General features: G+C 48.3%; 48 protein-coding genes and 1 other annotated feature (1 of these 49 running past the window's edge). Of the genes, 8 read left to right on the top strand and 40 right to left on the bottom strand.

The window, feature by feature from the left end; genetic code table 11:
- The 4 genes from lepA to gpr form a co-directional block, all read right to left on the bottom strand.
- A protein-coding gene (gene lepA / locus K331_RS0100245; protein ID WP_028588725.1) for a translation elongation factor 4 crosses the window boundary here: on the bottom strand, window positions 1-340 show its start. Its footprint begins 1,475 nt before the window's first position; 340 of the gene's 1,815 nt are visible here — the first part of the coding sequence; it begins with the start codon at window positions 338-340; its stop codon lies off the left edge, out of view.
- An 82-nt stretch (window positions 341-422) separates the two neighbouring features.
- Window positions 423-869 carry a hypothetical protein gene (locus K331_RS0100240; RefSeq protein ID WP_036633815.1) on the bottom strand — a complete coding sequence of 149 codons (447 nt, stop codon included), beginning with the start codon at window positions 867-869 and terminating at the stop codon, window positions 423-425.
- A gap of 147 nt (window positions 870-1,016) precedes the next feature.
- Window positions 1,017-2,330 carry a stage II sporulation protein P gene (locus K331_RS0100235; protein ID WP_028588723.1) on the bottom strand — a complete coding sequence of 438 codons (1,314 nt, stop codon included), beginning with the start codon at window positions 2,328-2,330 and terminating at the stop codon, window positions 1,017-1,019.
- Window positions 2,331-2,513: 183 nt separating this feature from the next.
- Entirely contained in the window at window positions 2,514-3,509 is a 996-nt protein-coding gene (gene gpr, locus K331_RS0100230) for a GPR endopeptidase (protein WP_025680346.1), read from the bottom strand.
- Between the two features lie 318 nt (window positions 3,510-3,827).
- Between gpr and K331_RS0100225 the strand changes: the two genes are divergently transcribed.
- Window positions 3,828-4,433 carry an FmdB family zinc ribbon protein gene (locus K331_RS0100225; protein ID WP_226383513.1) on the top strand — a complete coding sequence of 202 codons (606 nt, stop codon included), beginning with the start codon at window positions 3,828-3,830 and terminating at the stop codon, window positions 4,431-4,433.
- A 269-nt stretch (window positions 4,434-4,702) separates the two neighbouring features.
- Window positions 4,703-4,975, top strand: a complete 273-nt coding sequence (gene rpsT / locus K331_RS0100220; protein WP_018887959.1) for a 30S ribosomal protein S20 — start codon at window positions 4,703-4,705, stop codon at window positions 4,973-4,975.
- A 108-nt stretch (window positions 4,976-5,083) separates the two neighbouring features.
- Here rpsT and holA read toward each other — a convergent pair whose 3' ends face one another.
- The 6 genes from holA to K331_RS32565 all read right to left on the bottom strand — a co-directional run bounded on the left by holA (window position 5,084) and on the right by K331_RS32565 (window position 12,972).
- Entirely contained in the window at window positions 5,084-6,115 is a 1,032-nt protein-coding gene (holA, locus tag K331_RS0100215; protein WP_028588721.1) for a DNA polymerase III subunit delta, read from the bottom strand.
- A 288-nt stretch (window positions 6,116-6,403) separates the two neighbouring features.
- A complete protein-coding gene (locus K331_RS0100210) occupies window positions 6,404-7,801 on the bottom strand; it encodes a zf-HC2 domain-containing protein (protein WP_028588720.1) in 1,398 nt (465 codons plus the stop codon).
- The gene (locus tag K331_RS0100205; RefSeq protein WP_018887962.1) at window positions 7,798-8,346 is read right to left on the bottom strand and encodes an RNA polymerase sigma factor; all 549 of its coding nucleotides are present in this window, start codon (window positions 8,344-8,346) and stop codon (window positions 7,798-7,800) included. The genes K331_RS0100210 and K331_RS0100205 overlap by 4 nt, the downstream gene beginning before the upstream one ends.
- A 538-nt stretch (window positions 8,347-8,884) precedes the next feature.
- Entirely contained in the window at window positions 8,885-11,635 is a 2,751-nt protein-coding gene (locus tag K331_RS0100200; RefSeq protein ID WP_051289512.1) for a ComEC/Rec2 family competence protein, read from the bottom strand.
- Between the two features lie 166 nt (window positions 11,636-11,801).
- On the bottom strand, window positions 11,802-12,320 hold the full coding sequence (locus K331_RS0100195) for a deoxycytidylate deaminase (protein ID WP_018887964.1): 519 nt from the start codon (window positions 12,318-12,320) through the stop codon (window positions 11,802-11,804).
- Window positions 12,321-12,378: 58 nt separating this feature from the next.
- A complete protein-coding gene (locus tag K331_RS32565) occupies window positions 12,379-12,972 on the bottom strand; it encodes a ComEA family DNA-binding protein (protein ID WP_028588718.1) in 594 nt (197 codons plus the stop codon).
- Between the two features lie 187 nt (window positions 12,973-13,159).
- On the opposite strand from K331_RS32565, the gene comER reads away from it, so the two are divergent.
- Window positions 13,160-14,005: a late competence protein ComER gene (comER, locus tag K331_RS0100185; protein ID WP_028588717.1), complete on the top strand. Its 846-nt coding sequence runs from the start codon at window positions 13,160-13,162 to the stop codon at window positions 14,003-14,005.
- Here the strand turns inward: comER and leuS are convergent.
- The 16 genes from leuS to spoVAC form a co-directional block, all read right to left on the bottom strand.
- Complete coding sequence (gene leuS / locus K331_RS0100180; RefSeq protein ID WP_028588716.1) at window positions 13,986-16,427, bottom strand: leucine--tRNA ligase; 2,442 nt, start codon at window positions 16,425-16,427, stop codon at window positions 13,986-13,988. The genes comER and leuS overlap by 20 nt on opposite strands.
- Window positions 16,428-16,644: 217 nt before the next feature.
- Window positions 16,645-16,897, bottom strand: a binding site (T-box leader).
- Between the two features lie 80 nt (window positions 16,898-16,977).
- Window positions 16,978-17,751, bottom strand: a complete 774-nt coding sequence (locus K331_RS0100175) for a class I SAM-dependent DNA methyltransferase (protein ID WP_028588715.1) — start codon at window positions 17,749-17,751, stop codon at window positions 16,978-16,980.
- Window positions 17,752-18,015: 264 nt separating this feature from the next.
- Window positions 18,016-18,927, bottom strand: coding sequence for a CvfB family protein (locus tag K331_RS0100170; protein ID WP_025680340.1), 912 nt, complete (start codon window positions 18,925-18,927; stop codon window positions 18,016-18,018).
- On the bottom strand, window positions 18,924-19,271 hold the full coding sequence (gene rsfS, locus K331_RS0100165; protein ID WP_018887970.1) for a ribosome silencing factor: 348 nt from the start codon (window positions 19,269-19,271) through the stop codon (window positions 18,924-18,926). Before rsfS ends, K331_RS0100170 begins: the two co-directional genes overlap by 4 nt.
- A gap of 171 nt (window positions 19,272-19,442) precedes the next feature.
- Window positions 19,443-20,036: a bis(5'-nucleosyl)-tetraphosphatase (symmetrical) YqeK gene (gene yqeK, locus K331_RS0100160; protein WP_028588714.1), complete on the bottom strand. Its 594-nt coding sequence runs from the start codon at window positions 20,034-20,036 to the stop codon at window positions 19,443-19,445.
- Window positions 20,020-20,610 (bottom strand): nicotinate-nucleotide adenylyltransferase, encoded by a 591-nt coding sequence (gene nadD / locus K331_RS0100155; protein ID WP_028588713.1) that lies wholly within the window; start codon window positions 20,608-20,610, stop codon window positions 20,020-20,022. Before nadD ends, yqeK begins: the two co-directional genes overlap by 17 nt.
- A gap of 141 nt (window positions 20,611-20,751) precedes the next feature.
- Complete coding sequence (yhbY, locus tag K331_RS0100150; protein ID WP_028588712.1) at window positions 20,752-21,045, bottom strand: ribosome assembly RNA-binding protein YhbY; 294 nt, start codon at window positions 21,043-21,045, stop codon at window positions 20,752-20,754.
- 126 nt (window positions 21,046-21,171) lie between these two features.
- Window positions 21,172-22,047 (bottom strand): shikimate dehydrogenase, encoded by an 876-nt coding sequence (gene aroE, locus K331_RS0100145; protein ID WP_156897598.1) that lies wholly within the window; start codon window positions 22,045-22,047, stop codon window positions 21,172-21,174.
- A 131-nt stretch (window positions 22,048-22,178) separates the two neighbouring features.
- Window positions 22,179-23,306 (bottom strand): ribosome biogenesis GTPase YqeH, encoded by a 1,128-nt coding sequence (gene yqeH / locus K331_RS0100140; RefSeq protein WP_028588710.1) that lies wholly within the window; start codon window positions 23,304-23,306, stop codon window positions 22,179-22,181.
- Complete coding sequence (locus tag K331_RS0100135) at window positions 23,303-23,830, bottom strand: YqeG family HAD IIIA-type phosphatase (RefSeq protein WP_018887976.1); 528 nt, start codon at window positions 23,828-23,830, stop codon at window positions 23,303-23,305. The genes yqeH and K331_RS0100135 overlap by 4 nt, the downstream gene beginning before the upstream one ends.
- 91 nt (window positions 23,831-23,921) lie before the next feature.
- On the bottom strand, window positions 23,922-26,168 hold the full coding sequence (locus K331_RS0100130) for a transglutaminase TgpA family protein (RefSeq protein WP_028588709.1): 2,247 nt from the start codon (window positions 26,166-26,168) through the stop codon (window positions 23,922-23,924).
- A complete protein-coding gene (locus tag K331_RS0100125; RefSeq protein ID WP_028588708.1) occupies window positions 26,165-27,412 on the bottom strand; it encodes a DUF58 domain-containing protein in 1,248 nt (415 codons plus the stop codon). Before K331_RS0100125 ends, K331_RS0100130 begins: the two co-directional genes overlap by 4 nt.
- 2 nt (window positions 27,413-27,414) lie before the next feature.
- On the bottom strand, window positions 27,415-28,374 hold the full coding sequence (locus tag K331_RS0100120) for an AAA family ATPase (RefSeq protein ID WP_028588707.1): 960 nt from the start codon (window positions 28,372-28,374) through the stop codon (window positions 27,415-27,417).
- Between the two features lie 459 nt (window positions 28,375-28,833).
- Entirely contained in the window at window positions 28,834-29,184 is a 351-nt protein-coding gene (gene spoVAE, locus K331_RS0100115) for a stage V sporulation protein AE (RefSeq protein WP_018887980.1), read from the bottom strand.
- Between the two features lies 1 nt (window position 29,185).
- Window positions 29,186-30,205 (bottom strand): stage V sporulation protein AD, encoded by a 1,020-nt coding sequence (gene spoVAD / locus K331_RS0100110; protein WP_028588706.1) that lies wholly within the window; start codon window positions 30,203-30,205, stop codon window positions 29,186-29,188.
- On the bottom strand, window positions 30,202-30,711 hold the full coding sequence (gene spoVAC / locus K331_RS0100105; RefSeq protein ID WP_028588705.1) for a stage V sporulation protein AC: 510 nt from the start codon (window positions 30,709-30,711) through the stop codon (window positions 30,202-30,204). The genes spoVAD and spoVAC overlap by 4 nt, the downstream gene beginning before the upstream one ends.
- 212 nt (window positions 30,712-30,923) lie before the next feature.
- Here spoVAC and K331_RS0100095 point away from each other — a divergent pair, with 212 nt between their 5' ends.
- Window positions 30,924-31,997, top strand: a complete 1,074-nt coding sequence (locus tag K331_RS0100095; RefSeq protein WP_018887983.1) for a M42 family metallopeptidase — start codon at window positions 30,924-30,926, stop codon at window positions 31,995-31,997.
- Window positions 31,998-32,120: 123 nt separating this feature from the next.
- On the opposite strand, the gene K331_RS0100090 is transcribed toward K331_RS0100095, so the two are convergent.
- The 4 genes from K331_RS0100090 to K331_RS0100075 all read right to left on the bottom strand — a co-directional run bounded on the left by K331_RS0100090 (window position 32,121) and on the right by K331_RS0100075 (window position 37,821).
- On the bottom strand, window positions 32,121-32,831 hold the full coding sequence (locus K331_RS0100090; RefSeq protein ID WP_028588704.1) for a metal-dependent hydrolase: 711 nt from the start codon (window positions 32,829-32,831) through the stop codon (window positions 32,121-32,123).
- A gap of 244 nt (window positions 32,832-33,075) precedes the next feature.
- On the bottom strand, window positions 33,076-34,941 hold the full coding sequence (locus tag K331_RS0100085; RefSeq protein WP_028588703.1) for a beta-glucoside-specific PTS transporter subunit IIABC: 1,866 nt from the start codon (window positions 34,939-34,941) through the stop codon (window positions 33,076-33,078).
- Between the two features lie 245 nt (window positions 34,942-35,186).
- Window positions 35,187-36,038: a BglG family transcription antiterminator LicT gene (gene licT / locus K331_RS0100080; RefSeq protein ID WP_028588702.1), complete on the bottom strand. Its 852-nt coding sequence runs from the start codon at window positions 36,036-36,038 to the stop codon at window positions 35,187-35,189.
- A 340-nt stretch (window positions 36,039-36,378) separates the two neighbouring features.
- On the bottom strand, window positions 36,379-37,821 hold the full coding sequence (locus tag K331_RS0100075; RefSeq protein ID WP_028588701.1) for a 6-phospho-beta-glucosidase: 1,443 nt from the start codon (window positions 37,819-37,821) through the stop codon (window positions 36,379-36,381).
- 595 nt (window positions 37,822-38,416) lie between these two features.
- Between K331_RS0100075 and K331_RS0100070 the strand changes: the two genes are divergently transcribed.
- Window positions 38,417-39,493 carry a glycosyl hydrolase gene (locus tag K331_RS0100070; RefSeq protein WP_051289508.1) on the top strand — a complete coding sequence of 359 codons (1,077 nt, stop codon included), beginning with the start codon at window positions 38,417-38,419 and terminating at the stop codon, window positions 39,491-39,493.
- 192 nt (window positions 39,494-39,685) lie between these two features.
- Here the strand turns inward: K331_RS0100070 and K331_RS0100065 are convergent, their stop codons facing one another.
- Both K331_RS0100065 and K331_RS0100060 read right to left on the bottom strand, forming a co-directional pair.
- Window positions 39,686-40,513: a methyl-accepting chemotaxis protein gene (locus K331_RS0100065; RefSeq protein ID WP_028588699.1), complete on the bottom strand. Its 828-nt coding sequence runs from the start codon at window positions 40,511-40,513 to the stop codon at window positions 39,686-39,688.
- A gap of 169 nt (window positions 40,514-40,682) precedes the next feature.
- A complete protein-coding gene (locus K331_RS0100060) occupies window positions 40,683-42,848 on the bottom strand; it encodes a GDSL-type esterase/lipase family protein (protein ID WP_226383512.1) in 2,166 nt (721 codons plus the stop codon).
- 160 nt (window positions 42,849-43,008) lie between these two features.
- Between K331_RS0100060 and K331_RS0100055 the strand changes: the two genes are divergently transcribed.
- Window positions 43,009-43,971 (top strand): helix-turn-helix domain-containing protein, encoded by a 963-nt coding sequence (locus K331_RS0100055; RefSeq protein ID WP_028588697.1) that lies wholly within the window; start codon window positions 43,009-43,011, stop codon window positions 43,969-43,971.
- Between the two features lie 111 nt (window positions 43,972-44,082).
- On the opposite strand, the gene K331_RS0100050 is transcribed toward K331_RS0100055, so the two are convergent.
- Complete coding sequence (locus K331_RS0100050) at window positions 44,083-44,541, bottom strand: MarR family winged helix-turn-helix transcriptional regulator (protein ID WP_028588696.1); 459 nt, start codon at window positions 44,539-44,541, stop codon at window positions 44,083-44,085.
- A gap of 176 nt (window positions 44,542-44,717) precedes the next feature.
- On the opposite strand from K331_RS0100050, the gene K331_RS0100045 reads away from it, so the two are divergent.
- Window positions 44,718-45,605: an SDR family NAD(P)-dependent oxidoreductase gene (locus K331_RS0100045; RefSeq protein ID WP_028588695.1), complete on the top strand. Its 888-nt coding sequence runs from the start codon at window positions 44,718-44,720 to the stop codon at window positions 45,603-45,605.
- Window positions 45,606-45,760: 155 nt separating this feature from the next.
- Here the strand turns inward: K331_RS0100045 and gdhA are convergent, their stop codons facing one another.
- From gdhA to K331_RS0100030, 3 genes are all read right to left on the bottom strand, one after another.
- Window positions 45,761-47,116, bottom strand: coding sequence for an NADP-specific glutamate dehydrogenase (gene gdhA, locus K331_RS0100040; protein WP_028588694.1), 1,356 nt, complete (start codon window positions 47,114-47,116; stop codon window positions 45,761-45,763).
- 521 nt (window positions 47,117-47,637) lie between these two features.
- Window positions 47,638-48,585: a helix-turn-helix transcriptional regulator gene (locus K331_RS0100035; protein ID WP_028588693.1), complete on the bottom strand. Its 948-nt coding sequence runs from the start codon at window positions 48,583-48,585 to the stop codon at window positions 47,638-47,640.
- A 41-nt stretch (window positions 48,586-48,626) separates the two neighbouring features.
- Window positions 48,627-50,699, bottom strand: a complete 2,073-nt coding sequence (locus K331_RS0100030; protein WP_028588692.1) for a beta-galactosidase — start codon at window positions 50,697-50,699, stop codon at window positions 48,627-48,629.
- A gap of 168 nt (window positions 50,700-50,867) precedes the next feature.
- Between K331_RS0100030 and K331_RS0100025 the strand changes: the two genes are divergently transcribed.
- Complete coding sequence (locus tag K331_RS0100025; protein ID WP_028588691.1) at window positions 50,868-51,713, top strand: helix-turn-helix domain-containing protein; 846 nt, start codon at window positions 50,868-50,870, stop codon at window positions 51,711-51,713.
- 119 nt (window positions 51,714-51,832) lie between these two features.
- Here the strand turns inward: K331_RS0100025 and K331_RS0100020 are convergent, their stop codons facing one another.
- The 4 genes from K331_RS0100020 to K331_RS32090 all read right to left on the bottom strand — a co-directional run.
- Window positions 51,833-53,440, bottom strand: a complete 1,608-nt coding sequence (locus K331_RS0100020; RefSeq protein ID WP_051289506.1) for a stalk domain-containing protein — start codon at window positions 53,438-53,440, stop codon at window positions 51,833-51,835.
- Window positions 53,441-53,486: 46 nt separating this feature from the next.
- Entirely contained in the window at window positions 53,487-55,295 is a 1,809-nt protein-coding gene (locus K331_RS0100015) for a FecR family protein (protein ID WP_028588689.1), read from the bottom strand.
- Between the two features lie 38 nt (window positions 55,296-55,333).
- Window positions 55,334-56,779, bottom strand: a complete 1,446-nt coding sequence (locus tag K331_RS0100010; protein ID WP_028588688.1) for a glycosyltransferase family 2 protein — start codon at window positions 56,777-56,779, stop codon at window positions 55,334-55,336.
- Between the two features lie 36 nt (window positions 56,780-56,815).
- The coding region (locus K331_RS32090; protein ID WP_036633807.1) for a hypothetical protein at window positions 56,816-57,671 on the bottom strand (856 nt) is incomplete at its 5' end.

Genomic DNA, 57,671 nt, shown 5'->3' with positions numbered 1-57,671 from the left:
CCTGAGCCGCATCCACTACGAGCAGAGCGCCCTCACAAGCCGCAAGGCTACGGGATACCTCATACGTAAAATCGACGTGTCCTGGTGTATCTATCAGATTCAGGATATATTCCTCTCCGTTATCTGCCTTATAAGTTAGACGTACCGCCTGCAGCTTGATTGTGATGCCGCGTTCGCGCTCCAGATCCATCTGGTCGAGCACCTGTTCCTGCATTTCACGAGAGGTCAGAGCACCCGTATACTCAAGAATACGGTCCGCCAAGGTTGATTTTCCATGGTCTATATGTGCAATGATACAAAAGTTTCGTATTTTCTGCTGTCTTGCCAAAATGTCTGTCATGCCTTACCCCCACACCACCTAGTGTCAATCGCTTCATTATACCAGTTGAAGAGTAAGGCTTCAATATGAACAGTGGAAGCTTCTACTCCGTCACTCCTTCGAACATGGAGACGACCAGATGAATCCCTTTCTTGGATAGCTTTTGCAGGAGGCCTGCTGTTTTATCCGCCATGACGTCAACCGAGGCTTGCTTGCTCTTCGCGACAGGAACAAGTGGAACAAATTTCGCTTCTGTCAGGCTCGCATCAACTACCGTCTGCTTGATCGGCACCTGTGGTTGCACTGTCGACGATTGCTCCGTGGGCTGCGAGATCGGCTGCGATGGCACCTGTGCTACTTCCGTTGCGATCGGAGCTGTCTGGGTCATTACCGTCTGACTCATGGTACCTTGTTCCCGGGCGGACTCTGACTGATCCCATGTAGGTCCATATACCGTGCGCAGCCCCGATCCAGCCAATTGCATCCCTAACAGCATACCCATGCCAACCAGACAGGTAAATACGATAGCCTTGGTTCTGAAGCGAGCCATGATTATTTCCTCCCAACATAACTTTGCTTGTTTGTGAACAACCTCATTTGACATAGTGTAAATATGCTGATGAATTCCAGCTTATGATTTCAAGCTATGAGGTTAAGCCATGAACCTATTATTATCCGCTCTATTCCTATCTGCTCGTTAATGTTTGTCTGTTCCAGGCGCCTCTGGAAGAGGCGCGCTCGCTTTCACCGCGGCCTGATCCTCCCAATACACTTCTGCAATCGCATCGGCCAGCACCTCGGATGTGCGCTTTAGCTCTTCATCATTGTTATCAATGCCACCAACCTCCACCAGGATGCCATTGGGGGACAGGGATTGATTATATTCGCCGTTATTCCCTCCCCCTTTATCCTTGCCCCAGATTCCTCGTGACAGGCCCGGATACTTTTGTTCGAGCTTCGCATGTATACGATTGGCAAATGCTTCATTTTGCCGCCAGTTCTTGTTGTCATGACCGATGATAAAATAGAGCTTGGCATATCCCGTGCCATTAATCGTCGCAGTAGTCTTGGCATGGCGCTGTGAATCACGATGGATGTCAATCAGATAAGTAAGCTGCTTATTCATACTCATCGCTTCCTTCACGGTCTGGCGTGAGTATTTATAAGAATAATTCCAGTTGTAATCCTGGATTGTCGTCACATAGTCCTCCTGAGCATGGAACGTACCGACCCCTTGCTGCTCCAACCTTTTGGCTACATAATCCCCCACTCTGTTCACTGTGGCCTTAGGGGAGGCGGAGTTCGGATTCGTACTTGCTGAGCTAAGCAGTGGGTTGTACGCTTCTCGCGGATGAGAATGGTAGATTAGTACTTCTTTGGTTACAGGGCCCTTTGTCTTGCTAGAGTCAATAGATGAAGGGTTCTTGACTGGGCCTGATCCATCTGCCCCCTCCGTACCTCCGCCCGTGCCTTCTGAACCACCATCACCAGCACCAGCACCTGAGCCACCTCCATCAGGACCAGCAGCTTCACCATCCTCAGCATGTGACGAATCGACCAAGCCCGGATCTGGCTGATAATCCTCTGGTGCCTCCACCTGTAGATTCCCTGAGCCGGAGCGCAGCAGGACCGGATTACCTGAGGCCATTCCAGGAATCTCCCTGGCAATAAGGCTTTTGGGATCCTGTGGATTTACACCGGTCAGCAATTGAAATGCGAATGTACTTACTTGCTCTCCAGACAGGACGGATACCTTTTTATCTGCACTTAGATGGGGAATCTCCATACCTAGCATATCTGCAAAAAAATCAGAAGGAACTGACGACGCAAAGCCTTTCATAGACGAGACGGGAGAGGATTGAATGCGCTGCTCCACCAGTCCTCCGAGACCTAGCAGCACAAATAGCACAGCTGTACCAACCATTAGCGCAATCAGCGTCTGCCCCATACTCAAGATTCTCAGCCCTGTACTCTTCCATTTTGCAACGTTCCAGATTTGATATTTGCTCATCTCAGGGATGTCCTCCTTCTTCCCACTTAAGCTCTACCAGGGAATCTCTCATACTTCAACTCTATGAACGAATGGAAGATACTAGAACAAAACAGTAGAAAAAAAGACCACATTTCCTCCAGAGAGGAATGCGGTCCCTTGTGTCTTATCGTTCATCGAATACGTAAAGTAACAATCAACGGCTCAATGCGTATAAGCGGCAACATTACCAGGATCGACCGCTTCATGCAATGCGGCATTCAATCCCGTAGCTATAATATTGGATATGTCCTCAATGAACTTGTCCACTTCCTTAGGTGTCACGATCAGGTCATGCCCGAGCGGCTGCAAGACCTCCTTCACCAGCATGAGACGCTCCTGCTCGGAGATCTCGTCGAGCATACCTAGAATAGCTCGTTTCGTGTTAGCACCGAAATGAGACTTCATTAATTCAATGGAGTCATTCACGATGGTCGAAGCATAGCATACTGTTGGTACCCCAATCGCGATACATGGAATGCCCATGATGTCTTTCGTAATGCCTTTACGCTTATTTCCGATACCAGAACCGGGATGAATGCCAATATCCGCAATCTGAATGGTCGTGTTGATCCGTTCCAGGGAACGGGAAGCAAGCGCATCAATTGCAATCACCAGATCAGGACGAGTGCGCTCAACGATGCTTTGCACGATTTCACTGGATTCGATGCCTGTGATACCCAGCACCCCTGGTGCAATGGCACTCACTTCGCGGTATCCGGGGCTGATCTGATCAGGCACCAATTCGAAGTACTGCCGCGTAATCATGAGATTCTCAACTACAAGAGGCCCCAATGAATCCGGTGTGACATTCCAGTTACCGAGTCCAACCACCAATACTTTGGCCTTCGGTCCAATCCCTATCTTGGTCATGAATTGTTCCATCTCTCTAGCAAGCACCATAGATACCTGATCCTGAAGAGGTGTATCACCCTCCCGCAGTTTAGGGACCTCCAGCGTTACATAATGCCCCACGACCCGACCAATTTGACTAGCTCCTTCTTCATTCTCTACATCCAGCCTCGTAATTCGAATATCGTCTTCATTCTCCACCTGCTCCCAGACACCCGGTATAGACTGCTCACGGCCCTTGCCAGCCAGCTCTTTCGCTTCTATGGCCAAATCCGTCCGAACGGAGTATTTCTGCAAATCCAGCTCCATCATTATCCTCCTCTATACACATGTTCCTCTTATTGTGCTGGAGAGATGCCAACTTTATGCATCATTTATCAGACCACACATTAGACTACACATTAGACCGTACATTAGAACATACATTAGGTCGTCTTCTGCTCCCACCCATACGTTTCTTGTTTTGAATAGCAGACTTCCTTATAATCTGAGGTACTAGGTAGGATAGTGCCTTGATCGAAACGTCAATCTTAACAGCGGTTGATAGGGATCACCGCTTGCAACAGCTCCATACTCAGACTTAATACGATCAAGGTACAAGGACAAAGATCAATAAGAAGGTGAGTCTTGTTGAAGCGATTTGAGGATGAAGTGGGCTTTACATACAATTTCTATGTTATTCTCCGCCGGGGAGAGCAAGTGGATGTCAAATGCAGACAGTGTGATGGACATGCGTACATTCTGAGTAAGAACGGTCAATTGGAGTGGCGCTGCACACAGTGCTTCACCCGACAAATAGAGCAACCTTTATATCAGTATTATGCCAAGAAGGTCTGCACAAGCTGCGAGCGCTGGTTCAATGTACAAATAAAGGATGAGAAACGTACCCTGCACAAATCGGCTCATGTGCCCTGTCCCCATTGCGGATGGACTCAATTATGTGAGCTACACCGCAAGCCAGCGTATCAAGGATGTTACCCGGATATTCGAAATGGGCGCGATCCAGTCTTTCATCTGGAGTTATATTTTCTGGACTATGTGCGCGGCAAAGTCGTATGGGCCATGAATCGAGCTCATTTGAATTATCTAATCTCCTACGTGTCGGCAGATTTGCGGGTTAGGCGCTATGCTACACCTCTCAGAACTGCATCTCACACCATACCTGCTTATATGAAGCAAGCCAAGAATAGAGCTGATGTCGTTCGGACGTTGAAGAAGCTGCAATACAAATAAGCGCAACGACAGCAATAACAGGGGCCCAGAATTAGCAAAAGGCGTATTCATCCATTGAAATAATTTTTGCATAAATAACAGTTGAAAACTTCGCCCATATGCCGCATAATATATTTTTATCGCATAAGCCGTGAGGAAATACAGATTATTGGGTTGAAGTAACGTACTTATCCATGTTTTGTATTGCATTTTACATAGGCTCATGCTAAAATATTTTAAGTTGTGAAACGTTTGTGTTCATAGTAATGCCTTTACAGGAGGTGAATGGAATGCCGAACATTAAATCCGCTGTTAAACGCGTAAAAACGTCTGAAAAGCGTCGTGCGTTGAATGCTTCGCAAAAATCCGCGCTTCGTACTGCAGTTAAAGCTGCTGATACTGCGCTGGCTAGCAACGAAGTTGAAACTGCAGCTGCTGCTTTCAAAGCTGCTTCCACAAAGCTGGATAAAGCCGCTACTAAGGGCCTGATCCACAAAAACGCTGCAGCTCGCAAAAAATCCCGCTTGGCTAAAAAGTTGAACGCTCTGAAAGCTCAAGCGTAATGCGCTTCTTCATATGATGATGACAAAAATCCTGACCAGCCCGTGCTGGATCAGGATTTTTTGGTTGTTTCTATGCTTTTGCTGCAGAGGCTCGCTTGCACAGCACTCCTAAGCGGACTGACCCGCTCCTAGCTTCAGGAACAGAAGCTCAATCCCCAACACTTTATCAATCTGACCGCTCTTCATACGATAGTCCAACTCAGCCAGCTCATGAAGCATGCTGCTAAGCTGCTGCAAGCTAAAGCGCCGCGCCTGCTCTCCAGCGATCTTCACCGCATAGGGATGAAGGCTCAGCTGTCCAGCAATCTGCTGTTGCGAATAGTTCTGGCGCATAAGCTCCTTGACCTGGAGCATGATACGGAATTGCCTTGTAATCAGCGCTGCAATCTTGATGGGCTCCTCCCTCTGCTTCAGCAACTCATAGAAGATTGCGAGCGCATTCTGAATACGCAGATTGGCCAGCTCCTCCACCATGACGAACACATTTTGTTCCGTACTTCGTGGCACAAGCTCCTCAATATCAGAGCTGCTTACAGTCCCGCCCCGGCCGGCATACAGACAAAGCTTATCGATCTCAGCAGCCAATGTCTCAAGCCCAGTGCCTGCATAACGAATCAGCAGCTCCGCTGTACTTGTGTCCAGCATGACCTGCTGTTCTTGTGCCTTATGACTGATCCATTGCAGTAGATCATCACTACCAAGCGGAGAAAAGTGCAGTACTACACCCGCGCTCTTGAGCTGCTTCACAAGCTTCTTACGCTCATCCAGCTTGTCTGCATAGACCACAAAGACGATGACGCTATATTCCGCTGGCTGTTCAATGTAGCTCAGCAAAGTCTCAATCCGGTGCTCGATCTTGCTATTGTCCTTGGCAGCCGACAACAGATTGGAGTCACGCACGGTTATAAGCTTGCTCGGCACGAGAAACGGCGCCGTGTTCGCTTCCTCCACTACAGCCTCAATCGGCGTATCCGCCAGATCATATGATGCCACCGCGAACTCCTGGTGATCTGGCTCAATCATTTGCTCCTTCAGCGTATCAAGGAACTGCTTCATCTGATATTTCTCCGTACCATACAGCACATAGATCGGGGCAGTTTTTCCTTTGCGAATAGCCTGCATCGCTGATTTAACGTCCATTCCAACACCCCCACCGATTTATCCTACCAGATATCAGCTGTTGGGGAAAGAGCGCTCGCACAACAAGTCCCATATGTACAACGACTATTGGCGTAATTTCACAAAGAACTGACCGCTTTTGCTGCAGGATTCTTACAAATAATGAATGATTCAGCCCCGCTGAAAACTTATAAATTCTGTTATCTTCAAAAAAAAGGCCAGCCGGGAGCTTCGCCCCGTGCTAGCCAATACAGCATATTTGTAGCTCTTTCACCTAGATAATCATCGAGTCTTTGCGTAATTGTACCATTACTGACCTGCCGAACGAGGCACGGTATAGGTATATTTGCTGGTAATCCCGTCTTGCTCTGTCTCATAAGTGAAGGTCTTGCTATCGTCAGACCAGTTGCCTGATACCCATGTTCCGTTCAAGGTTCGGACCTCCATGGATACTTTGCCAGCGCCACTATTCGTCAGTTGATACACGGTAAGCTTCTTTCCTTCAACAACAACTGAATATTGCCCGTCTGGCGAATTCGTTGCTGCCCCTCCGCTGCTACTGGTAGTTGCTGAACCTGTATTGCCCTTGGTTGCCCCGGTATCACTAGAGCTAGGAGTACTGCCAGTATTACCAGCACTTCCAGAATTTCCAGTGTTGCTGGATGTATCCGTACTTCCGCTAGCTGGACTATCTCCTGTAATGGACATCATGAGTTCAGGATCCTCGTTAATTTGAATTTCCTGAATGAGCATGTCATTATGGCTGAATTCCTGCTGCTCAGAAGAAGCCATGTCTCCATTCAATTCTGGATTAGCTTTTGGTGCCTTATCCATAGGAGGTTCATCTGCATGGGTACTCTCTGCCGGCTGATCCACCTCTTGTGAGAGAAGTGAACGACTGTTGGCACTCGACTCTTGCTGGGAGGATGAAGCAGGGTCCTCTTTCTTAGAATCTGTGGAGTCAGAGGCCGCCGGCCTGCCACTCTCCTTGGAGCTTGGTTCTTCGCCTGTACGAGAAGACCTTTCGGCTGGAGAATTATCTCCTGCTGAGGACTGGGCTGGCTGGGATTTATCATCCGATGGCGGGGCTTCATTTTGTGCAGGCTGATCGCCATTTTCACGCTCCACAGCTTCGCCCGTTGAATCCTTGGCCTTCACGCCTTCATCTGCAGGTGACGTGGAATTTATATCGTCGGATACGGAGGGCTCCTGTGCAGATCCACTTCCGTTACTCGTCTCCGTCAATCCTTTGTCTTCCTGCTGCAATTGGCTTGACATAACGTCTGCATTTTGGAGTTCTTGAGGTTGGTAGGTCATCACGACGATTCCAAGTACAGCCGCTGCAGCGGCTACGCCGATCGTAACTCGTCCACCTGTGCGATTCCACCATGGAAGTGGTCTGCTACGTTTCATACCGCTTGGCTCCTGCTGAGCAGACATTGGTTTCATTTCCTGCAATGTACTACTCTGTTCCTTGCGAGCTTCGTCGATCGCATCCAGTTGAGGCATGATAGCATCGACCAGACTGAACTTGGGCGTGACGGCAGGCAGCTGCTCTAGCTCTTGGGACAACGCCTGCAGAATTTCGAACTTCTCTGCACAGTCATCACACTGGGCTACATGCTTCAACAGCTGTACCGTCTCATCTTCGCCCAGATCGTGATCAACATAACGCTGCATCCAGTCCATCACATCATCGCATTTCATCCTGATACACCACCTTTCTGATATTCTTGGAGCAGCCCCTGAAGCTGCTGTCTTGCACGGTACAAATAAGATTTAACGGTATTCAAAGGCAGATCAAGTGCATCGGCAATTTCGTTGTAAGAAAAATCCTGAAGATAACGGAGCACAACAACCGTACGATGATGCTCGGGCAGCAGGTTAATCGCTTCTCGAACATCCTGTGCCATATAGGTCGTTAGCACCTCAGCCTCCACGTTTTGCGAATCACTAAATACTAATTCATGCTCATCCATGGACACCGATGGCTTTGTGCGCCTGAATTTGTCAATACATATATTCGTCACTATGCGCTGCACCCACGTCTTGAACTGGGCTTTCTCTTCATAGGAGTTGATCTTGGAATAAATCCGGATCAGTGCCTCCTGAGCAGCGTCCATAGCATCATGCTCATTATTCAGGATATAATAGGCAGTTCGATATACATGCTGTTCTATTTCTCTTAAAAGGGTAACTAGTGCGTCGCGATCGCCAGATTGAGCAGCTCTGATGAGCTCCTGCTCTACCACAAGGGATCCCCCTCTCCTTGTTAATATTACAGACGGATTCAGATTTTAGATTGTTGCACCCGAACTCTGTATTTTTTTCATTTTGTTAAGAGTAATTATTGGAAATACCTTGGCTGCCGAGCTTCATTTTTTGGGTTCCCACATTGGCTATACCTGGGGTTCTACACATCAACAAGAGGCTTCTCTGAAAGAACATACTGTCGATTGCAGTCCAAAGAATTAGGCCCCAAGAACAGCCTGGATCAAATGAGTAGCAACCTTACAGGACCTATGTATGAAGGGACACATTTCAGGACCCATGAACTAATAGTAACATATGTCGAGAAGCTCAGTCAGTCTGAGCCGCACTCTATTATATTCCAGCTAGCTCAATATAAAATAGCATATTATCCGAAGTAAATGGCCCTACGGAAAGCTTATCTAAGAATAACAGAAAAAAGAAGACTAGTCACCTGTGACGAGCTTGAGCAGCATATGTCCGCCAACTGATTGCCAACTGATCCGCTACCTTTCCCTAATCGGGACATTTCTACTACAACTACTGTACAAGCTTATGGCGGTATTCCAGCAAGCCATCCTTGGCTCTGAACTGAACCTCCCCCATAAGATCCGTCCTGAAAATACGCGAACCATAGGCTTCGATTCGCTTCAGCACCTGCTCATTTGGATGTCCATATGCATTGTTGACCCCTGCTGATATGACAGCATTGCGAGGCTTCCAATAGGAAAGCCACTCCATACTTGTAGATGTCTTGCTTCCATGATGAGCAACTTTCAGTACATCAATCATTTTTGCTGGTATCATCGTATGCCCCTCCTTCTGCATCAGTGCTTCAACCATACTCTTCTCCACAGACGTTACCGTATCTCCGGTCAAGAGGAAGGAGACTCCCCCCATTTCAAGGTAGAATACTACGGATTCGGCATTCTGTTCTTTTCGGGTAGGTACCTCTTCCCCCCGCATGTCAGGGGCCAAGAATCGGAGATTCGTATGAGAATCTGGTTCCAAGGTAAGACCACTATAAGCTGAATATATAGGAATCTGTTTGGCAAGAGCCAATGTAATCAGTTGGTCAGGAGCTTTCCCCGTTAATGTTCCATTAAATATAAAAGCTTTAACGGGGATCTGCTCCAGCACTGCCCTCATCCCTCCAGCATGATCTTCATCACCATGAGTAACGATCACGGCTTCCAGTTGATGCACACCTCTTTGCTTTAACAGAGGTACGACCGTTTGCGCTCCAACTTCATAAGGCTTTTTCCTCTTTCTCCAGGCATTTTTACCCTGCGCAAAGTCCATCGTCCCACCCGCATCGACCAATATATGCTTGCCTGCTGGTGTCGTAATCAGAATACTATCTCCCTGCCCAACATCCAGAAATTGCACCAGACCCGCACCGCCATAAGTCGGTGTCTGATATCCCGTCACCAGCAAGATAATGAATGATAGCAATGTGAGTGTTAGACGGATATAAGCGCCTTTAGTCATTCGACTTCTGGCATAAGCAGCCGCAGGTGGACGCCATGTCACGGACCATTCCGGGACAGCCGCAAGCGGCAACGATGACATGGTATTAGCTGCCCCCGCATGTGTAGGCCGGCGGGAATGGAACAGAGAGCGAACCCATCCATATCGCTCATTGGATTGGGAGAGAGGAGCTGTCATATCTTGACTGTGCGAGTTCAATGATCTGCATGCATCGATCCATCTCATCATCTGACGCAGCAAAACATACAGGATTACAAAATAAGCACAAAGCCAGGGAAGAGAAACGGAAGGCCAGATGTTAACTGCTCCACCATAACCGTTCACCCATTCAATGATGACAAAGCTTAATTCATTCAACCTCTCGGCGGGCCAAACTACAACCACCGCGGCTGGTTGCCACACGAAGCCAAGTAAGAGTGCAGCAGCACCTAAAGGCATCACTATTGAAGTTATTACCGGCACCAAGGCAAAATTCGCAGCAAGTGACAACAGAGAGAATTGATTAAAGTAATAAATGGTTAACGGAAAGGAAACCAGTTGAGCGGTAATAGTCACCGAGGCAGCCCCTCCAATCCCCTCCTTCCAGCCATGAAACAACGGTCTTAGAATAGGGCCGTAGATGATTAATCCGGCGGTTACAAGAAATGAGAGCTGAAAGCTTACACTCAGTAGGAAATAGGGTTCCCATAGAAGCATGACGAGAGCAGCTGCACATAATATATTCAGACCATCCTTCAGAATGCCCTTCCTGGCTGCATATAGTCCAAGCATCGCCATTATGCCTGCTCGAACAACCGATGGTGATCCACCGGAAATCAGTACATAACCAGGGACAACCCATAGCATCAGCAATAAAGTATGCTCACGTGGAAGCCTGATCAATCTGCATAAGAAGGATAGTCCCGCTGTAAATACGGCAACATGCATACCAGAAATCGCTAGTACATGTGTCAATCCCAACTGAGTGAATTCATCATACACTCCGGCATCCATATCCTCTGTCACGCCAAGTACAAGGCTCTTCATATAGCCTGACTGAACAGGGCTTGTAAACACTGCGTCCATCTGTCCGCCCAGTTTATTTCTGAGGGCATCATTCCAGCGTAGCAGTGTATGTTGGTTCCAGCCTGATGGCGGTGTGACGCTCGCTGCATTAATTCCATTTGCTTTCACGATCCAGTGTATTCTCTGCGTATGTAAATACCTTCTATAATCGAATCCACCATAATTTCTAGCAGGAGAGGGTTGCTTCAAGGTCCCTTGCAAGCGAATCAAGTCTCCTCTTTGCCATTGGTTAGCAATGGACTGTTCCTCTACAACTGCCAATCTGATTTGTACCAGGACAAGTTCACCTAGAGCTTGTGGCTGAGTCTGGTTATCGGCCTGGATCTGGCTCATTTTCATCTGAAATTGCACCCGATCTCCATCAATCTTGAGCGCAGAGGCTATATTGCCTTCAATGACTACAGATTGATCTTCAACTACCAATTGAGCTTCAACTACAGATTCTCCCTGTTCAGTCGCAGAAATGGCAGACTCTAGTACCGTATGATGAAATATGGATGGTATCTGACTGGAATTGTGGCTGTCATTCCATTCCCAGTATAATCCGGCAATCGTCAGAGTCACCCATAGCAATAAGCCTCTTTGCACGGGGACACGCAAGATTAGTAGTACTGCAGCCAGTACTATCGACAATCCGATCCAGATCAGGAGCAACTCACGTCCAGAATACATACAAGCAATTGCATTGCCAGCAATCCAACTCACGGTCACGCATACCAAGAGTCTTCGTTGCATGGTACACCTCCCTTTCTTATGCTGACGATTTCTATGGAACAAAAAAAGGAACCTCCGGGCGACATATCGTCGCTCAGAGGTTCCTCCTCTAACATAAGTAGCAGTGTATTCTCGCATCCTACAGCCCTTTGCCTGTAGTCATACAACTTAGCCTCTCGTTACCTGTCTAATCCTGAATCTTCATCAGAGTCTCTTGCGGAGGATGATAGTCCACTATTTGTCGAAAGGCAATCCCTTTTTGCTCCATTAGCTGCTGTACCTTCCGCGTATCCTTTGGATATGGCCTATGATAGATAACTTCCACAATACCGCTATTGGCCAGCATGTTGGAGCAGGTCCAACATGGCTCATCCGTCACATATACAGTCGACCCTTCGCGGTCAGAGCGGTCTGTGAACAGTAGCAGGTTCTGCTCAGCATGAATTGTGCGGATACACCGCTGTTTCTTTACATGCTCCTCATTCCCGTCAACCATAACCAATTCGATTTCCTCCGAAATCATACAGCCAGCTTCCGAGCAATCTGGCACGCCAGAGGGAGCTCCATTATATGCAGTTCCGAGTAGCTTCTTGCCTTGTACCAATACAGCACCTACATGACGGCGTGAACACCTGGAGCGTGTAGATACCATATAGGCAATATCCATAAAATACGTATCCCAGTCTTTTCGTATCGTTAAGCTCATATTTATTCGCTCTCCTGTAACAGGAATAGATATACATCATCATCAAGTCAAGCCGTAATTACAGACCGACGTATGGCCTCATCTTCTCCAGCATTTTCGGACCAATTCCCTTCACATTCTCCAGGTCCTCAACTTGTCTGAAGGCACCGTGCCGTGTCCGATAATCCATGATAGCCTGTGCTTTTTTCTCGCCGATGCCCGGAAGCTCCATCAACTGATCGAGCGACGCTGTATTCACATTTATTTTGCCATCTGCAATAACATGAACACCCTGCTCTGTAGGAGATGCTGCCGTTATCGTAGCCGTGTTCTGTACAGCTTCTTTCGCTCCCGCCGCTTCACCAACTACCATAGACGGAGTCGGGTGCTCACCCTTATCAGAATTATTGCCTTCTTGAGCTTTTGGTTCTATACGCTCCCCGGCAGTATTCATGGTTGAGGTTACCGACGGAGTAACCGAAGTGTTCTGCGACAGAGACTTGGCTTCCGCTACAGGCAATCCGCTGTCGGAGGATTGTTCAAGCTGCCGCTCAAGTTGCTGATTCAGAGGCTTCCATACTTCCTCATGTGGCTTCTCGCCTCCGGAGAATAAAATAAACCCACTGCCGAGTACAGCTAGTACAACAGCGGCTAATGTTGTTCCTCGCTTCAAGCCTGTCATCCTTTCTCGTCCTCATATGTAAGTTCCATCCTGCAATGCCCAGTCTATAGTCTGCTCCCTTTTTCAATCCAATCCTGAATTCCTTCATAAACGTGACATGTTGGCCAAGACTGGATGCATATACTCTGAAGAATGACTATGCCTACACCTTTACAGTATGAAAGGAGGACGTTGAACGATGAAAGTGGGATTTATCGGGACCGGAAGCATGGGAAGCCTGCTCATTGACGCCTTTATAGCAGCGGGTGCTCTCACACCGCAGCAAATCATGGCGAGCAGCCGCACCACGACTAAAGTCTTGGAACTAGCTGAACGCCATCACGGTCTTCATGTCTCATGGAGTAACCGTGAAACAGCCGACTTCAGCGATATATTATTTATATGTGTCAAGCCCCTTGAATACAAATGTGTCCTGGATGAAATTAAGGACCTCATATCTCCTGAACAAATTGTTATATCCATTACAAGTCCGTTACAGCTTGTTCATCTTGAAAAGGAGCTTCCAGCCAAAATCAGCAAAATCATACCCAGCATCACAAATCTCACCAGGAGTGGATCCTCTCTCTGTGTACACGGTGAGCGAATGAGTGAACAGGATTGTGCTGTCGTCGAGAAGCTGATGTCCTTCATCAGCAGACCCGTACGTATTCAAGAACAGCACACCCGTGTCGCTTCTGATTTCGCCAGCTGCGGCCCTGCATTCCTTGCTTACTTTCTACAGGAATGGATTCAAGCAGCCACAGACGCAACTGGTGTGGATTCACAGACACTATGCCTACTGGCTGGAGAGATGCTTATCGGTACAGGCAAGCTATTGCAAGAGGAGGGATTCACTCCCGCTGAGCTGCAAGCACGGGTGTCCGTACCTGGCGGCATTACAGCGGAAGCGCTCCGTGTCCTCAGCATGAGTCTGGACAGTGTATTTCCTGAACTGACCCGGACAACTCACGCGAAGTATGATGAGGATGTACAGAAGCTTGATGCGCTATTCGGCGACAGTTCCATTAACCAGCAACGATATTAACCAGCTTGGCTGGAACCGCGATGATCTTGCGAATCGTCTTACCAGCAAGCGCCTCTGTCACGGACTCCAGTGAGAGGGCATGCTCCTCCAGTCCCTTGGCATCCAGCTCCTTGGAGACCGTTGCACGCTGTACAATTTTCCCGTTGATCTGAATGACAATCTCCACCTCGGCGTCAATAGCCCAGGCTGCATCATACTGCGGCCAGGCCACATACGTGATGCTCTCTTGATGCCCCAAGCGCTCCCACAGCTCTTCAGCAATATGTGGAGCCAGCGGGGAGAGTAACTGCAAGAAGTTCTCCATCGCGGCACGAGGCAACGTTTCAGCCTTGTATGCATCATTGATAAAGATCATGAGCTGGCTGATGGCGGTATTGAAGCGCAGATGCTCCATGTCCTCCGTAACCTTCTTCACAGTCTTGTGCCATGTGCGTCTGAACTCATCACTGCCGACTTCGTCAGTAATCTTGTCATTCAGCTCACCAGCGTCAGTAATGAACAGACGCCATACACGAGAGAGGAAACGATGGATTCCCTCTACGCCCTTTTCATTCCAAGGCTTGGTAGCTTCCAGCGGACCCATAAACATTTCATATACACGTAATGTATCCGCACCGTAGGCGTTAACAATATCATCAGGGTTAATAACATTTCCACGGGACTTACTCATCTTCTCATTGTTGTCGCCCAGAATCATACCCTGGTTAACGAGCTTATGGAAAGGCTCCTTCGTCTCAACCACACCGATATCATACAGCACCTTATGCCAAAAACGGGCATAGAGCAAATGCAAGACCGCGTGCTCAGCACCGCCAATATACAAGTCAACAGGCAGCCATTCGCGCTGCTTCTCCTTGGAGACAAGCTCCTTATCATTGTGTGGATCAATGTAGCGCAGGTAATACCAACAGCTTCCAGCCCATTGCGGCATAGTGTTCGTCTCACGGCGTGCCTTCATACCCGTCTCTGGGTCAACAGTCTCTACCCATTCCTTCACATTCGCCAGCGGAGATTCTCCCGTTCCTGACGGCTTGATCTGCTCCACATCTGGCAGAACAAGTGGAAGCTGATCCTCAGGTACCGTCTTCATTGATCCATCCTCAAGATGGAGCACAGGAATCGGCTCTCCCCAATAACGTTGACGGCTGAACAGCCAGTCACGCAGACGATAGGTAACTTTACCAGTTCCTACGCCTTTCTCCTCCAGCCAAGCAATCATGGCTGCAATGGCTTCTTCGTTCTTCATGCCATTCAGGAATTCTGAGTTCACATGCTCTCCATCGCCCGCATAGGCTTCCTGAGTGATGTCCCCGCCAGACACGACTTCAACAATATCGAGATTGAACTGCTTAGCGAATTCCCAGTCACGTGTATCGTGCCCAGGCACAGCCATAATTGCCCCAGTACCATAGCCAGCCAGTACATAATCAGCAATCCAGATCGGGAGCTTCTTGCCGTTAACCGGGTTAATAGCATAAGCTCCTGTGAATACACCCGTCTTCTCCTTGGCCAAATCCGTACGTTCCAGATCACTCTTGTGCGCTGCCTTATCCACGTATTGCTGCACCGCATCCTTGTATTCCGCTGTAGTAATTTGCGCCACAAGCTCCTGCTCTGGAGCCAATACGCAATAGCTTGCGCCGAAAAGTGTATCCGGGCGAGTCGTAAATACTGTCAGCTGTGCATCATGTCCATCGATAGCAAAGGTAACCTCTGCTCCTGTGGACTTGCCGATCCAGTTACGCTGCATGTCCTTGATGCTCTCGGACCAATCAAGCTCCTCCAGATCCTCCAGCAGTCGCTCAGCATATGCTGTAATCTTCAACATCCACTGACGCATCGGCTTACGAATGACCGGATGACCTCCGCGCTCACTCTTGCCGTCGATAACCTCTTCATTTGCCAACACCGTGCCCAAGGCTGGACACCAGTTCACCGGAACCTCAGCCACATAGGCCAAGCCCCGCTTATAAAGCTGAATGAAGATCCATTGTGTCCATTTGTAATAGTCCGGGTCCGTCGTACTGAACTCACGATCCCAATCATACGAGAAGCCCAGAGACTTAATCTGACGGCGGAAGTTATTGATGTTCTTCACGGTAATGTCCCGTGGATGCTCTCCAGTATCCAGTGCGTGCTGCTCAGCAGGCAGACCGAAGGCATCCCAACCCATAGGGTGAAGTACATTGTAGCCCTTCATCCGCTTGTATCTCGATACTATATCTGTAGCTGTATACCCTTCTGGATGGCCTACATGAAGCCCTGCGCCTGAAGGATACGGGAACATATCCAGTGCGTAGAATTTAGGCTTACCAGCCTCTTCTCCGGTACGGAAGGTATGGTTGTCCTCCCAATAAGTCTGCCATTTCGGTTCAAGCTGCTGTGGCTGATAGCCGTGCTTCGGCTGTGTCGTGTCGCTCATCTTATTTCCTCCTCCAACAATGTACACTTACTCTTGTCGCATGACAGGCCGTACTCACTGAAATTCAGAAGAAATTACGTCTACCGACGTACTTTCCCTGAAGACAGACCTCATTTAGCGAAAATTTTTCTCGATGATCGAGTGGTTCAGCTCCACTGGGAACCTTAAATACTCTATCATCTATAAAAAAAACCTCTACATCCCTAGCGTGTTCAGCGCTAGGGACGAGAGGTTGAATTCCCGTGGTACCACCCTAGTTAGCGTCCAGCGTGCTTCGCTGTTCGCTCCCTTTACACCTGATAACGGCGGTGCGCCGATACGATTTACTGACTGTGCACAGTGAAAATCTGTGCCTGCGTTGACCGTATATCTCCGAGGCGAGTTCATTCATTACTGACAATCGACTTGCACCATACGCCGACTCTCTGCTATGTTCAGTGTGAATTACTAATCCTCATCATGGATTACCTATGCTATAGTGCCTTACGTTAGAAGCACTAATTTTCGCCTTATTATAGTTGAAAAGTATCCATAAAGTCAATCAATTCAATCACTTTACAGCAACAAAGAACAGACGAGCCGTCTCTTCATCCGGCTGCTTCCATTCGAAATCCGCATACATATGTACTTCACGGAACCCTGCCTGCAGGAGTGCACTCTTCATCCAATCAGGATCATAGGCACGCTGTAGATGAATCTCCTCGAACCGCTGGTACAGATCCCCGCGCTTGTCTTCCGTTCTGGCAAAAATGCTCAGATGATGCTCGATCTCGCAGGTAGCCTCCTCCAACTCACAGGTCCATATATAAGAAATGGATTTATCATCCAGCACAAAGGGCTGCTCTTCATCATAACGCCTGAACGTACGGGGATGGTGCACGTCAAAGAGGAATGTGCCGCCTTCCTTGAGACCAGCATAGGTCCGGGCAAAGGTAGCACGAATATCATCCTCCTGCAGCAGATAGTTCAGGCAATCGCAAAAGGATATTACCGTATCAACTGATTCTGGAAGCGTCCAATCCCGCATATCCTGTTGCAGCCAGCGAACACTCCCTTGCCTGAAGAGACGCTGTCCTTGCGGGGTGTTCTCCATCTTCTGCCGAGCTACGGCGAGCATATCTGAGGACAAGTCAATTCCCGCAACCTCGAAGCCAGAGTGGACCAAGGGAATCGTAATGGCACCCGTACCGCAGCCGAGTTCGGCCACAGTGTGGGGCATTCCATATCGACCCCAGGCCTCTCTAGCAAAACGAAGCCAGTCCGGATAAGGCATATCCTCCATTAATTCGTCATACACATAGGCAAATTTTCGGTATGAAGCCATATTACACCGCACTTTCTATACCCTCTCCAAGCTGTTGTCTTGGGGAGCTTCATTTCGTTTTATTGGCATTCATCATAAGGAAGGCCCAATCCTCATATCAGCGCCGTCAAGTTCAAATGGTGCTTCAGGATGAACCGCTGATTCTACAGCATTCCTCTGCCTGCACATTATTCGCACTTCATGTCAACAGCTGATATTTCAGATCGAGCCTAAAATAAACAATATATTATATCTCCTGTATGACAGTGACTGCGTAACCGTAAGTTATGAATCCTGCCCTTTGCCTTCCTTCTTCGGCAGCCTGTCCTTCAGGTAAGTCCAATTCTCCTCCTGAACGACGATGCCTTCTTTCATGAGCTTGCCGATCGCTCGCTTGAACGCCGATTTACTGATTCCAAACCGTTGCTTGATGATATCCGGAGGGGTCATATCGGAATACGGCATACCGCCACCTGGACGTTCCTTCAAGAAAGCAAGCAGGCGTTCCGAGTCTTCATCCCGGCCAATTTCCTTGCGTGGAGCCATAGCCAGATTAACTCTTCCATCCTCCCGTACGTGTGTAACCCGTACCTTGACCTGCTCACCAAGACGAAGCAAGCGGCTCCGTTCGGAGGAGTGGATCATACCAATGGCTCCGAATCCAAGCACCCCACCATCTACCAGAACAAAAGTCCCCATCTGTAATGGCTTGTACACGGTAGCTTCGACCCAGGTATTCACCCAGGACTGAGGGGCATGGAATGCCCGCGGTGCCAGCTCTTGCTCACCGGCTAGCTTTGCCCGTAGACGCCCCTGTTTGTCATGCTCCATAATCGCGAATACATAATCACCGACCTTCGGATGAAGATCCTTGTTCTCAGGTAGTTCACGGATTGGCAGTAACAATTGGCGTCCAAGGCCCATCTCCAGGAAGCAGCCCAGGCGCGGATGAATATCCGCCACCTGTAGCTTGGCCATCTCGCCTAACGTCAAGTAAGGCTTTTTCATCGTTGCTGCAATACGATCTTCCGTATCATAGAAAATAAAGACGTCCAGACGCTCCCCAATCTCAATCTCGCGGGTCAGCTCTGTGTAATGCAAGAGCACGTCCTGAGCACCAACGCTTAGAAAATACCCATAAGGGGAGACCTCACGGTCTACCATAATATTGGCATAGGTTCCAGCTGTCAGCATCATACGGTCTCCACGACTTTGGCATCTGACCAGAGCCGCTCAATATTATAATATTCGCGTTCGTCCCGGTGGAACACATGTACGATGACATCGCCAAGGTCTACCAACACCCAACGTGCTGAATCCATACCTTCTATTCCCTTAACTACGCCTCCTGCTTGCTGCGCTTGCTTCTTAATCTCGGTAACAATCGCCTGCACCTGAGTGTCAGAATTACCGTGGCAAATCACAAAATAATCTGCTACAAGCGAAATTCCACGCAAATCCAGTGCTACGATATTCATTGCCTTCTTATCATCTGCCGCCGCTACTGCAAGCTGCATGATTTGATCCGCTGCTACTGCCATTCACACGCCTCCAATAATCATTTATTGATGTACTGCTTCATACCTAAACGCCTAGATGCCTGAATCATATATCCAGCCAACAGTTTTCTTTTATATTACTTTGAAAACGAACACATCCACATATTCATGGACTATCGTTCAATACACTCGATAGCCATTAGTTATCATTGATTATCCGTTATGATCTTTAACGGACTTAAGCTGGAGCAGTAGGTCATTCCGGGTCAGCACCGTCTGCGGATAGATAACTTTCCCTTGCTGCAGAAGATGTGAGATGGTGCTATCCAGTCCAGCTACGAGAGCCTCCTCCAGACTGTGCTCAGCCAGCTCACGAATCTGTTCCACACCTGGAAAGTCACGACCAGGCTCCATATAATCAGCCAGACAGACGATCTTGTCCAGCAAGCTCATTCCAACACGGCCTGATGTATGCCAACGTATGGCATTCAGCACTTCGGAGTCCTCTACGCCATAGTCACGGCGGGCTACGATATAGCCTACCTCGGAATGCCACAGCTGCTTCTCATGCTGCAATAGCTCCCGGTCAGCCTCCGGACTGTCCATAATGACAGCCTCCATGTCCTTGACTGGCCAGTATTTGGCTACGTCATGCAGGATCGCTGCCAGCTCCGCCTTCTGTGCATCTCCACCATAACGACGGGCCAACAGGACAGAGGTCTCCATAACTCCAAGGGTATGCTGCCAGCGCTTCTGGGGCATTTGCTCTGAGACCTTCTCCATTAGCTTCTCACGGCTGTAATTCATACATACGCCCCTTCCTTATATATTCATACACGGATTCAGGGATCATATAACGCACGGAGTGCCCTGTCGCAAGTCGTTCCCGAATATCTGTAGAGGAAATATCCACGACTGGCATATCGGCAAGTAGAACCTTGTTATGCAAGAAGGGAGGTAGTGAATCCAGCGCCAGCTCAAACCCGGGTCTTCTGAGCCCGATAAAAGTTATTCTGGAGGCCAGCTCCTCAATTTGCTCCCATGCCGCGAGATAATTCACCATATCCGCTCCGATGATGAAATAGAAGTCCTTGTCAGGATGAAGCTCCTGTAGTGCCCGAATGGTATCGATCGTGTAGCTTACTCCTCCACGTCGAATCTCCAAATCCAGCACCTCAAATGCAGAATTACAGGCCACAGCCTCCCGTGTCATAGCCAGACGTTGCTCACCAGTTGCCCCTGCTGCATGCTTGTGCGGTGGAATATGAGAGGGCATGAACCAGATTTGATCTAGTGCGTAGCCATCTCTCGCCGCTTCAGCAGCCAGCATATGACCGATATGAATCGGGTCGAACGTCCCGCCCATTATACCGACTTTCATAGCATCACCTTTGTCTGTCATCTAGTTCAGTATTTAGCATCATTCGATTTATCACACTTATGGCAATAGGTAGACGAACAAGAACTCATTTGGAGCTACATATTGCTGATTGGACAACTCGTGGGATTGATGCAAAATTACTCAGTTAGGAAGCTGGATCTCCTTGTGATCACGGGATTCCTTATACAGAATAATCGTCCCGCCGATGATCTGCACGAGCTCTGCTCCTGTGCCTTCGACCAGTTCCTGAGCGATATCCTGCTTATCATCCAGACAGTTATTCAGAATGGATATCTTCATCAGCTCCCGCTTCTCAATGGCATCATTGATATGGCGGAAAAGATGCTCGTTGGTTCCCCCTTTGCCGACCTGAAAGATCGGATCAAGGTGATGCGCCATAGAGCGCAGATATCGCTTTTGTTTACCAGTTAACATAATTATTGTACTCCTTCATAGCTTCGTCTGCCTCCAACAGTTGCCCTGGACAGACTGCTTTTCATTTAAGCTTTTTACACATATAAGCACAGCCTTGTACATGTAGATCATACAATACTTTAGCTATCACTCAGTCTGGTTGCCCAGAGATTGTAGCAATGCCTCACGCATATGAGGAATCGACGGAGTCTGTCCGAGCCAATGCTCGTAGGCAATCGCCCCTTGGTAAATGAACATCCCAAGACCACCATGCGTCTTGCAGCCACGCCTCTTGCTCTCCAGCAACAAACGCGTCTCCAGCGGATTGTAGATCAGATCACTGACCACAATTCCCTCAGGAATCCATTCAGCCGGAAAGGGTAGCTCGTCTATAGCTGGATACATGCCTACAGAGGTTGTATTGATCAAAACATCGACCTTGCGGACAAGCCGCTCAGCGTCCTCTAATCCGTAACCCTCTACCTTGACAGCTCCGTTCCACTCTGCTGCGAGGCTCGCTGCTTTATCCACGGTCCGATTCACAATATATACGGTATCCGGCTGCTCTGCAACCAAAGCATCTAGTACACCTCGGGCGGCACCACCAGCCCCGAGCATCATGATCTTCAGCCCCGACAGCTGGGCTATGGCCTCTTCCTTCAATGATCTTACGTAGCCGACTCCATCCGTATTGTACCCCTTCAGGCGTCCCTGCTCGTTCACCACGGTGTTGACAGCACCAATCCGTCTGGCTGCTTCATCCAGCTCGTCCAGGTAGTTCATGACCTCCACCTTGTGGGGGATCGTTACATTCACGCCTCGGAAGCCTTGCACCCGTATGTCACGCATTACATCACCAAGATGTTCCCGAGTCACATGAATAGCAATATATTCTCCCGGTATGCCAGCAGCGTCCAGGGCCGCCTGATGCATGAGCGGAGAGCGAGACTGTGCAATCGGATCTCCTAATACACCCAGCTGGACACGATGCTCCTGCCCCGACTCCATAACCCTTTTCTGCATACCATAGCCCCCTGCTTTGCCAGTATCATTTCTGTAATGCTTATTTATCCTGATCATTTATCTGATCATTTATCTTCATCATTTGTCTTCATCATTTGCCTTGCTCAGCTAAACTATGACTGTGAACCGTCTTATATCAATGATGGTCGCATCAGCACACGGATTCCTCGCGGCGCATGAATAGCCACTACAGCACCGCTGCTGCCGTTTACCTTAATCCATCCCAATCCCGAGATGAACAAGTCTACATCAGCACCCTTAGGTACTCTGAATTCATGTCTCGTCCAAGCAGGCATCTCAGCCAATTCAGCCGTATGGGGAGGAGATAGCATCTCACCCTTATGGGTAGCATACAGCTCATCCGCTCGCTCCAGCTTCGTCCGATGAATCTTCAACGCACCTGAGATATACGAGGTGAACGATTGATGCACACCCTCAATGAAATCAAAACGAGCCATCGCGCCATAGAACAGCGTCTGTCCCGCATCAAGCTGATACACAGCAGGCTTAAGCGGCTTATCCGGCATAATAGCCCCCAGATCGCGCTTCGATACAATCTCGCTGAACCGCCAAGGATACACAATCCCTGGAGTATCGATAATGTAATGACCATCATCCAGCGGAATGTTAACCATATCCAAGGTTGTGCCTGGATAGCGTGAGGTCGTCAACTCCTGCTCCAGATCACTGTAATCCTTAATCAATCGGTTGATTAAGGTGGACTTACCCACATTCGTTCCGCCTACGACATACACGTCTCGATTACCGCGCTGCTCGGCAACAGCCTCAAGCAGACGCTCGAAGCCCTGATTCTTCTTGGCGCTGCACAAGACAATCTCGGAGGTGCGAAGTCCCTGCTCCTTGGCTTGCTTTTGCACCCAGTTACGCACCTTGTTCCAGTTGGTTACCTTGGGCAGCAGATCAATTTTGTTAACTGCCAGAATAACTGGATTACTGCCTACAAAGCGTTGCAGACCAGAGATCAGACTACCTTCAAAATCAAACAAATCAACGATGTGAACGACTAGCGCATCCTTATCACCAATCTTGCTAAGCAGACTCAGGAATTCGTCCTGGTCCACAGCCACAGATGATGCCTCATTATAGTTCTTGATACGGAAGCAGCGCTGGCAGATTACAGGCTCGCGCTCCATGGTCTTCTCCGGAATATAACCCGGAAGCTCGGGACTTGCAGATTGCAAAGCAATTCCGCAGCCGCTACAGCGCAGCTTAACGTTGTCCCTCTTGGATTCTGTCATTTATTCTTTTCCTCCTCAAGCCAAATCCCTTTCTTACGTAGCTGTGTCAGGGCAATCCGCTCCAAGCGCCGATTGATGCGTGTCGTCCAGCCTTCATCCTGTTCGGAAATAGGCAATACGAGGACAGTGTGCAGCTTCATGCGGTTACCGCCGAACACGTCTGTCATCATCTGATCGCCTACCATAATGGTCTGCTCAGGTGTTAGCTCCATCAGCTTCATCGCTTGGCGGAATGCCTTGTTCGTAGGTTTTCTTGCGCCATGAATGAATTGGATATCCAGTGGCGTAGCAAATAGTGATACACGATTCAATTTATTATTGGACACAATAATAAGCTTGAAGCCGGCCTTCTTCACCTTCTCGAACCATGCAATGAGCTCGGGAGTTGCGTTAGGTGCTTTGGCTCCTACAAGCGTGTTATCCAGATCCGTGATAATACCACGGTATCCTTGGGCGTATAGTCCCTCTAGATCAATGTCAAACACTGTATCTACCCGCAATTTGGGCATGAACAATTCAAACAATTCGGTCACCTCAGCTTCATACGACAAACTATACCATATTACGGGAGCTTAGTAAAAAGCCGCTTACGAAGCGTAAGCGACTCCTCACTTGCTATCCATTCACATCTGCTTGATGCGCATTGCTTCCAGGAGGACCTGACTGTCTTCCTGCTTTCCGAAGCTGGGCTGCGTATACGCGCACCAAGCGCCAATCGTCTTCAGACACCTGTGCGGGGCTGTATCTGGCTTGCTCGAACAGCTCCAGCAGCTTATTCAGCGTAACCGTAAGCTCCGCTGACTCAGACTGCCAGCGATGGACGGCTTCCCTCAGCGTATCGCCACGCTGGCGTCCATAGCCTCTGCGCTTCATATAACGTAGCCATCGCTCCGTCTCTACTACTACTTTCTCGGCAGCATTCAGCGGACGTCCGAGCCGGACATGAAGCATGTAGAAATGTATAAATATCCGGTTGCGCCATAGAATGTACCCTGCCCATAATACCAGCACAGCAACTGCCACCCAAACGATGCTTTGCGGAATGCTTGTCTCATTGTTTTGGTTAGCAGGTGTCTCCTGCTGCGGCTCCTGAACCTGCTCCTCTTCCTCCAGCTCTGGTGCCTGAACAGGCTGTGAGTCCTCACTTTGCGTCAGCAACGGCATATCAAACCCAGGTGTAGCTTCTACTGGTATCCAGCCATACTCTTCACCAAAATAGACTTCTGCCCAGGAATGGGCATCTGCATTCGTTACAGAATAAGCGATCATATTCTCCTCTTGAGACGCAGATGCAGCTTGCTCGTTAAAGGTAATCTGGCCTGGGGCATATCCCTTCACCCAGCGGGCAGGAATCCCCAAGGACCGTGACATCATAACGATCGAGGTCGAGAAATAATCGCAGTAGCCTTCACGAATATCGAACAGAAAGCCTTCCACAAAATCCTCACTGTTGCTACGCGACAGATCCGGATTGTTCGTGTACGTGTAGTTTTGCTGCAAATATTGCTGCAGAAGACCAACCTTCTCATATGGTGTATCTGCTGACTCGGTAATGGTCTCTGCCAGCTCGGTTACACGGTCGGGGAAGCTCCCGGGCATTTGCAAATATTCTTCAAGATCACGATTGCCATAGAGCTCACTAAAGCTCTTGGAGCGGAGCTCCCGCTCCGGAATAACAGGTACCTGGGAGATCAACGTATACGTCCGTGGGTAACGATTCGTACGACGTGGAGAATTCCAGTGCAGCTCGCCTTGTTCTTCTTTCCAGCTAAGCCAGTCTGTATTCGTAGTGCCGTCTACCGATTCGACCCTGTTAATGGCAAAGGCACCGAACAGCACCGGATAGGAATTCTCATTCTGCATCATCACTGTCTGAACGACTGACTCTGTCTGGATCGAAGGAGTCTCCCCAAGTCCAAGCTCCTGGTTAGCCGCAACATCCTCAAAATCAGCCCGACTACCCGCATTGTCTGCCCAGCCAAGACCGGTATACACTCTCCGGCTCTCTCCCCTCCAGTAGCTGCGCTGATTGGTGATGACTGTCATAACAGGTGAGTAGTCAAAATTAAAGCCGCCCCCTAGACGATTGTCCTGACGGCTGTATCCGGATTCCGAATTCATCTGCTGTACTGGTGATCCCGTCACCCCATTCCCACCTGCCGTACCTGTACCAGACATATTTCTCCAGGCTGTATAGGGATCCATTAATGAAGGAGGAACCTCAGGCATATTAACGCCAGCCACAATGACCAACGAGAAAATTATCGCAATATTGGCGGTAATCTTGAACGGATAACGTCGCAAATTGCGCCAGCCCTGCGGGTAACGCTGTCTAAATTGCTCAAAATGCTTGGTCACAAGCCAGCCCATGCCGGCAAAAAATATCCAGGCCACTTCCTGCCAGAGCACGAAGGGTGTGAAGGAATCCAGTACCCCCAGAGCAACAATATTCAGACCGATAAAAACGAGAATACGCTTCTTATTTGTGACTAGCATCGGAATGAGCTCAAGTAGCAGCCAGGCAATCATCGCATACCAGATGTATGGGGTGACCATACCTGTAAAATATATAACCTGCTCCAAGGCATTCCCGTCACTCAGCATAATGGAGTAGTCACTTAACGTTCTGAAGAGGATAAATAGCAATGCAATTGCCTTCAGGAACAGCTTCCACCAGGAGCTGAAAGGAAGAAGTATATTGATGACTGCGACAGCAATCAACGTCTTAAGGACAATCGTGGTGGTCTCCTCAAACCATAATATAGAAGCAAAGGACAGCCACTGAAAGGAGATGACCATAATCCACAATATTGCAAAAGACAGATACCAATTCGACAGCATCAGTCTTACCCATTTATTCATCGTCCCCCTCCTCCCATCACAGCAGGTAACTCTTCAAGAGAGGATACTGTATAAGCCTTAATGCCTCTCATGCGTAATAATTCCTTCCACTCCTCTTGAGATGAGGTTGCACGAGAGCCTCCAACATGTACATAGCAGGGAATCATCCCGCGTGTGTCTGCCCAACGCAGCAGCTCCAATATCCGATCATCTGTACAAGGGCTAATCAGCACCATATACGACCCGGATGGAAGCAGATGAAGCTGCTTTTCCAAGGCAATCTGCAGGTCGCCATTCTCCTCCATGTCGACATCCACGAGATGCTGTATCATTTTCTGAATATCATTGATATTCTCACTTGCCGTGAACACCTTTAGTTCGTTACCTGCCACACCCAAGCCAATACGCATTCGCTCACGACCACCATAATCCAGCAGTGAAGCCGCGTAGGAGACAGCAAGCTCGAATTGATCTCTTGAAGCATAATGCGTAGCCAGTTGATCCAGAATTACGATGGTTTTCGGAATCGTCTCGTGCTCATATTCTTTGGATTTCCAGCTACCCGTTCGGGCTGTTGCATTCCAGTGAATACGCGATAGGCGGTCCCCATATACATAATCACGAACTCCGTTGATCTGAGTCGTCTCTCTGCGGGTACGAATGTGGGTGGATTGCTGGCCGGACCGTCTGGTCTTGTAGTCGTTCAGATCCCAGTGGGGAATGAACGCTGTCCGGGGAAGGACTCTGAAATCCCCCGGCACCTTAAGACGTCCCTTATTCTCCAAGAGACCAAATATATCCTCACTGACAATCTCGGTCTCTGCAAAGGAATACCTTCCCCGCTCCAAGGACGGAGTCTGATAGGAGAGCTGCCCCTCCCCTTTCATGGATGGAATAATACTTTCCTCAAAAGACCATGTCTCGCCTGTATGACGGTGCAGCACCTCTCTGACAATGACATAAGGCAGCGGCAAAAATCCAGGGATGCTGACATTGTGTCTGACATGCACCTGATCCCCCGCGTGAAGCAGATCATCATATTCCTCTCCAGAGGACAATCGCCGGACGCCTGTGGCACGACTTACACTACTGAGCCCCGAAATCCACAAATATAAGCCCAGCAACGTAATCATGGACAGCAGCATAAAGGATGTCTTGCCGCCTTGAAACAACACATAGAGGAGGCAGACCACCCAGATCAGAATAAAAGTACCTACTTTAGCGTTAATATAACGTAGCTTGGTACTGAATTTACCCGTGCTCATGTTCACAATCTCTCCAGCTGTACGGGCACCTCAACCTGCCGCAGGATCGAATGCAGCACAGCCTGCGAATTTGCGTGATCCATGCGGGCCTCAGGGCGCAGCAGCAAGCGGTGTGCCAGCACATAAGGAGCCAAGGTCTTCACATCGTCAGGAAGCACATAGTCTCTCTCTTGCAAAAAGGCATAAGCCTTGACAGCCATAACAAAAGATAGGGCGGCGCGAGGGCTGGCCCCGAGCAGTACGGCTGAATTTTCACGCGTCGAACGAACCACTCCCAGCAGATAGGATGCTACATCCTCATTCAGATAGACATCACGAATCTCGCGCTGAATGGCTGCGATCTGCTCCATATTAGCTACAGGCTCCAGTTTGTCCACTGGCTGGCCTTGCTGATGGCTGAACAGTAGATTTCTCTCTGTCTCTTCATCTGGGTAGCCCAGACTGAGCTTCAGCATGAATCGATCCAGCTGCGCTTCAGGAAGCATATACGTACCTTCGAAGTCAATCGGGTTCTGGGTGGCACACAGCATGAACGGGGATGGTAGTAGATATGTCTCGCCATCCACAGTGACGCTCCGTTCCTCCATAACCTCCAGCAGGGCAGATTGTGTCTTGGTTGTGGCTCTGTTAATCTCATCAGCAAGCAAAATATTCGTCATGACCGGACCGGGTCTGAAGTAGAATTTCTCATCCTTGGGGTGGAAAATGGATACCCCTGTAATATCACTTGGCAACAAGTCGGGGTTACACTGAATCCGTCTGTAATCGCCTCGCATGGACTTTGCCAATGCTTTGATCATCTGAGTTTTGCCAGTACCCGGCACATCCTCGATGAGTACATGCCCTCCCGCAAGCATCGCGGTCATGAGCAGCTGTATTTCAAAAGATTTACCTAGTATGCATGATTCTAGATTCGTACGGACTGCAGAGATCGTCTGCAGAGATTCTTGGCGAACGGGCATATAATCGTGTACCTCCTAAAATATCAACATGCAGTCCGTTCACAGGACGTAAACGATTCAACTGCTATTCTATTAAGGGCATTCATTAAATTTATTGAGTTTGTTGAGTTTATTGAAGTCATTGAATTCATGAGTAAGTGCATTAAGATGTTGGAATCTACGATATAGCTTCTATTAAAAGTAGTTTCTATTCATTATTGTACATGAACATGAAGCGAGAGTACACTTGCCACAGCTTCCAGTTTCCAGTATTCCTGTGATTTTCTCTATAACTATCAATTTCTCATATCTATGTACAATACCCAGTGTAGCTAACAGCAAAACACCCCGAAACTCTGCTCCGGGATGTCGGCATTCGCTTATTAGATGATGAGGCTTTTGAATTCACGACCTGATCTGCAGGTCGCCGCAGAAACCGATGTATACGACATGTAAATGTTATGTTCAGCTAATACAGCTTTATCCTTTGGGCCGAACGACCAATGCTGCCAGAAAGGAAAAGATTATCGCAGAGGAGATACCCGCACTCGTCAGGCTGAAGATGCCGGTAATAACCCCCATCCATCCTTGTGTCTCCAGCTCTGTCAATGCTCCGTGGACGAGTTGATTACCGAAGCTGGTAATGGGCACGGTTGCCCCAGCCCCTGCGAACTTAATTAATGGATCATAAATGCCTACTGCATCTGCTACTGCCCCCGCAACGACAAGCGAACTCATGGTATGGGCAGGAGTCAGCTTGAATACATCAATTAAGATTTGCCCCACGACACAGATCGCGCCGCCTACTAAGAAAGCCCATAAAAATTGCATATTATTGTCCTCCTGCTTCTAAAGCTACAGCATGTGCAACACATGGAATACTGTCTCCTTGCTGATACGAAAGTGGCGATAAGAGTGCTCCTGTAGCAACAACCAGCACTCGCTTTAGTTCCCCACGCTGCAGGCGCTTGAGCAGATGCCCATAGGTCACTACTGCTGCACAGCCGCAGCCGCTTCCACCCGCAATAACTTGCTTCTGCTTCTCACGATCAAAGATCATGAGCCCGCAGTCGTTAAATTCCGTCGCTTCGGTATCCATCCCATGATCCTTGAGTAATTCCTTCATTATAGGAAGACCCACAGATGCGAGGTCACCAGTCACAATCAAATCATAATCCTGAACACTTCTTCCTGTGTCTCGAAAATGAGAAAGAATGGTGTCTGCTGCTGCTGGGGCCATAGCGCCTCCCATATTGAACGGGTCCTTAATTCCCATATCCTGTACCCTGCCTATGGTCGCACAGTCAACAATTGCACCATTGCCGGTTGTACCAACGACGGCACAGCCTGCCCCAGTAACGGTATATTGTGCGGTTGGCGGCTTCTGAGAGCCATATTCCGTAGGATAGCGAAATTGCTTTTCTGCCGTACAGTTGTGACTGGAAGTACCCGCGATGGCATAATCTGCGCCCCCTGAATCCACAATAAGGGAAGCCAAAGCAAGGCTCTCCATCGAGGTGGAGCAGGCACCAAATACGCCCAGGTAAGGGATGCCAAGCTTACGTGCAGCAAAGGAACTGCTAATAATCTGGTTCAGCAAGTCGCCGCCCACAAAAAACTGAATATCATCCTTGGTCAGATTGGAGTTGACCAGAGCAAGCTGTGCGGCTTGCTCCAGCAAGCGGCGTTCAGCCTTTTCCCAAGTTTTCTCATCAATCTCAAGGTTGTCATACACATAGCTGAAATCTGCGGCAAGGGGACCCTCGCCTTCATCAGGGCCAACTACAGTAGCGCTTCCCGCAATCCGCGGACGTGATTCGAATTTCCAGGTCTGCTCACCCAATCTTTTCATAAATGATTGCCTCCTACACCTAGAGCTGCATAGACAAGTCCAATGATGAACGCAGCGACCACGCCGAATACAATGACGGAGCCCGCAAGCTTGAACATACTGGCACCGACACCAAGCACCAGACCCTCTGACCGATGCTCAATTGCTGCTGAACACATGGAGTTGGCAAAGCCCGTTACAGGCACGGCTGTCCCTGCACCCGCCCATTGTGCGAACTTGTCATATACCCCCATGCTGGTCAAAATGACGGAGATCAGAATCAAGACTGCAACGGTTGGATTTCCTGCATCTTTGGCCGTCATATCGAATCCGGCCATAAAAGCACGGAGAATGACCTGACCGATAAGACAAATAAAACCACCTACTAAAAAAGCACGGATGCAGTTCACCAGCACCTTTCTGGAAGGCTCATGCTTCTTGGCAAGTTGCTGATATTCTTCCTCGTGAAGAGTCAATTTCGGCTTGATCTGTTGTCCAGCATTGGAACGCCCTGTTTTCACAGCCATCCCCGCACCTCCTGTATCGTATTAAAATAAAGAACTAAAGGACAATCTTTCTCCATGTTCATTATTTGTCGAGGGAGGCCTTGTTATGATTGGTAATTTCGTACTGATCACCACTTCTGACAAGCGGATTCAGCATGGACATTTATACATAATGCTTTATACTTAAACATAATAACTATCCGGTGGTTAATTAATGAGGAGTGATTACATACATGGATCAGCACACTTTAGAGTTGTTCAGAACATTGACTGAATTCCCTTCTGCACCAGGGCATGAACGAGAGCTCAGAGCATGGGTAAAAGACAAGATGTCATCCTACACCAATGAATTCGTACAGGATCATCTGGGAAGCCTATTCGGAGTTGTAAGAGGCGATGAGGAAGGACCTCGCGTCATGGTAGCGGGACATTTTGATGAGGTTGGCTTCTTGGTCAACGGCATTACAGATACTGGCATGATCAAATTCCAGCAGCTCGGCGGCTGGTGGAGTCAAGCAGTCATGTCTCAGCGACTTCAGGTCATCACGCCAAATGGACCGATCGAAGGCGTTGTAGGCTCGACACCTACACACCTGCTCGATGATGCTGCTCGCAGCAAACCCGTTGAATTGAAGCACATGTATCTAGATATTGGTGCAGATAGTCGTGAGGAAGTAGAGGCTTTGGGGATCGTGCCCGGGACATCCATTGTTCCAGTAAGCAAGTTCACACCTCTGGCTAACCCCAAAAAAATAATGGCCAAAGCCTGGGACAACCGCTATGGTGTCGGCCTGGCAATTGAGCTGCTTGAGGCTGTACATAAGGAAAAGCTGCCAAACACGTTATATACGGGAGCTACTGTGCAGGAGGAATTGGGGCTGCGAGGAGCAAGAACGGCGGCCAATCTCATTCAGCCGGACATTTTCTTCGCACTTGATTGTAGTGCAGCTAACGATATGACCGGCGACAAAAATGCCTATGGGCATCTCGGTCACGGCGCTTTACTGCGCGTATTTGATCCTACGATGTTGACCCACCGTGGGTTGGTGGAATATGTGAAGGATATGGCGGATACGCATCGTATTAAGTATCAATATTTCATCTCTCCAGGTGGAACAGACGCTGGTCAGGTTCATTTAAGTGGTAAAGGTGTTCCTTCCACTGTCATTGGCATATGTGGTAGATACATCCATACTTCTGGCTCCATTATTCACACAGATGATTATGCAGCTGCAAAAGAACTGATTATCAAGCTTGTGAAGCATCTGGATCGCACCACACTCAATACCATCATTGAGAACTCCTGATCATGCCGAGATCATGAGACTTACACAGCCACAATGACCAAAGCCATGCTCCTGGCTCGTCTATCCTGAAAAAGGGATACGTGCCGCAGGGCATGGCTTTCGTGTGTTGTCACTACTCATTCATCAAACGGATCGAAAAATGTACGCGACTGTCACCAGTAACAGCGTCAGAGCAATGCAAATGTTCTCGACCCTGGCTCCCTTCTTCGTCCCTGTGCTCATCAGGCGGAAGCGAAGGCGCAGATTCAGGGGAGGTAGTGGCTTAATGCCATTATTGGTCAAGGAATCCGCAAGGAGATGCACTATATAGGCTATACCACCTGCCAGCCAGATGCTGTCTCCATAAGCGGCTGTCGTGCCATACAGCAGCCCTGTCCAGGCTACCGCTCCATAGAGCGTATGCGTCAGCCCACGATGAGGGACAATGGTGCAAATTACGAGCAGACTGCCCGCAATATAATTCCACGGACTATAGGCACCACCGTACCAGGCGAACCCCGCCCCTAGCGCAAACAAAATGACCTTCCGTAAGGAGCGGGAAGGAATCCACGCCACGATGGCCATAATCCCTGCCAGAATCCAATCCCATGGGTAGCTGAATACACCTGCCATGAACACAATCACAGCACCGACTAGTGTCAATATCTGTACCCAACGCAACAGCTTCCGTGGCATTGTCCTGCTAAGCAAGAGCGAATTCGGTTCATCAATATCCGGCAGCAAGGATCCAATCACAGCCGCTGCGGCAGCGGGCAATGTTACATCATAGCCTTGCAGCACAAGCACTGACCAGCTAACGCCAGTACCAATAATAATATGGGCTCTTCCCATCATGATGTCATGCATCCTCTCTATTCATCTGGGCAGCCACAATGTAAATAATGGATGTTACCGCTCCATTCCCTCATATATTGTATAGCAAGTTATCATAGGGAACAATAGTTCGCATTTCTTATTTTACTATCAGGTTCGCAGAAAGCTTATAAATTCTATCATCTTAATAAAAAGAGGCAGCGACACCCTTAAAGGGCTCGCTGCCTATCCATGATATGAACATTATAGTAGCTTTATCGTCGAATTAGATGTGTAGCTTCAACAGTGGCTGCTGAAGCTGAACCTGACCATCTGCGGCAGGCTTCACCTCTGCATAATCGGCCGAGTTCGTAATAATGACTGGCGTTACCGTATGATAACCAGCCGCCTTGATTTGCTCCAGATCAAATTCCAGCAGTAAATCGCCTGCCTTGACCTGATCGCCTTCCTTAATATAGGAAGTAAAATGCTGTCCATCCAGCTTGACTGTATCTACTCCGACATGAACGAGAACCTCTGCTCCTGTCTCGGAGACAACAGCCAGAGCATGCTTCTTCTTGAAGGCCACAGTAACCGTTCCATCGAATGGAGCCACTACCCGTCCTTCGGATGGTTCGATCGCAATTCCTTGCCCCATGGCGCCTGATGCAAACGCTGGATCTGGCACTTCAGACAGAGGTACTACTTTACCTTGGATCGGGCTGAGCACTTCTTGATTCGCACTGGCTACAGGAGCCGTCTGATTAGATGGCTCAACGGACTTGGTAGCCTTGTCTTCCTCTTCCACCGGATCTTCGAAGCCCAGAATATAAGTGAGCGCAGCTGAGATAATAAAGGATGCCGTAATACCCATAATCAGCCCCGGGAAGCCTTGTCCACCTGGTCCATAGAAGATTGGCAGCGTCAACAGTCCAGGTGCGCCGGAAGCGAACGCCTGTGTACCCGCTTGACCAATGATGGCACCACCGACAGCACCACCGATAATACCAGCGATGAACGGACGCTTCAGCGGGAGCGTCACACCATAGACAGCAGGCTCGGTAATTCCGAACAGGGCACTCAGTGTAGCGGAACCCGCCAATGTTTTGAGCTTCTTGTTCTTGGTCTTGAGCATAACCCCGAAGGATGCACCGGTCTGAGCAAATACAGATGCTGTTGCTGCAGGCTTGATGCCATCACGTCCATGAACAGCCACGTTGTTGATGAAGATCGGAACCAGACCCCAGTGTACTCCAAAGATAACGAGCAACTGCCAGCATGCACCCATGATCGCACCAGCGATCAGTGGACTGAAGCCGAAGGCAGCTACCAGACCGGAAGCAATAGCATTACCAACATACACACCGAATGGTCCAAACACGATCAGCGTAAGCGGAACCATGATTACCAGAAGCAGCAGTGGCGTGATGAAGTTCTTCACGCTCTCATGAATCAATCGGTTGAACAGCTTCTCCAGCTTGCACATTACAATAATGGCGATAATAATCGGAATAACGGTGGATGAATACGTCATCATAATGACTGGAATCCCGAAGAAATCAGTTGCTACACCTTCTGTTTTCAAAGCCATGATGGACGGATACAATAATGATCCGGCTATGGTCATTGCAATAAAAATGTTTCCTCCGAACTTCCGAGCGGTTGTAACCGCTAACAGCACTGGCAGGAAATAAAATAAAGCGTCAGATGTACCATACAAAATTGTATACGTGGTCTCTGTTGTCTCCAACCAGCCCAGATTGCTGGCGATCAGCAGCAAGCCCTTGAGAATACCCGCACCAGCCATAACTCCAAGCAATGGAGCAAAAATACTGGAGATGACATCGACGATAGCACCAATACCTTTAGCGGATTTGCCACTTGGCTCCTTAGGTCCGTCATCCAGCAGCTTGGTAATTTTGCCGATGGCGCTATAGACCTCAGGTACCTTGTTACCTACGACAACTTGAAACTGTCCGCCATTTTCTTTGACGGCAATGACCCCATCCGTTCTCTGCAGACCCGCCTTGTCTGCCTTGCTATCGTCCTTCAGTACGAAGCGCAGACGCGTGGCACAGTGTACGAGAGATACGACATTCTTCTCGCCACCTACCAACTCAATAATTTCCTTTGCCAGTTTCTCCTGACTCATGCTGTACACCCCCGTGTGTTATTAGAACAGGTGGAACCGATTTTTTGAGCACACAAAAAACCTAAGCCATTGGCGAGGGGACACATGTAGTCCTATTCCTCCCATGACTTAGGTTTTGCCTGCATAACCAGTAACAATCCCAGTTAAATCATTATTCAGTTCCTGTTAGACATATCGTAAACGACAGCCTCGAAGATTGTCAACAACTATTTTAAATTCATATAACATCCTGATAAAGCGCTATTTCAATCATTCGCAACCTCAGGACCGCGCGTAATCACTCGCTGAATATGAATCATCAGATACAGCTTTTCCTCGTTCGTAAGAACATGATTATACTCATTTTGGATAAAGACATTAATCTTCTCTACACAGGCTGCTGCCTCAGGATGCTTATCCCGAATGAGGTCATAGAAATGGTCATCATGGTTATCATAATGCGTGCCGTTGAATATCCGCTGCGAGAAGAATTTCAGATGCGTAATAAAACGAAAATAGCTTAATGATTCCTCATCCAGCTCCATTTTAAAGTGATATTTGGCAATATTCACAATCTGCTGAATGAATTTGGTAATATTCATAGTGGTCGCTACTTCTTCATTCATCTCCGCATTCACAAGATGGATCGCAATAAAGGCCGCCTCATCCTGAGGGAGCTCTACGCCCAGCTTATGCTTGATCTGCTCCAGTGTCTTGAGACCCAGATTGAACTCCTCTTTGTAGAGCTGCTTAATCTCCCACAAGAGGGCATTTTTTATCTCTATCCCCTGCTCATAACGTTCCATGGCAAAGTGAATGTGATCTGTCAGCGATACATAGATATTCTCATTCAGGTTCCGGTCCTGATCACGCTTGGCGTCACTGATAATTCCTTCCACAATCTCGATTAGCTCCAGCGGTACCTCACGTAGCAGCATCTTGAAATTATCGGTAGTCTGTTTGTTTTTCAGTGCAAATACCTTCTGGATCCGCGTCTCGTCAACCTGATCTCCTGGCTTCTTCTTAAACGCGATCCCACGTCCCATGATAACAGCCTCTGTACCGTCCGTCTGATATACGCTGATTACGTTGTTGTTAATGACTTTCGCTATTTTCATGCTGATCCCCCGTTCTCACTGCACCAACCGCCCCTTATTCACCTGGGTCTCGGGATACAAAAAAAACCTAAAGCAGGCCAGAATAAAACAGGCAATATTGCCGGTCCTCTGACAGCTTAGGTTTTGCCTACACAGTCAGCACCATGCATGAGAGTACGCATAATACCCGTATAGTAACAATCCCAATAATAAAGATGGATTCGCGTCAAGTATAGCCTGAAAACAGGGATATGTCAACGCTTTCAACCGAAATACGCCTGCCGCAGCCTTATCCCCTCATTCCGAGGAGAAAAAAGGACTCCGGCAGACGATTAAAAGACATCAGGTGGTCGAGATGCGGTTACTTTTGTTCGAGATCGGCTCCACGGGATGCAATGACTTGCTTGTACCAGTCAAAGCTCTTCTTCTTGATGCGCTTCAGCGTACCTTGGCCTTCGTTGTCACGATCGACGTAGATATAGCCATAGCGCTTCTTCATTTCACCAGACGACGCACTGACGATATCGATCGGCCCCCAGCTGGTGTATCCAATAATTTCGACACCATCCTGAATCGCTTCTCCCATCTCGGCAATATGACGCTGCAGATAGTCGATTCGGTAGGAATCGTCCACCTCTCCGTCTGGAGTGACTGTATCCACCGCTCCAAGACCATTTTCCACCACAAATAGCGGCTTTTGATAACGATCATGCAATTGGTTGGCAGTAATACGGAAGCCCTTAGGATCAATCGTCCAGCCCCACTCGGATTTAGCCAGATAAGGATTGGAGACCGAGCCAAACACATTACCACTGGTCATCTTCTTCACGACCTCTGGGTCGGTACTGGTTGTACGGCTGGAGTAGTAGCTAAAGCCAATGTAGTCTACTGTGTTATTCTTGAGAATGTCTGCATCACCAGGCTCCATCGCTATATTCAGACCATGGTCCTTGAAGAAACGCTTGGCATAGCCTGGGTATTCCCCACGGGATTGCACGTCAATGAAGAAGTAGGACTCGCGGTCCTTCTCCATACCCTGGAATACATCCTCAGGATTGCAAGTATACGGATAGAAGCTTCCTGCTGCCAGCATACAGCCGATGATGGCATCCGGTATGAGCTCATGACAGGCTTTTACCGCAAGCGCACTTGCGACCAGCTGATGATGTGCTGCTTGATACTGAATTTGCTTCACATTATCGCCTTCCTGGAACGTCAGCCCTGCACCCACGAATGGCAAATGCAGCAGCATATTGATCTCGTTGAATGTCATCCAGTATTTCACTTTGTTCTTGTAGCGCTCCAGCACCGTGCGCGCATATTTCTCAAATAAAGGCACCAGCTCGCGACTTCTCCAGCTTCCGTACTTCTCTACCAGACTGACTGGCACGTCGAAGTGAGCCAATGTAACCACCGGCTGGATTCCATGCTTCAGCAGCTCATCGAACAGATCGTCGTAGAACTTCAGTCCTGCTTCGTTCGGTGCAGCCTCTTCACCTGTCGGATAAATCCGAGCCCATGCGATCGAGACACGAAGAGCCTTGAAGCCCATCTCTGCAAATAAAGCAATATCCTCTTTATAGCGGTGATAGAAATCAATCGCTCCATGTGATGGATAAAATTCCCCCTCAAGTGGAGTCAGGGATGGAACATATCCTTTCATGATATCTCTTCTCTTCTCGCCTGCTGGCATAAGATCGACAACACTCAGTCCTTTGCCATCCTCCAGATATGCGCCCTCAACCTGGTTCGCAGCCAAGGCACCTCCCCACAGGAAATTCTCAGGAAACACAAAATTGGACATATTAACTCTCCTTCCGAATAGTTCGAATTCGCTACCGTATAGCTTGCCCTTTACAACAAAAAAACCCGAACCAGCCTGTATGCATTAGTAGGCAACGCAAACAAGCCGGATCAGGTTATGCCCTCTTACGGTAACATCCCTAATGATACAGATTATGGATTTGATAAAACTCTAGCAAAAAAACAGCTAGCCTGTCAAATACAATATGTCTCTGATGTCCCCAAGTGATGTCAGGAAAGCGTTGGTTCCAGCACAGGACCTACGTCTTTTTGCACATGCAAATCAAACATTTATCTGCAATAATTGTAATCAGTACGGCTGAATTCGGGTATATATGGATAATGATTCCACTCCGATAGACAGTCAAGCAGAGATGGAGCGGAGTATACAACCTCTTGTTATCTTACATAACCTCTTACATCTATGTTATACAATCCATCTATTCAATGTAATTATATCTATCTACAATATGACGTTAATCTATCTTGATTACAGTAGTGATATTGACTTCGCCACAGGCCTGGAGCAAAATCGGTTCAGAGTACATGATGCTACATCCAGAAAATAACCGCCAGGTTATGAAGAAAGGACGCTGATGCTTGTGAAAAATACTTCAAGACAATCGCTGATGCTCATCAAAGCATTTACACTCACTTTCCTGTGCCTGCTATTGTTCACCGGCTCTCAGGACTCCACTTCTAGTGCTGAAGCGGCCCTCAAACCCATCAATCCGAATGCCTCGGACAGCTCTCGGCAACTATTAGCTTTCCTATCCGATATATCAGGTGAATACCTGATTACAGGCCAGCATGATTATCTGGAAAGCCCAGACGAGCAGAAAAATCGTCTTGGGAAAATCAGCGGTTCAATGCCTGGCTTGCATGGATATGAGCTTGGTGCAATCTCCAATCAAAGCCCGACAGTAGCTGCTTCCCAGCGAAAAAGTGTCATCCATTCAGCTATCCAGTGGAGCCGCTCGGGCGGGATTGTGGTGATGACCTATCATCAGCCTTTGCCAGGTACGGCACCTACTTGGAAGAATGTGCAGCGCAAGATTAGCCAAGCTGAATTCAATGCTTATGTGACTCCCGGAACTCCCCAATACCAGCGGCTAATCCGCGATCTGGATCAGGTCGCCGCCTCCTTGAAGACACTCAAGAACGCAGATGTACCTGTCTTGTGGAGGCCCTATCATGAGATGAATGGAGGCTGGTTCTGGTGGGGGGAGAAGGATAATTTTGATGCCCTCTGGGGCATTATGTATGATCGCTTCGTCAACGTTCACCAGCTGGACAATCTATTATGGGTATGGAATCCTAATGCTCCGAATGCCTATTCTCTGGACTACGAGGCGTTCTTTCCTGGTACGGCGAAGGTCGATATACTGGCGGCCGATATCTATGAGCATGATTTCAAGCAATCCTACTATCAGGAGCTGCTTGCACTCGCAGGGGGCAAACCGATCGCCATCGGTGAGAATGGAGGGCTTCCTAGTCCAGAAGTACTCAAAAATCAACCGAAATGGGTATATTCCATGACTTGGGGTAGCTCGCTTACCCAGGACAACTCCACTACTGAGATCCGGACATATATGAGTCAAAGCAAGACACTCACCCTGCCACAGCTAGTAGAGAAAATGAAGCAGCACCGAGAAAGCGAACGCAAACGTTAAGTAATGTGCGAAGTATGCGGTACAGCTCCCTACCCATAGCCTCAGCCCTGAGCCCAGAATTCGTATTCTGGACTCAGGGTCTTTTTCACATGATGTAGTCCAGTTATTTCAATGTCACATAGCCCATATTAAAAAAAGCCCTACTCGCGTATCGCGAATAGAGCTGTTGCATACGATCATAACCTCTTCTACCTACTTCAGAGAAAGCATTTGCTGTACAAATTCCTTCAATTTCTTGCTCGTCTGATTGAGCTGCTCGATACTATTCACAAATTCATTAACCAGTATCGCCTGATCCTGAGTCGCTGCCGTAATCTGACTGATCTCGACCTCCATATGCTTCATTGAGGCCTGCACATTGACGAGCGATTCTTCAATGCTCGCAGCCGCTTGCTTGGTGTGATCAGATAGCTTACGCACCTCACCTGCGACAACGCCAAAGCCACTTCCCAGGTCGCCAACACGCGCCGCTTCGATCATCGCATTCAGCCCAAGCAGATTGGTCTGCTCCGAGACCTCACGAATCACACCAGTCACCTTGGTGACACCTGCTGAGTTCTGGACGGCTAGCTTGGAATTGCGGAGCATCTCCTCCGAGGTGGCGGATAGCTCCTGCGAGTGGGCAGCTACCTGCTGAATCCCACCTAATAGCGAACCGATAATTGTCTCAGTCTCCGAAATGAGTGATTCCAGCGTATGATGACTATCCAATGAATAGTTGACGCCTAGTATTCCAACGACCTGCTCGTTCTCCTTGATTGGGATAAGAATGGCATCGAAGGGTCTACCTTTAAGATCACCTGGCATCCGTACGACGGTTCTAGAGTCACGATTCGTTAGCATCTTGAAATTCTTATAGTCATTGTGCAGCTCGTCGCCCACCTTCACTCCGATATCAAGTGACTGGGCCTCCAAAAAATACAGCACCTTCTCATGATCATTGATGGATATCGAGACATCATCACGAAACATCTGACTTACAAATGGCATGCTATGGACCAAAGCTTCAAGCGTATTCATCCTCTTACCCCCAGTTAAAAAATGGAACACTCCTAGTTCCTATATCGGTAAAAGAAAACGATTTATAAACCATTTGTTAATAAATTTGTATATAAGGAGTTTCATAGGTGGTTCCGCCATTTCATAGGGAATAGGATATGAACAGCTGTTACTGAGCTTGGAGGGCTGCCTAGGGATTCAGAGAGGAAATATCATTCTCCGCCGTGACGTCCTGTCTAAGAACCCACATAAAATACAGTGCTTTGGCTGCTTGCTCGCGGGTTACCCCGAGCTTCGGCTCCAACTCCGTGCCATTGGTCATTTGGCCTCTCGCAATCCCCTTCTCCGAGCGGATCAGCCCCAGATCATAGGCCCCCTTCAGCTTGGCTAACAGTTGCGGTTGGGTCTTCTCCGTATCCGTCAACTGCTGCCAGGACACCAATGGATAATACATGGCTCCCCGCGCCCCTGAATCCAGATTCGGATCATAATCCGGGTCCCCAGGCACCACCGTCGAGCCATTAAAGTCCGTCATGAACCTTGGCTTGTCGATGAAACTGGACTGGTATGCATCATACAGCATAGCTCCCATCAGCTCGCGAGATAGCTCTCCATTGCTATATCCGGCCAATACTGAAGGATTCACATTCATGAGTCGGGTAAGACTATCCGCGAACTCCTCCACACTGATCATCGCTCGCGGGTTAAAGTTACCCTGGTGGTCTTTGTTCATGACTCCTAACTGTAGCAATTTCTCAATCTGATTCCGGTAATAAGCCCCTTCCCCAGTGGTAGTGTCCTTGGCCATCTCCGGGAAAATATCTGTCCAGTCAGCTGTCGTAACCGCCAGCTTCACATGATCTTTCAGATGAGATGAAATATCGGCAGCGACGGAATGGCCTGCCTGTGCCTGCTTCACCAGATCAGTTACAACCATCCGCGCCAATTGCTTGGAGAGCGCCTCCTTGTAATGTGTACCGTCAATCTTCTTGGATGGATGCCCGTTGGCGTAGCTTCCGTCATTGGTCTTGCCAGGCGTCTCTCCGGCTTCAATAGACATGAAGATTGCTGTCGTAGCTTTGACGCCAATCTCGTTGTAATATTGCACACTCTCGGTGTTCAGATCAATGAGCGTGATGCTCTCTTCGGCCGCAATACGCTTCAGAATGTCCGGGAACTTACGATTCGTGAAGGAATTGCTGTACACGTAATCCTGGGCTGCATCACCTTTTATTCTGGAGACGGGAGTAATCAGCACAGGGACCATGCCTCTTGCGCGAATCGCTGGAAGGTAGACTTCCTTTATATATATCTCATACATAGCCTCTGTAGAGCCTCGCCCATAGCGTCTGAATTCATCCATGCTCTCGTCATTATGTCCGAACTGGATCAGTACATGGTCGCCAATTCTGCCGCTGAGCAAGATATCGTTCAAGCGCCCTTCCGCGTATGCATTTTTGAACGAACGGCCACCCATGGAATAATTAATAACTCTGACCTTGCTGGGATCAAACATGGTATCAAACACCTGGCCCCAGCCGCTCATCGGTGCCTCGTCGAAGGTATAGGACTTGACCGTCGAATCCCCAAGGGTAAAAATGGTCGGAAGATCCCCTGAAGCCCGCTCCTGCGCTGCAATAGGCTCCAGTACAATCTCTTCAATACCTACCTTCGTGCCAACGCGATTCGGCTCAATTTCAATATCCAGATATTCTCGTCCGTTGACATAGGCAAAGGTCCAATCCTTCCCTCGTGCCTCGGCCTTGAATTGCTTGGGTACAAGCTTGGCCGCATCCCAATGTCCACCAGACAGCAGACGACTCGCCTGCATGCCTGAGATCGATATTGCAGTATCCGCCGTGTCTGAGGTAGTCCTCACATATACATTATAAGCACCTGGAGGAGCTGCAATTCGAAAAGTCATACCGTAGTTGTTATAGTTGTCTTTCTCGAATTTTGGTTCCGCATAGAATTCAGGCTCTGTGATGAAAAAGCCTGTTCCATCGGAGGTAATCGTATCTGTATGTACCTCTCGTGGTGGGAGGGCACTGGTGTGCTCGACAAATCCGTAGCCGACTGAGGCGTTATATAAAGGGGCACCCATGTGTGTATCATACACTACAGACTGGTAACCAGGCTTGGTCTGGCTGGCAAAATTGAACCGATACGAATCAGCAACGATAGCATGACTTCCCTCCTGTATTGGCTCATTGGCGGCAGCTGCTAGCTTGCCATAACCAGAAGTCAGCATCGTAGTTAGAAGCAGTGATAAGGAAAGCAGCATGGTCCAGAATCCTTTCATCTCAATTCTCCCTTTCTCCTTACGCATATTGCGATACCGCTTGATAGTGCTCACGCGCGCTTCCTCCATTATGACTTTTTATGTAAGCGATTCCAATGATGATTTCTCTCTATTTTTTGACCATTTGTAATACTAATTGCTATCGTATCTGTCGCATAGTATGTATAATTATGGAAGTACAGTGGAACTCCAAACCTAGAGGGAGGCTAAAGCTTTGACTTACAAGGTTGCCTTTCCAGACATGATGAGCACTCTTCATCTTATTGGCTTTCATTTTCGGGTAGCCGAGCCTGGTTGGACTTATCCCAATCATCATCACAAAATTTTTGAGCTCCTGTATTGCTATGATGGTTGCGCCATTCAGTATATTGATCAATGCTCGATTCCATTTGGCAAAGGAGATTGGTTGGTGATTCCGCCTGGTCTTCGCCATCATGTCGTTAGCTCCGATGCAGGACCCTATGTTTATCTTTCCATTCATTTTGACATCGATGACCTGGAGTGTCGTCAGTGGTTCCAGGCGCAGCCTCTGCAAGCATGGAATCATGAGCAGCCCCCCCGCCCCGAGTTCAGTCGCCAGCTTGAGCACCTGGATGAATTCATTAAGAACAGCATTCTGGCGACGACAGCATCCACCCACTATCCGGAGAAGGTTAAAGGCTTCTTGCTGATGAAAGAGAGACTGCGGCTCCACTCCACCATCCTCATGATTCTAAGTGAGATGATGACTGCACAGCTCCAGCAGACATCGGTACCTGCACAGTCCATCCAACAGAAGCATTCCCTCTACGAGGTAGAGACAGCACATTGGATCGAGCAATATATGATGAACAATCTGCATTCGTCAAGTCTTTCGATACAGTCGATGGCGGACGAGCTCTGTCTAAGCCGCGTGCAGTGCCACAAGCTGTTCTCCAAGGTATATAAGATCTCTCCAAGACAGTATATGACCAGTAAAAGACTTCAACATGCCAAGCACCTGCTTGTCTACTCAGACTTGAAAATTCAGGACATTGCGGAGCAACTGGGCTTCACCTCCCAGAGTCATTTCAGCAGACAATTCAAGCGTTGGACGGGCATGTCTCCACTCCAGTACCGACCTAGATCATATACAGGTCCAGCTATTATTAATTCATCCAAAGTAGGGCCAATTTCCGAGAAGGATGTATATGAATAACATAAAAGACAGGCCTCTGAATGAATCAGAAGCCTGTCTCTTCATAATGTCGGATACATCCTCCGCATGCCACGCCTTTCGCAAACTTCGAGAGAGGGAACAATGGTATGTCTAGAGCTCCAACCCGTTAAACCGCCTCAGCATTTCGGTAAAAGCTTGCAAATCCGTATTCGTCCAATTTTTAATTCTTTCGTAGAAAATGGACTCCTTTTCTTGGGAGGCACGAATCATATTTTGCTGTCCGGCATCTGTTAGGGATAGAATAACTCCCCTGCCATCCTCAGACGACGCCTCTTTTTTGACATACCCCAAAGCCTCTAGTCGCTTGACAAGCCTACTGACTGCACTCCGATCCATAGCAATTGCTTCTGCTAAGGCTGCCGCATTGGTCGGCCCGTAGGAATAGAGCCAACGTACAATGTGGAAGGCAGCTGGCTGCAAAGAAGAGTCATACCGGGCGGCAGCTTCCACATGGAGTGCATGAGAAGCACTAATCAGCGCATTCAGCTGTTTACCCAGATCCAATTCCAATTGAGCTCTCGACACAGGGAAAGATTGCTCCTCCTCCATCCTCGTTCACCTTTCCTTCGTAAAGTCACAACAGAAGTATAGTTGACATATATCAATCAAATTAATATAGTGGATATATGTCAATTATATTATTTTAAAGTCTTGCTTCTGTTGCTGATTCTTCAATCTCTTCTTCCCATATTTATTAAAATTGTATCACACAAAGGAGCATGAGTATGAGTAATAAACCAATAGCTGTCATTACGGGCGCAACGAGTGGTCTGGGAGAGCTGGTTGCCGTTCAGCTAGCCATGTGCGGCTATGACCTCATCCTGACGGCAAGAAGCATGGAACGTGCAGCCGCCACTCGAAAACGAATCTATGAGCTTGCTCCTTCAGCACAGGTAGATGTGTTCTACGGGGATTTATCGGTCATGCGTGACGTAGTTCGCGTAGGAAACGAGATCGCCAATGCTCATCCTAGAATCGACGTGTTATTAAATAACGCTGGCATTCATGCCTTTGAACCTCGCATCACCTCCGAGGTGCTTCCCGAGATGATGGCCGTGAATTATTTGGCCCCATGGCTATTAACGCATCTGCTAAGGCCTTCCTTGCAAAAAGCGAGCATGGCCAGGGTCGTCAATGTCGCTTCCGAAGCTTCTCGTCGCCATGGCGTGCTAACCCTGCCCGACGACTTAACGGATACCACTCCTTTTACAGCCCGAGGCTCCTCTGCTATCTATGGCAAGACCAAATTGTTAAATATCATGTTCACTGCGGAACTGGCTCGGCAATGGACCGGAACTGGAATTCATGTGAATGCACTCAACCCCGGATTTAATGTTACGGGGCTTGGTCGTGAGCTCAAATATGCGGGTATAATCGAACAGATTCTGAGATTCCTTCGACTCGGTAACCCGCAAAAGGGAGCCGCAATCATCACACGCCTGATTATGGATCCGGAATTCTCCAGCGTCACGGGTGGATATTTCAATGTTGGAAGCGGAAGATCTATTAAGCCAGCGGAACCTGGGGGTAATGTCGGATTGCAGAAAAAGCTATGGCAGGCTACACAAGAGCTGCTCGTAGAGCATGGTTACCTTCACCACACGTTCAAGTGAAGCTGCACCAACACTAGGCCTAATCCTGACATCTACATTAGAGCAACGTAATTAACATGGCCTCATCCAGATGACAGTCCCTCATGATCGTCAGTGCAAAAAAACGGCAGTTGAATCTACAAACGATTCACTGCCGCTTATTGCAATTCGATGAATTAGATTACACCTTGTGCGATCATGGCATCTGCCACCTTCGTGAAGCCAGCAATATTGGCTCCTACGACCAGATTGCCAGGATGACCATATTCATCCGCCGCCTGGATTGCCGAAGCATAAATATTCTTCATAATTTCATGAAGCTTCGCGTCCACCTCTTCAAAGCTCCAGGAGTATCTCATGCTGTTTTGTGCCATTTCGAGAGCCGATACAGCGACACCACCGGCATTTGCAGCCTTGGCAGGCCCGAATAGTACGCCAGCTTGAAGGAAAATATCAATAGCTTCGAGAGTAGAAGGCATATTGGCTCCTTCTCCAACCGCCTTGACCCCGTTAGATACCAGCAAGTTAGCTGAATGCTCGTTAATCTCATTCTGTGTGGCACATGGGAGTGCAATATCACACGGGATAGACCAAATTTGCTCACAGCCCTCTGTATACACCGCATTTGGATGCTCCACCACATATTCGCTGATCCGTTTGCGCTCCACTTCCTTCAGGCGCTTGACGGTCTCAAATTTAATACCATCCGGGTCGTAGACATATCCGTTTGAATCACTACATGCCACCACTTTGGCTCCCAGCTGCGTTGCTTTCTGGATCGCATATAGCGACACATTGCCTGATCCGGAAATGACAACTGTACTTCCCTCGAACTGAAGTCCTTTGCTCTGCAGCATCTCGTTTACGAAGTAGACCGTGCCGTAGCCTGTTGCTTCTGTACGGGCCAAGCTACCGCCATACCCGATTCCTTTGCCTGTCAGGACACCCGCTTCGTTGCCGCCGCGAATTCGTTTATATTGTCCGAACATATACCCGATCTCGCGAGCGCCGACACCGATATCTCCGGCAGGTACATCGGCATCTGGTCCGATATATTTGTACAGCTCCGTCATGAAGCTTTGGGTGAACCGCATAATTTCTCCGTCCGATTTACCTTTTGGATCAAAGTCCGATCCACCCTTCCCGCCACCGATCGGCTGGCCAGTCAGTGAATTCTTGAAGATCTGCTCGAAGCCAAGGAATTTAATGATGCTGGCATTCACAGAAGGATGAAAACGAAGACCGCCCTTATAAGGTCCGAGCACGCTATTGAACTGGACACGGAAGCCACGATTCACTTGTACAACTCCTTGATCATCGACCCAAGGTACGCGGAATGTGATCATTCGTTCCGGCTCTACGATTCTTTCCAGAATACCGTGCTGTATGTATTTTGGATGCTTGGCAATGACAGGAACAAGCGATTCAAGAATCTCTTTGATGGCTTGATGAAACTCGTATTCATGAGGATTTCGTTTCACTACGGTTTCATATACACTCTGAATATACTCATTTGCTGATGCTTCGGCCATTGTTGTTCATCCACCTTTATCATTTAAAATAGTCAGTAGCCTGCAGGATCTCTTGGAAGGAATGAAGCTCAAGAACTCTGCAAAGCGTTACCGCGTTGAAATACAAAAACAGACCTATGAATCAATTAATTTATTTAATTCAACATATTACTTGAAATATCCATCAGTCGGCAAGAATTATTTACACGACATGTTAAGTTTTATTTTTTCATAGTGATAAATTTTATTTTTCACACTTATTAATTACCGCTCATCAAGGCACAACTTTCACGACGGAGTAAGTGTAATCTCAGGGGTGCAGATTGAACATCATCGAGCAAAAATGGTCACAACACCGCCATAACTTACTATGATGCTAAATCATTATGCAGTCATTCTGGATGTACCTGAGGCGGGCACGATCATCTGCACTGGACTTCTTTACATGCTGCCAGCACTTCCGCTGTTCTTCCCATGATTTTCAGAAATGCTATCTGTTTATGTTAATCTACTATAAAAAAAACACTACTGACAACAACGTGTCAGTAGTACTTAAACATTTTCTCGATCTCTTGTCGTACACGCTCACGGAAGGACTTCGGCTCCAGCACCTCAATATTCCCTCCCAGGCCCAGGATGTAAGGGAGCAGCTCTTCAGCCTGCCTGACTCGAAAAGTGACCCGAATCTCATCCTTTCCCTGCACCATTGCTTCCATGTAGAAGCTTCCTGATTCTAAGATCTTGTCGATCATGCTCCGATTCACTCTTACCACTACGATCACATGACGATCATCCGGTGGACGGTAATGATTCAGATCGAACCCTGTCGGGAACGCGAAGCCTTCCTCCAGCAGGGTCAACTCCGTCATTCGGGACAACCGGAAATGGCGAAGCTCCTGCCTAAAATTACAATGTGCAATCAACGTCCAATGTCCCCGAACAAGCGCTAGCCCATAAGGATCAACCTTTCGCCAGCTTTTGCGATTCCCGTCTGCTTCCGACATTTTCTTTACATACCCGAAGCTTAGCTTACGCCTATTCATAATCGCATGCCGAGCTATGGTTAGATAATCCTTTTCCTTCCGACCAGTTATCGGCTCATCAACATGAATGAGCCGCATTGTCTCACGTATGCGTCTTGATTCCACTCGTACAGGCTCAGGCAATACCGCTTCAATTTTGCGTCGTACGGATTGAGCTACACTTGCAAAATCGGCATCCAGTCTCTGATCCATGAAATCCGTACCCATGAGCAGAGCAACAGCCTCTTCTGTCGTAAAACCGATTGGGGGTAAAAAATAGCCTTCCAACAGAGAATACCCCTGTCCCGTAGTTCCGAATATCGGAACCCCCGCCTCACTTAATGCTTGAATATCACGGTAAATCGTCCGGACACTTGTCTCGAATTGAGCCGCCAGATCCTCTGCCCTTAGCATTTTACTCCGCTGCAACTCAAGCGTGATGGCAAGCTGTCTTTCGGTTTTATTCATTGTCTTACTCCCCCGTACTCCAAGGTCTAGCCTATTCTTAATTATTCTATCACACAGGGCCACTCCATGATCATCACGCCATAAGCCGGAAGGTGCACTCGTCCACTAATGTTCTCTCCAGTGAGTAGCTCCCTGCGAGGCTCATGTAGTACAACTTCTACGGAATCAGACCCGTAATTGAGAAGAAATACGTATCGCACATCCTTCCCTTCGCGAATGCCTATCTCCACTTGCTCCGGCACCTCAAGCCATTGTGCCACCGGCGAGGTCAGCTCCAGCCTATCTATCAGCGTATCCACAACAGCTTCGTTAAATGCCGCTCCGTAATACCAAGCAGCTCCACGCCCATGTATACGCTTCGTCATAGCCGGGCTACCTGCATAGTAATCTGAAGCATAGGTAGCCACGACCTCTACGTTTGGGTCTTCTAGCTGCAAAATGTCATTAAAGGCTTCGGCAACGGTATCCCGGGAAGGGTCATCGCCCTCCCACTTTAATACCGGGGGCTGCACCGTGCCCTTAATCAGTGTAAAATCATTCACGGATATTCCGCACAAAGCGGCTACAGGTCCCGGGAGCGGCTGCATACGAGCATGACCATGCTTATTTTTGTACCCGGTTCGGGCACCGAAGATAACTGTACCTCCCCCTGCTACATACTTCTCCAATAGCTCCGCAGCCTCATCGGTCATAATCGCCGCATGCGGATAGATCAGCAGTCTATATTTCTGTAATGCAGTCAGGTCTTGATCCCGTAAGTAGACCACATCTACCGGAATATGCCGGTACTGGAGCTGCTTGTACCAGGCGTTGACACTACGGGCTGTAAGAGGACCATGCCAGACATCGAATTCTCCGTCCCACTCATTATCATAATCCCGCAAAATCGCTACATCAGCCATATATTTCGTACCTGCAAGCTCGTGGCCGATCGTTCCGAATTCTTGGCCTACCTGAGTAGCCTCCAAGACGCGACGGTTAGGCCTGTTGTGGTAGTCATTCAGACCATGCCAGTAGATTTCTGTCCCTACGGTCGCTGTACGCCAGCGGAAATACAGAACAAGATCAGCCCCATGCAGTACCGACTGATATGTCCATAGCCGTAATTGACCAGGTCGAGGGGACGGCATATCAATCCGGTTCACCCATCCTCCAGGACCAGCCTGCTGCTCCATAATGCAGAAGTTACCCGATATGTCCCGCACAGCGCTTAGATTCAGGCTCCATTTCCGGTCAAGTAGTGGCTTATCCTCCTGCCCCGGGAAGATCGTAGAGAATTGAGGATAGGAATCATAAGAGAAGAAATCCAGCATGGACTCGGTCAGTGCATGACTGTCCAGATGTCCAAACATACCATTGGTCGTAATCCAGTGCTGCGGAGCGAGCTCCCGAATGATATCTGCCTGGATCTGAGCAAATGTAATCGCATTATGGGAAATGAACCGCTTCTCATCCAGCGTATGATGTGGATTAGGCGAGTCAGCCGTCGTTTTACGCGGCAAATATACTTGCTCCCAAGCACTGTAGGTCTGACTCCATACGACGGTTCCCCAGGCATGATTAAGGGCCTCCAGCGTTCCATATTTCTCCTTCACCCAAGCTCGAAATGCTACATGGTCTGCTTCAGAATAGAACACATTTATTTCACAGTTGAACTCATTGTCGATCTGCCAGCCTACGATGGCCGGATGATCCTTATAATGGTTAGCCATCTCACGGGTAATTCGGGCGCACAGCTCCCGATATTTCGCACTGCTGTAATTATAGTGACGGCGCATTCCGTGCTGATAGGGAACACCCTCAGCCGTTGCGTTCAGCACTTCTGGATACCTGTGCGTCAGCCAAGCTGGTGGTGTCGCTGTAGGTGTGCCCATAATGACTTTCAGTTCGTACTGATGGGCCAAATCCAGTACCTTGTCGAAGAGCTCAAATTGAAATCGTCCCTCCTCGGGTTCCAAGATGGCCCATGCAAATTCAGCAATGCGAATATATGAAATATTCATGCTCCTCATTCGCTGAAAATCATCCTCCCACAGCTCTTCGGACCAATGCTCCGGATAGTAGCAGACTCCTAATTGCAAAGCATCTAATTGAATGGATTTAGTCACGAACATTCCCTCCGTTCTTCTGATGCTACCATTTTAAAATGATTCATTGTAAGCGTATATAATGACTTTTTGCCTTGATATCATTTTTTTGCGATTTATAAAGAGCATTTCCCAGATAAAATGATATAATTAGCAGAGTTCATAACAATAATTTCTCATTTCGAGGTACTCATCATGAGGGAGCATCTATTCTTTCCACCCCCTTCCATGCAGCATTACATCTGTTATCCAGACTTCATTGGCGGGTATAAGGACGATCCGACGCATGCGGTTCAGCGCTTGCCCCGGACGAATGACTTGAAGCTGAATCAACTGTACAATCTTCACTTTATTCTTAACGGATGCGGCTATGTGACCTGGTCTGGCACACGCTTCAAGCTCGCTGCAAGAACCGGATTCTTATACGGCCCTGGCCTTCCGCAGCACTACGAGGCAGACCCTCAAGATCCCTGGGATATACGGTGGATTCACTTTGCCGCGCATGGTATGGAAGCACTGCTGGGGTCACGCGGGCTTGGAGAGGTATGGCTGTTCGAGCTGAAGGATATCTCGGCGGTGAATCAGCGTATGGAGGAGCTGTTGCAGCTAGGCAGAGCATTTGACCTTGACCGGGAGATTCGTACCTCTGTCGCACTCTATGAGCTGTTATTGCACATTATCAAAGACGCGTCGCCGCTTTCATTCCCCCGAGATCCGGCCATTCCCAGTATCCACGCCACAGCCGACTATATTCGAGCCCACTGCACTCAGTCGTTATCGGTTGCTGACATGGCCGAATTCACAGGCTACAGTGTCCCTTACTTTAGCCGCAAGTTCCATCAGTTCATGGGTAAGACAGTCACGGCATATATACTTGAGTCCCGAATTCTGCACGCGAAGCAGCTACTGGTCTCTACGAATAAGACGATTAAGGATATCGCTATCGCTTCTGGCTTCTCACAGAGCAGCTACTTTATTCAATGCTTCAGGAAAGTTGTTCATATGACACCAGAGCAATTTAGAGCGAGCTGTAGGCCCTGATTGCTGGTTGAAGCCATTAGAACTCATCGTCTCTGAAAAAAGAATATTAGACCAAAATGAGGACAGCAAAGAGAGCAACGAAGTTAACTCGTCGCCCTCTTTTACATAATACAGTCCAGTTATTCATTGCTATCGAGCATGACCGTTTGGGTCTCTGGAGACCACTTCACGTCTATTCCAAGCTGTTCTGCCAAAAAACGAAGAGGAACATAAGCTCTGTTCTTGTTCACATAAGGTGCTGCATTCAATGCTCCAACTGTCTCTACTCCACTAGCCTCTTTAAGTGTATAGCTTTTGGAACCAAGATTAAGCTGGATAGCACGGTTATCCTTCGCTAAGCTCACAGTGCGACCATCCGACGAAAATCTAGTTTCGTATCCAAGCGTCTCGGCAATTTGCCGGATAGGCACCATCACGCTTCCGCCGGTGAGCTCTGGAGGTGCGTCAAACTTGATCTGCTCTTGTCCAAGGATGACCTTAATGCCGGACGGACGGTCGCTGACAGCTACCGGCAACGTAGTAGACGCTATTTTCCTAATGATGTTATCGCCTGGGTCAGCCACATAGATGGTTCCATCAGATGCCACTGCTACATCCTGTGGGGTGTTAAAAAATACGGTGCGCCCCTGACCATTCTGCAATCCGGCCTCTCCAGCCTGGCTACCCGCTATCGTTGTGACATGTCCATTGTTGAGATATCTTACGACATGATTGAGAGAATCTGCGATAAGAAGGCCTCCTGACTCATCCAGAGCGATGCCTTTCGGAAAATAAAAGGCCGCAGCATGAGCTGCTCCATCCTTGTAACTCCCCGTTGCATATAAGGCATTCTTGCCATAGACGGACATACCCCCGGGTGTAGGATCACCTGCAATGGTTGTCACCTGGCCGGTAGCAAAATCAATATAACGAATCCGCTGATTCCCCGAATCGCTGACATATAAATTCCCTTTAGGATCAAGCACAAGCCCTGTAGGCTCATTAAATAGCGCCTGCTTAATCGGACCGTCCTTGTAATCCCCCGCTGCAAGTACAAGTCCTGGATGATGCTCAACAACCCTGTCTGATGCAGCTGTCAGCGTAGATGTGGTCCCATCGGGCGTAATTTTGCGAATGACATGATTGAGTGTGTCTGCTACATAGATAACGCCACTGTTGGTTACGGCAATGCCCTGCGGGTGATAAAAGGTAGCCTCAGTGCCTTTACCATCGCTCGCACCGATTTTGCCATTTCCAGCAATCGTAACAACCGCTCCCGAAGGAGCGATTTTACGGATAGCGTTGTTACCACTGTCTGCCACGTAAATGCTTTTATCAGAGCCATAAGCTAATGCCGCAGGAGCATTGAACAGGGCGCTTGCCTTGTTACCATTCAGGAGAGCACCCAAGGGTTGTCCTCCAGCATCTCTGAGCACAGAGGATGAAGGACCTGCATAGGTACTGACAGTACCCGAGCTCAGTCTGCGAATCTTATGATTGCCAGTGTCAGAAATATACAAATCGTCACTCGCACCAATCACTAAGCCTGTCGGTTTCCTGAAGGAAGCTGCCAAAGCAACCCCTTCCTGCTCACCATACATTCCGTTACCGGCACTTATATTAGTCTGATCCATCATGCTGTTATTAGCATTGGATGGTGGAGTAACATCATCTGCTTGTACGACATTCAAGCTAAAAGCAAGAGTAGAAGCCGTGAATGCAAGAGCTGTTCTTCGTAATAAGTTCATAGATACTCCTTGTGAGCTGATTTTCTGAAATATGGGATTAGGTCATTTACTTCGTGAAAGTAAGGACTGGAGGCAATCCGGGATTAGGATCAGTTAACTCCAAAATAACCTTCCCAGTCTTATCTACAATCTTCACATAGGACAGCTTGAGCGTCCCATCTCCAGTCACAGAGAAAGGTATCGTAGCCAGCACTCCATCCGAAATTGTGATGTTGGAGGCATTTCCGAACTGGGTTGCTGCATAAATGATCTCCTTCTTGGTCGCTGCAGAGCTACCTACTGTTCCCATTTGGCTTTTAACGAGGTCCACACTATTAGTGGACGCAAAATAGGATTCATTCAAGAAACGATTGTCTGGATTCATAACTTCCAGGTTATTGTCACTGACAAAGTGAAACTCTGTTCCGTAAAAAGCATTTGAGCCCGTAAAACGCTTGAAGTGAATGGACAGGTTGAAGCCCTGTGCTGTTTTGTCTTGAACCAAAGTGATACCGGGAGTAACCCGGGAATTAGAACGATCTGGTATAGCAGGTGCTGTTGTGTTCGTGTTCGTATTCGCGTTCTGTGTGCTCGGGGAACTTGAGCTTTCGTTCTTCAGCTGCTGCTTGTTCTGTTGATAGCTCGCAAGTTGATCTGGCGATAACTGAGAAATATACATTTTTTCCGCCTCACTCTGAAGTTGCTCAAGAATTGACTGATTAGCCGCATTAAGCTCTTGTTGGATGTTTAGCAGCTGCTGCATCGTTTCGCCCAGTTTGGCTTTGATTTCAGACTGAAGACGCAACTGCTTCTGTTCCTCTTCTTTCCGGAAGGCCTCCAAGCGCAATAACTCCTGCTCTTTTTGCTGAGCAACACCTGGATCCACACCTCCCAGCGGATTGATGGATTGAATAGGATTCAAGCGAACCTTCTGATCTACATTCGGGATTTCTCGATTGACCTGATTAAGAATCTCATTCATCGCGTTCGATTGAATCTTGCCAAGACGGACAGCTTCAGAGGCAATATTGGATACCAGGTTATTGATATTCATCAAGTAAGCATCAAGATCTTCTTGTCCCTTAATACTGATGTCAGATGAAATACCGCCGCGTTGAAGTGCTGGTTTAACTTGTTCTCCCAAAGAACGCTGCAATTGTAATCTCAGCTCGTCATTCTCTGAAGTAATAGCAGCAGCACTGCTGATCATGGCTTGTAGGACAACAGGATCCGCCTGATTGGCGAGCTTCGTTACATCCACTACAGATACGGCATCCTGTAGCTGCGCAGGCAGAGACAGGGCATTAACATTCAGCTGCTGTGTCGGTGCTATTAGAACAGGTGCAGCTGGAGATAGATCATTATTGAAGCTTGCAGCGACAAGACCTGAGGCCACAAACACCGATAATGTACCATCGGACTGAATACCAACATAAAATTGAGTTCCCTTGACACGAAGTGTGGATCCTGGTATCTCAATGGTGTCCTGATCGGCTCCACCTAAAGCAGCCACAGAGCTCCACATCGATCCATTCCAGAGCTTGATTGAAAAAGTATTACCAGACGCACTCTGGCTAAGCTTGGTGATGGTTGCATTCGAATTGTGGCCCAGCGTTCTTTCTGATTCCGGTTGCTTGACCTTGATCGTAGCACTCCCATTGTCACCCGTAATAATCTGATCTCCCTGGGATAGTCTCATATTGTCAAAGGCTGGAATGGCTTGGGCTCCTCCTGCTTTGGTCACACTTACTTCACCTTTCACAGAAGTAAGATAAGCACCTCCGCTCTCAAATGCCGCTGCGCTCACGCCATAGGAGCCTGTTATCAAGACTGATATGACCAGGAAGAGTATTAAAACACGAGGTATTTTGATCATTAGAATATCCCTCTTTTTCACATAGGAGCGTGTTAGACTCACTGAAATAATTGCTGTACTCGCTGTGTTTGCTGTTTCATGAATTCAAGTTTTCTATCTATGTTGCCAGCATGAGGAGCCTTAGCCTTCACCCCCTGTAGTATGGCTGCGCCTTCTGCAAAATGACCATTAAGCACTAGAATATCGGATCGTAAAGCGTCAGCCTTCCATAAATGGATATCCTGATCTGGAGCAACCGCACCACGATAGGTATGGAAGCCACTCGCAGCTTCTTGTACATGCTTCAAGGCATCAGCCAATAGCTGCTGGGCTTTGAGCGTCGAGATATGAGCTAGTTGAAAATGAGCGTCAGGATAGTCCGGATGAACGGCCAAAGCTTTCATGAAGAACTCTTCAGCCAGCTCCAGCTGGTTCCGGGATCTATGAATCTTACCTTGCAACATATAAATCTCTGCGATACGTCCAAATTGTCGATAGGACTTCCCTAGTTCAATAGCCTTCTCAAAATAGGCTACTGCTCTTGTGTTATCCTCAGAGCCCATTGTTTCTCTCCCAAGGAAATACCACCATCCTGGATTCGTGGGATCCTCCTCCGTCATTAATTCTAAAAGCTTGATATTTCTGGTCGCTTTGTCTTTTTGGGTCTTGATCTCTGGCTTATACCCATCATGATACAACCGAATGCCAATCGGCTTGTGCAGAACATTCGTGGTGAAAATTCCTTCTTGTTCTGTAGCAATCTGCTCATGTATACGCCCGCTATAATAGATACCTCTGTTCATCTGAAAAAAACGCGGAACAGAGTATTCCTGAATAAGTCCACTTTTCACATAATTCATGAGACAAGGCTGCAATGCCGGAATCAAGGCCTCCATATTGTGATAAAGACCTGCAGCAAGACGAATAAGGTCATTGTCCTCCTCGTGAAGCCATTCATCCGCATCGAGCCAAAATACCCAATCCGATGTGATATGCCGCAGAGCTTCATTGCGAAGCTCTGCAAAATTGTCATTCCATTTCAGCGTGAACACCTTGACCTGCGGAAAGGTCTTCAAGATGGATAAAGTCTGATCTGTTGAACCTGAATCCACAACTATGATTTCATCCACCGCATGGAGAATGCTCTGAATGCACCTCTTTATGCTGCGTTCCTCATCCTTTACGATGATTGCGGCAGAGACAGTAACTCTGGGAACGGATAGAAGCTGCTCAATCTCTTCGCTGACTGCCTCACTGTGATTTACGTTCTCCATCTCACGCTTCATAAAAGGCATCCATTTCCCCTTCGGATCGAGAAATAACGCCCGGTCGAACAGTCGTTGTGCTGCTTGACCTTGATCCTGGTTCATTAATGCTTCTCCCAGCAGCAGCCAGCCTTGACCGTCAAGCGGGAACTCCTGCACATGCCGCTTTGCAATCAATTCTGCCGCTTCATAGGATTTCTGCAATATTAAGTCTGAAATCTGCTTATGCCTTTGATTCATGGCTATGTCCCTTCTAGTCGGTTTCTACAACGAAATTCACTCTGTCTGAGGTAGTTGAACATATTTGACTTCCGAGACTCCCTGCTCGTCCTCTACCCTGATAGCAACGACCTGTGAAGATGGCATCTCTCCAGAAATGTAAAGAACATTCTCCTCGATCCAGGCATTAGCTTCACCGCTAGCATCGTCCTCAAGGGTATAGGAATGGTATTCAGAACCCTCGTGCATAAAATAGGCTTGAAGGTCGACCTGACTGAGCTGGCCGCTTGGCGGGACCGATTCCTGAACGATCGTATTCAATGACGTATCTCCATTTTCAACAATCCCTTCTTCCACAGACACATTTTCATTTGAATCTTCTACAAGCATGTCTTCATTGGGATCTACTAAAGGCACGTACTCATTCGGGTCAATGGAAATTGTTGTCTGTCTTAACGTCACTGCTGTTTGGTTCTCACCGATTAATTCCACTTTGTTGTATGCGGTATTTCCTCGTTCATCAATGGCCGATACGGGAATCTCCATCGGTTGCACGATCATACCACTCAACAGCAACTGATCTCCTTCAATCCATGCTGTAAACGACTGACTTAGGTGGCTTATATTGCCCAAGGCAAAAGAGAGCATCTCGTTATCCCGATCCACGAAGTACTCATTCAGATCAACCTGAGTCAACGGACCACTTACTTGCACCCCACCATGAGACCTTAGCGCCTCGGGCACGAAGTCCAGCTTGCCTTCCACATCCGCATACAGTCCTTGTGGATCTGTTGCTCGTACCGTGAAGGTAGTCGGGAGAGTCGGAGTCCCTCCTATGTTTAAAATACTTCCCTGCAAGTCCAGATTCAGACCGCTCTGTGAGCTCGGCTCCTGGACAATTGCATAGGACAAC

The organism is Paenibacillus massiliensis subsp. panacisoli DSM 21345, assembly GCF_000426545.1.
Taxonomy (GTDB): domain Bacteria; phylum Bacillota; class Bacilli; order Paenibacillales; family Paenibacillaceae; genus Paenibacillus; species Paenibacillus panacisoli.
The sequence above is the reverse complement of the archived record's forward strand: the minus strand, read 5'-3'. Positions and strand labels throughout refer to the sequence as shown.

What these genes read in the sequence shown, in the direction of transcription:
- K331_RS0100240 (WP_036633815.1), bottom strand. Translation starts at nt 869, where the DNA reads ATGGCTCGCTTCAGAACCAAGGCTATCGTATTTACCTGTCTGGTTGGC.
- K331_RS0100235 (WP_028588723.1), bottom strand. Translation starts at nt 2,330, where the DNA reads ATGAGCAAATATCAAATCTGGAACGTTGCAAAATGGAAGAGTACAGGG.
- gpr (WP_025680346.1), bottom strand. Translation starts at nt 3,509, where the DNA reads ATGGAGCTGGATTTGCAGAAATACTCCGTTCGGACGGATTTGGCCATA.
- rpsT (WP_018887959.1), top strand. Translation starts at nt 4,703, where the DNA reads ATGCCGAACATTAAATCCGCTGTTAAACGCGTAAAAACGTCTGAAAAG.
- holA (WP_028588721.1), bottom strand. Translation starts at nt 6,115, where the DNA reads ATGGACGTTAAATCAGCGATGCAGGCTATTCGCAAAGGAAAAACTGCC.
- K331_RS0100210 (WP_028588720.1), bottom strand. Translation starts at nt 7,801, where the DNA reads ATGAAATGCGATGATGTGATGGACTGGATGCAGCGTTATGTTGATCAC.
- K331_RS0100200 (WP_051289512.1), bottom strand. Translation starts at nt 11,635, where the DNA reads ATGCAACGAAGACTCTTGGTATGCGTGACCGTGAGTTGGATTGCTGGC.
- K331_RS0100195 (WP_018887964.1), bottom strand. Translation starts at nt 12,320, where the DNA reads ATGAGCTTAACGATACGAAAAGACTGGGATACGTATTTTATGGATATT.
- comER (WP_028588717.1), top strand. Translation starts at nt 13,160, where the DNA reads ATGAAAGTGGGATTTATCGGGACCGGAAGCATGGGAAGCCTGCTCATT.
- leuS (WP_028588716.1), bottom strand. Translation starts at nt 16,427, where the DNA reads ATGAGCGACACGACACAGCCGAAGCACGGCTATCAGCCACAGCAGCTT.
- K331_RS0100175 (WP_028588715.1), bottom strand. Translation starts at nt 17,751, where the DNA reads ATGGCTTCATACCGAAAATTTGCCTATGTGTATGACGAATTAATGGAG.
- K331_RS0100170 (WP_025680340.1), bottom strand. Translation starts at nt 18,927, where the DNA reads ATGATGCTGACAGCTGGAACCTATGCCAATATTATGGTAGACCGTGAG.
- rsfS (WP_018887970.1), bottom strand. Translation starts at nt 19,271, where the DNA reads ATGGCAGTAGCAGCGGATCAAATCATGCAGCTTGCAGTAGCGGCGGCA.
- yqeK (WP_028588714.1), bottom strand. Translation starts at nt 20,036, where the DNA reads ATGAATTACAGCCGTGAGAAGCTAATGGAGAAGGTCTCAGAGCAAATG.
- nadD (WP_028588713.1), bottom strand. Translation starts at nt 20,610, where the DNA reads ATGAAAGTCGGTATAATGGGCGGGACGTTCGACCCGATTCATATCGGT.
- yhbY (WP_028588712.1), bottom strand. Translation starts at nt 21,045, where the DNA reads ATGTTAACTGGTAAACAAAAGCGATATCTGCGCTCTATGGCGCATCAC.
- aroE (WP_156897598.1), bottom strand. Translation starts at nt 22,047, where the DNA reads ATGCAGAAAAGGGTTATGGAGTCGGGGCAGGAGCATCGTGTCCAGCTG.
- yqeH (WP_028588710.1), bottom strand. Translation starts at nt 23,306, where the DNA reads ATGACAGAATCCAAGAGGGACAACGTTAAGCTGCGCTGTAGCGGCTGC.
- K331_RS0100130 (WP_028588709.1), bottom strand. Translation starts at nt 26,168, where the DNA reads ATGAATAAATGGGTAAGACTGATGCTGTCGAATTGGTATCTGTCTTTT.
- K331_RS0100125 (WP_028588708.1), bottom strand. Translation starts at nt 27,412, where the DNA reads ATGAGCACGGGTAAATTCAGTACCAAGCTACGTTATATTAACGCTAAA.
- K331_RS0100120 (WP_028588707.1), bottom strand. Translation starts at nt 28,374, where the DNA reads ATGCCCGTTCGCCAAGAATCTCTGCAGACGATCTCTGCAGTCCGTACG.
- spoVAE (WP_018887980.1), bottom strand. Translation starts at nt 29,184, where the DNA reads ATGCAATTTTTATGGGCTTTCTTAGTAGGCGGCGCGATCTGTGTCGTG.
- spoVAD (WP_028588706.1), bottom strand. Translation starts at nt 30,205, where the DNA reads ATGAAAAGATTGGGTGAGCAGACCTGGAAATTCGAATCACGTCCGCGG.
- spoVAC (WP_028588705.1), bottom strand. Translation starts at nt 30,711, where the DNA reads ATGGCTGTGAAAACAGGGCGTTCCAATGCTGGACAACAGATCAAGCCG.
- K331_RS0100095 (WP_018887983.1), top strand. Translation starts at nt 30,924, where the DNA reads ATGGATCAGCACACTTTAGAGTTGTTCAGAACATTGACTGAATTCCCT.
- K331_RS0100090 (WP_028588704.1), bottom strand. Translation starts at nt 32,831, where the DNA reads ATGATGGGAAGAGCCCATATTATTATTGGTACTGGCGTTAGCTGGTCA.
- K331_RS0100085 (WP_028588703.1), bottom strand. Translation starts at nt 34,941, where the DNA reads ATGAGTCAGGAGAAACTGGCAAAGGAAATTATTGAGTTGGTAGGTGGC.
- licT (WP_028588702.1), bottom strand. Translation starts at nt 36,038, where the DNA reads ATGAAAATAGCGAAAGTCATTAACAACAACGTAATCAGCGTATATCAG.
- K331_RS0100075 (WP_028588701.1), bottom strand. Translation starts at nt 37,821, where the DNA reads ATGTCCAATTTTGTGTTTCCTGAGAATTTCCTGTGGGGAGGTGCCTTG.
- K331_RS0100070 (WP_051289508.1), top strand. Translation starts at nt 38,417, where the DNA reads ATGCTTGTGAAAAATACTTCAAGACAATCGCTGATGCTCATCAAAGCA.
- K331_RS0100065 (WP_028588699.1), bottom strand. Translation starts at nt 40,513, where the DNA reads ATGAATACGCTTGAAGCTTTGGTCCATAGCATGCCATTTGTAAGTCAG.
- K331_RS0100050 (WP_028588696.1), bottom strand. Translation starts at nt 44,541, where the DNA reads ATGGAGGAGGAGCAATCTTTCCCTGTGTCGAGAGCTCAATTGGAATTG.
- K331_RS0100045 (WP_028588695.1), top strand. Translation starts at nt 44,718, where the DNA reads ATGAGTAATAAACCAATAGCTGTCATTACGGGCGCAACGAGTGGTCTG.
- gdhA (WP_028588694.1), bottom strand. Translation starts at nt 47,116, where the DNA reads ATGGCCGAAGCATCAGCAAATGAGTATATTCAGAGTGTATATGAAACC.
- K331_RS0100035 (WP_028588693.1), bottom strand. Translation starts at nt 48,585, where the DNA reads ATGAATAAAACCGAAAGACAGCTTGCCATCACGCTTGAGTTGCAGCGG.
- K331_RS0100030 (WP_028588692.1), bottom strand. Translation starts at nt 50,699, where the DNA reads ATGTTCGTGACTAAATCCATTCAATTAGATGCTTTGCAATTAGGAGTC.
- K331_RS0100025 (WP_028588691.1), top strand. Translation starts at nt 50,868, where the DNA reads ATGAGGGAGCATCTATTCTTTCCACCCCCTTCCATGCAGCATTACATC.
- K331_RS0100020 (WP_051289506.1), bottom strand. Translation starts at nt 53,440, where the DNA reads ATGAACTTATTACGAAGAACAGCTCTTGCATTCACGGCTTCTACTCTT.
- K331_RS0100015 (WP_028588689.1), bottom strand. Translation starts at nt 55,295, where the DNA reads ATGATCAAAATACCTCGTGTTTTAATACTCTTCCTGGTCATATCAGTC.
- K331_RS0100010 (WP_028588688.1), bottom strand. Translation starts at nt 56,779, where the DNA reads ATGAATCAAAGGCATAAGCAGATTTCAGACTTAATATTGCAGAAATCC.